The 50,172-nt window shown below is 69.9% G+C and carries 56 protein-coding genes and 1 pseudogene; 38 read left to right on the plus strand and 19 right to left on the minus strand.

The annotated features are described in order from the left end of the window. The first annotated feature begins 51 nt into the window (after positions 1 to 51). The 7 genes from C7C45_RS33920 (at position 52) to C7C45_RS06070 (ending at position 5,453) form a co-directional block, all read left to right on the plus strand. Positions 52 to 204, plus strand: coding sequence for a hypothetical protein (locus C7C45_RS33920; RefSeq protein WP_167454664.1), 153 nt, complete (start codon positions 52 to 54; stop codon positions 202 to 204). A gap of 444 nt (positions 205 to 648) precedes the next feature. After that, positions 649 to 897, plus strand: a complete 249-nt coding sequence (locus C7C45_RS33540; protein ID WP_146247276.1) for a hypothetical protein — start codon at positions 649 to 651, stop codon at positions 895 to 897. Positions 898 to 1,791: 894 nt separating this feature from the next. Next, a complete protein-coding gene (locus tag C7C45_RS06050) occupies positions 1,792 to 2,175 on the plus strand; it encodes a hypothetical protein (protein ID WP_244200261.1) in 384 nt (127 codons plus the stop codon). A gap of 7 nt (positions 2,176 to 2,182) precedes the next feature. Then, positions 2,183 to 2,914, plus strand: coding sequence for a hypothetical protein (locus tag C7C45_RS06055; RefSeq protein WP_110562667.1), 732 nt, complete (start codon positions 2,183 to 2,185; stop codon positions 2,912 to 2,914). A gap of 1 nt (position 2,915) precedes the next feature. Then, on the plus strand, positions 2,916 to 3,230 hold the full coding sequence (locus C7C45_RS06060; RefSeq protein WP_110562668.1) for a type VII secretion target: 315 nt from the start codon (positions 2,916 to 2,918) through the stop codon (positions 3,228 to 3,230). Positions 3,231 to 3,242: 12 nt separating this feature from the next. After that, positions 3,243 to 4,031, plus strand: coding sequence for a hypothetical protein (locus tag C7C45_RS06065; protein WP_110562669.1), 789 nt, complete (start codon positions 3,243 to 3,245; stop codon positions 4,029 to 4,031). Positions 4,032 to 4,805: 774 nt separating this feature from the next. Continuing rightward, entirely contained in the window at positions 4,806 to 5,453 is a 648-nt protein-coding gene (locus C7C45_RS06070; RefSeq protein WP_146247277.1) for a hypothetical protein, read from the plus strand. An 18-nt stretch (positions 5,454 to 5,471) separates the two neighbouring features. On the opposite strand, the gene C7C45_RS06075 is transcribed toward C7C45_RS06070, so the two are convergent. Genes C7C45_RS06075 through C7C45_RS06085 form a run of 4 tightly spaced genes read right to left on the minus strand, consistent with a single transcriptional unit; the run spans position 5,472 to position 8,678 of the window. Beyond that, a complete protein-coding gene (locus C7C45_RS06075) occupies positions 5,472 to 7,220 on the minus strand; it encodes a type IV secretory system conjugative DNA transfer family protein (RefSeq protein WP_110562671.1) in 1,749 nt (582 codons plus the stop codon). Further along, positions 7,217 to 7,951 carry a DUF2637 domain-containing protein gene (locus C7C45_RS33925; protein WP_167454665.1) on the minus strand — a complete coding sequence of 245 codons (735 nt, stop codon included), beginning with the start codon at positions 7,949 to 7,951 and terminating at the stop codon, positions 7,217 to 7,219. The genes C7C45_RS06075 and C7C45_RS33925 overlap by 4 nt, the downstream gene beginning before the upstream one ends. Beyond that, a complete protein-coding gene (locus tag C7C45_RS33930; protein WP_167454666.1) occupies positions 7,948 to 8,094 on the minus strand; it encodes a hypothetical protein in 147 nt (48 codons plus the stop codon). Before C7C45_RS33930 ends, C7C45_RS33925 begins: the two co-directional genes overlap by 4 nt. Next, positions 8,091 to 8,678 (minus strand): helix-turn-helix domain-containing protein, encoded by a 588-nt coding sequence (locus tag C7C45_RS06085; RefSeq protein ID WP_110562672.1) that lies wholly within the window; start codon positions 8,676 to 8,678, stop codon positions 8,091 to 8,093. The genes C7C45_RS33930 and C7C45_RS06085 overlap by 4 nt, the downstream gene beginning before the upstream one ends. 89 nt (positions 8,679 to 8,767) lie before the next feature. Between C7C45_RS06085 and C7C45_RS06090 the strand changes: the two are divergent. From C7C45_RS06090 to C7C45_RS06105, 3 genes and pseudogenes are all read left to right on the plus strand, one after another. Then, positions 8,768 to 9,004 (plus strand): annotated as a pseudogene (locus C7C45_RS06090) (hypothetical protein); the annotation flags it as partial. A gap of 596 nt (positions 9,005 to 9,600) precedes the next feature. Further along, entirely contained in the window at positions 9,601 to 10,581 is a 981-nt protein-coding gene (gene holA / locus C7C45_RS06100) for a DNA polymerase III subunit delta (RefSeq protein ID WP_110562674.1), read from the plus strand. Next, positions 10,578 to 11,000, plus strand: coding sequence for a hypothetical protein (locus C7C45_RS06105; RefSeq protein ID WP_110562675.1), 423 nt, complete (start codon positions 10,578 to 10,580; stop codon positions 10,998 to 11,000). Before holA ends, C7C45_RS06105 begins: the two co-directional genes overlap by 4 nt. A 213-nt stretch (positions 11,001 to 11,213) precedes the next feature. On the opposite strand, the gene rpsT is transcribed toward C7C45_RS06105, so the two are convergent. After that, on the minus strand, positions 11,214 to 11,480 hold the full coding sequence (rpsT, locus tag C7C45_RS06110) for a 30S ribosomal protein S20 (RefSeq protein WP_110562676.1): 267 nt from the start codon (positions 11,478 to 11,480) through the stop codon (positions 11,214 to 11,216). 181 nt (positions 11,481 to 11,661) lie between these two features. Then, complete coding sequence (locus tag C7C45_RS06115; RefSeq protein ID WP_244200262.1) at positions 11,662 to 12,648, minus strand: phosphotransferase; 987 nt, start codon at positions 12,646 to 12,648, stop codon at positions 11,662 to 11,664. A gap of 61 nt (positions 12,649 to 12,709) precedes the next feature. Between C7C45_RS06115 and C7C45_RS06120 the strand changes: the two genes are divergently transcribed. The 7 genes from C7C45_RS06120 (at position 12,710) to C7C45_RS06150 (ending at position 20,806) form a co-directional block, all read left to right on the plus strand. Then, complete coding sequence (locus tag C7C45_RS06120; RefSeq protein ID WP_110562678.1) at positions 12,710 to 13,246, plus strand: DUF4240 domain-containing protein; 537 nt, start codon at positions 12,710 to 12,712, stop codon at positions 13,244 to 13,246. Positions 13,247 to 13,362: 116 nt separating this feature from the next. Then, positions 13,363 to 15,240, plus strand: coding sequence for a translation elongation factor 4 (gene lepA / locus C7C45_RS06125; RefSeq protein WP_110562679.1), 1,878 nt, complete (start codon positions 13,363 to 13,365; stop codon positions 15,238 to 15,240). A gap of 695 nt (positions 15,241 to 15,935) precedes the next feature. Then, positions 15,936 to 16,220 (plus strand): GlsB/YeaQ/YmgE family stress response membrane protein, encoded by a 285-nt coding sequence (locus C7C45_RS06130; RefSeq protein ID WP_110562680.1) that lies wholly within the window; start codon positions 15,936 to 15,938, stop codon positions 16,218 to 16,220. A gap of 881 nt (positions 16,221 to 17,101) precedes the next feature. Then, complete coding sequence (locus C7C45_RS06135; RefSeq protein WP_110562680.1) at positions 17,102 to 17,386, plus strand: GlsB/YeaQ/YmgE family stress response membrane protein; 285 nt, start codon at positions 17,102 to 17,104, stop codon at positions 17,384 to 17,386. Positions 17,387 to 17,709: 323 nt separating this feature from the next. Continuing rightward, positions 17,710 to 18,996, plus strand: coding sequence for a sugar ABC transporter substrate-binding protein (locus C7C45_RS06140; protein ID WP_110562681.1), 1,287 nt, complete (start codon positions 17,710 to 17,712; stop codon positions 18,994 to 18,996). After that, a complete protein-coding gene (locus C7C45_RS06145; RefSeq protein WP_110562682.1) occupies positions 18,993 to 19,979 on the plus strand; it encodes a carbohydrate ABC transporter permease in 987 nt (328 codons plus the stop codon). Before C7C45_RS06140 ends, C7C45_RS06145 begins: the two co-directional genes overlap by 4 nt. After that, complete coding sequence (locus tag C7C45_RS06150) at positions 19,976 to 20,806, plus strand: carbohydrate ABC transporter permease (RefSeq protein ID WP_110562683.1); 831 nt, start codon at positions 19,976 to 19,978, stop codon at positions 20,804 to 20,806. Before C7C45_RS06145 ends, C7C45_RS06150 begins: the two co-directional genes overlap by 4 nt. 34 nt (positions 20,807 to 20,840) lie before the next feature. On the opposite strand, the gene C7C45_RS06155 is transcribed toward C7C45_RS06150, so the two are convergent. Both C7C45_RS06155 and C7C45_RS06160 read right to left on the minus strand, forming a co-directional pair. After that, entirely contained in the window at positions 20,841 to 21,155 is a 315-nt protein-coding gene (locus tag C7C45_RS06155) for a winged helix-turn-helix domain-containing protein (protein WP_110562684.1), read from the minus strand. Beyond that, positions 21,152 to 21,631: a hypothetical protein gene (locus C7C45_RS06160; RefSeq protein ID WP_110562685.1), complete on the minus strand. Its 480-nt coding sequence runs from the start codon at positions 21,629 to 21,631 to the stop codon at positions 21,152 to 21,154. Before C7C45_RS06160 ends, C7C45_RS06155 begins: the two co-directional genes overlap by 4 nt. 134 nt (positions 21,632 to 21,765) lie before the next feature. Between C7C45_RS06160 and C7C45_RS06165 the strand changes: the two genes are divergently transcribed. Both C7C45_RS06165 and C7C45_RS06170 read left to right on the plus strand, forming a co-directional pair. After that, positions 21,766 to 22,407: an MOSC domain-containing protein gene (locus C7C45_RS06165; RefSeq protein WP_110562686.1), complete on the plus strand. Its 642-nt coding sequence runs from the start codon at positions 21,766 to 21,768 to the stop codon at positions 22,405 to 22,407. A 182-nt stretch (positions 22,408 to 22,589) separates the two neighbouring features. Further along, on the plus strand, positions 22,590 to 23,783 hold the full coding sequence (locus tag C7C45_RS06170; RefSeq protein ID WP_110562687.1) for a low temperature requirement protein A: 1,194 nt from the start codon (positions 22,590 to 22,592) through the stop codon (positions 23,781 to 23,783). Between the two features lie 27 nt (positions 23,784 to 23,810). On the opposite strand, the gene C7C45_RS06175 is transcribed toward C7C45_RS06170, so the two are convergent. The 3 genes from C7C45_RS06175 to C7C45_RS06185 form a co-directional block, all read right to left on the minus strand. After that, positions 23,811 to 25,013: a low temperature requirement protein A gene (locus C7C45_RS06175; protein ID WP_146247278.1), complete on the minus strand. Its 1,203-nt coding sequence runs from the start codon at positions 25,011 to 25,013 to the stop codon at positions 23,811 to 23,813. A 185-nt stretch (positions 25,014 to 25,198) separates the two neighbouring features. Then, a complete protein-coding gene (locus C7C45_RS06180; protein ID WP_091409805.1) occupies positions 25,199 to 26,101 on the minus strand; it encodes a phytanoyl-CoA dioxygenase family protein in 903 nt (300 codons plus the stop codon). A 222-nt stretch (positions 26,102 to 26,323) separates the two neighbouring features. After that, the gene (locus C7C45_RS06185) at positions 26,324 to 27,178 is read right to left on the minus strand and encodes a hypothetical protein (protein WP_110562689.1); all 855 of its coding nucleotides are present in this window, start codon (positions 27,176 to 27,178) and stop codon (positions 26,324 to 26,326) included. A gap of 403 nt (positions 27,179 to 27,581) precedes the next feature. Between C7C45_RS06185 and C7C45_RS06190 the strand changes: the two genes are divergently transcribed. Further along, on the plus strand, positions 27,582 to 28,346 hold the full coding sequence (locus C7C45_RS06190; protein ID WP_110562690.1) for an SDR family NAD(P)-dependent oxidoreductase: 765 nt from the start codon (positions 27,582 to 27,584) through the stop codon (positions 28,344 to 28,346). A 126-nt stretch (positions 28,347 to 28,472) separates the two neighbouring features. Here C7C45_RS06190 and C7C45_RS06195 read toward each other — a convergent pair whose 3' ends face one another. Beyond that, a complete protein-coding gene (locus C7C45_RS06195; protein ID WP_110562691.1) occupies positions 28,473 to 29,264 on the minus strand; it encodes an enoyl-CoA hydratase-related protein in 792 nt (263 codons plus the stop codon). Between the two features lie 19 nt (positions 29,265 to 29,283). Between C7C45_RS06195 and hemW the strand changes: the two genes are divergently transcribed. Next, complete coding sequence (hemW, locus tag C7C45_RS06200; protein WP_208641081.1) at positions 29,284 to 30,507, plus strand: radical SAM family heme chaperone HemW; 1,224 nt, start codon at positions 29,284 to 29,286, stop codon at positions 30,505 to 30,507. Between the two features lie 66 nt (positions 30,508 to 30,573). Here the strand turns inward: hemW and C7C45_RS06205 are convergent, their stop codons facing one another. After that, positions 30,574 to 31,209 (minus strand): DUF4870 domain-containing protein, encoded by a 636-nt coding sequence (locus C7C45_RS06205; RefSeq protein ID WP_110562693.1) that lies wholly within the window; start codon positions 31,207 to 31,209, stop codon positions 30,574 to 30,576. Positions 31,210 to 31,434: 225 nt separating this feature from the next. Between C7C45_RS06205 and hrcA the strand changes: the two genes are divergently transcribed. The 3 genes from hrcA to C7C45_RS06220 all read left to right on the plus strand — a co-directional run bounded on the left by hrcA (position 31,435) and on the right by C7C45_RS06220 (position 34,412). Then, positions 31,435 to 32,457 (plus strand): heat-inducible transcriptional repressor HrcA, encoded by a 1,023-nt coding sequence (hrcA, locus tag C7C45_RS06210; RefSeq protein ID WP_110562694.1) that lies wholly within the window; start codon positions 31,435 to 31,437, stop codon positions 32,455 to 32,457. Between the two features lie 70 nt (positions 32,458 to 32,527). Next, positions 32,528 to 33,676, plus strand: a complete 1,149-nt coding sequence (gene dnaJ, locus C7C45_RS06215; protein WP_184188132.1) for a molecular chaperone DnaJ — start codon at positions 32,528 to 32,530, stop codon at positions 33,674 to 33,676. Position 33,677: 1 nt separating this feature from the next. Beyond that, the gene (locus C7C45_RS06220; RefSeq protein ID WP_110562696.1) at positions 33,678 to 34,412 is read left to right on the plus strand and encodes a 16S rRNA (uracil(1498)-N(3))-methyltransferase; all 735 of its coding nucleotides are present in this window, start codon (positions 33,678 to 33,680) and stop codon (positions 34,410 to 34,412) included. Positions 34,413 to 34,633: 221 nt separating this feature from the next. Here the strand turns inward: C7C45_RS06220 and C7C45_RS34815 are convergent, their stop codons facing one another. Genes C7C45_RS34815 through C7C45_RS06230 form a run of 3 tightly spaced genes read right to left on the minus strand, consistent with a single transcriptional unit; the run spans position 34,634 to position 35,702 of the window. Further along, complete coding sequence (locus C7C45_RS34815) at positions 34,634 to 34,726, minus strand: hypothetical protein (protein ID WP_244200264.1); 93 nt, start codon at positions 34,724 to 34,726, stop codon at positions 34,634 to 34,636. Positions 34,727 to 34,736: 10 nt separating this feature from the next. Beyond that, positions 34,737 to 34,883 (minus strand): hypothetical protein, encoded by a 147-nt coding sequence (locus C7C45_RS06225; protein WP_244200265.1) that lies wholly within the window; start codon positions 34,881 to 34,883, stop codon positions 34,737 to 34,739. 57 nt (positions 34,884 to 34,940) lie between these two features. Next, entirely contained in the window at positions 34,941 to 35,702 is a 762-nt protein-coding gene (locus C7C45_RS06230) for an SDR family NAD(P)-dependent oxidoreductase (RefSeq protein WP_110562713.1), read from the minus strand. A 47-nt stretch (positions 35,703 to 35,749) separates the two neighbouring features. On the opposite strand from C7C45_RS06230, the gene C7C45_RS06235 reads away from it, so the two are divergent. The 8 genes from C7C45_RS06235 to C7C45_RS06270 all read left to right on the plus strand — a co-directional run bounded on the left by C7C45_RS06235 (position 35,750) and on the right by C7C45_RS06270 (position 43,206). Beyond that, entirely contained in the window at positions 35,750 to 36,109 is a 360-nt protein-coding gene (locus C7C45_RS06235) for a histidine triad nucleotide-binding protein (protein WP_110562697.1), read from the plus strand. Further along, on the plus strand, positions 36,106 to 37,494 hold the full coding sequence (locus C7C45_RS06240) for a serine hydrolase domain-containing protein (protein ID WP_110562698.1): 1,389 nt from the start codon (positions 36,106 to 36,108) through the stop codon (positions 37,492 to 37,494). Before C7C45_RS06235 ends, C7C45_RS06240 begins: the two co-directional genes overlap by 4 nt. A gap of 132 nt (positions 37,495 to 37,626) precedes the next feature. After that, positions 37,627 to 38,685, plus strand: a complete 1,059-nt coding sequence (locus tag C7C45_RS06245) for a PhoH family protein (protein WP_110562699.1) — start codon at positions 37,627 to 37,629, stop codon at positions 38,683 to 38,685. 15 nt (positions 38,686 to 38,700) lie between these two features. Further along, a complete protein-coding gene (ybeY, locus tag C7C45_RS06250; RefSeq protein ID WP_110562700.1) occupies positions 38,701 to 39,174 on the plus strand; it encodes an rRNA maturation RNase YbeY in 474 nt (157 codons plus the stop codon). Next, positions 39,150 to 40,574 (plus strand): hemolysin family protein, encoded by a 1,425-nt coding sequence (locus C7C45_RS06255; RefSeq protein ID WP_110562701.1) that lies wholly within the window; start codon positions 39,150 to 39,152, stop codon positions 40,572 to 40,574. The genes ybeY and C7C45_RS06255 overlap by 25 nt, the downstream gene beginning before the upstream one ends. Beyond that, a complete protein-coding gene (locus tag C7C45_RS06260; RefSeq protein ID WP_110562702.1) occupies positions 40,567 to 40,956 on the plus strand; it encodes a cytidine deaminase in 390 nt (129 codons plus the stop codon). The genes C7C45_RS06255 and C7C45_RS06260 overlap by 8 nt, the downstream gene beginning before the upstream one ends. A gap of 5 nt (positions 40,957 to 40,961) precedes the next feature. Then, positions 40,962 to 41,858: a GTPase Era gene (gene era / locus C7C45_RS06265; RefSeq protein WP_110562714.1), complete on the plus strand. Its 897-nt coding sequence runs from the start codon at positions 40,962 to 40,964 to the stop codon at positions 41,856 to 41,858. 157 nt (positions 41,859 to 42,015) lie between these two features. Further along, on the plus strand, positions 42,016 to 43,206 hold the full coding sequence (locus tag C7C45_RS06270; RefSeq protein WP_110562703.1) for an acyltransferase family protein: 1,191 nt from the start codon (positions 42,016 to 42,018) through the stop codon (positions 43,204 to 43,206). Here the strand turns inward: C7C45_RS06270 and C7C45_RS06275 are convergent. After that, positions 43,187 to 43,996 (minus strand): DUF4097 family beta strand repeat-containing protein, encoded by an 810-nt coding sequence (locus C7C45_RS06275; RefSeq protein WP_110562715.1) that lies wholly within the window; start codon positions 43,994 to 43,996, stop codon positions 43,187 to 43,189. The two genes, C7C45_RS06270 and C7C45_RS06275, sit on opposite strands and share 20 nt — an antisense overlap. A 102-nt stretch (positions 43,997 to 44,098) precedes the next feature. Between C7C45_RS06275 and recO the strand changes: the two genes are divergently transcribed. The 5 genes from recO (at position 44,099) to C7C45_RS06300 (ending at position 47,184) form a co-directional block, all read left to right on the plus strand. Further along, complete coding sequence (recO, locus tag C7C45_RS06280; RefSeq protein ID WP_110562704.1) at positions 44,099 to 44,965, plus strand: DNA repair protein RecO; 867 nt, start codon at positions 44,099 to 44,101, stop codon at positions 44,963 to 44,965. A gap of 4 nt (positions 44,966 to 44,969) precedes the next feature. Then, positions 44,970 to 45,773, plus strand: a complete 804-nt coding sequence (locus tag C7C45_RS06285; protein ID WP_110562705.1) for an isoprenyl transferase — start codon at positions 44,970 to 44,972, stop codon at positions 45,771 to 45,773. A 71-nt stretch (positions 45,774 to 45,844) separates the two neighbouring features. After that, a complete protein-coding gene (locus C7C45_RS06290) occupies positions 45,845 to 46,030 on the plus strand; it encodes a hypothetical protein (protein ID WP_110562706.1) in 186 nt (61 codons plus the stop codon). 195 nt (positions 46,031 to 46,225) lie between these two features. Continuing rightward, positions 46,226 to 46,426: a thioredoxin reductase gene (locus tag C7C45_RS06295; RefSeq protein ID WP_244200263.1), complete on the plus strand. Its 201-nt coding sequence runs from the start codon at positions 46,226 to 46,228 to the stop codon at positions 46,424 to 46,426. Continuing rightward, positions 46,423 to 47,184: a pirin family protein gene (locus C7C45_RS06300; protein WP_110562707.1), complete on the plus strand. Its 762-nt coding sequence runs from the start codon at positions 46,423 to 46,425 to the stop codon at positions 47,182 to 47,184. The genes C7C45_RS06295 and C7C45_RS06300 overlap by 4 nt, the downstream gene beginning before the upstream one ends. A gap of 114 nt (positions 47,185 to 47,298) precedes the next feature. Here C7C45_RS06300 and gndA read toward each other — a convergent pair whose 3' ends face one another. Further along, positions 47,299 to 48,741, minus strand: coding sequence for an NADP-dependent phosphogluconate dehydrogenase (gene gndA, locus C7C45_RS06305; protein WP_110562708.1), 1,443 nt, complete (start codon positions 48,739 to 48,741; stop codon positions 47,299 to 47,301). Positions 48,742 to 48,845: 104 nt separating this feature from the next. Continuing rightward, the gene (locus C7C45_RS06310; RefSeq protein WP_110562709.1) at positions 48,846 to 49,142 is read right to left on the minus strand and encodes an MTH1187 family thiamine-binding protein; all 297 of its coding nucleotides are present in this window, start codon (positions 49,140 to 49,142) and stop codon (positions 48,846 to 48,848) included. A 323-nt stretch (positions 49,143 to 49,465) separates the two neighbouring features. Between C7C45_RS06310 and C7C45_RS06315 the strand changes: the two genes are divergently transcribed. Continuing rightward, a complete protein-coding gene (locus tag C7C45_RS06315) occupies positions 49,466 to 49,906 on the plus strand; it encodes a hypothetical protein (protein WP_110562710.1) in 441 nt (146 codons plus the stop codon). Positions 49,907 to 50,172 lie beyond the last annotated feature (266 nt).

The raw sequence follows: 50,172 nt of genomic DNA on the forward strand, positions 1-50,172 counted from the left end.
CCACTCCCGTGGACGCAACCGCCCGGCCTTTCCGGTAGGTAGGCTCGCCGCATGGAGTTGACCCCTGAGCAGCGGGCGTACGTGCGCAACCTCGGCCGAGAGTACGGCCGCTGGTTGAGAGACAACCACGACCCCGAGCGGTGCACGACGACCCCGTGCGGGCCGTGCCAACTGAAGGCGGCGGAACGCCGCAGGCGGTCCTGAGTTAGGGCTGGGATAGTCGGCCTGGGGAATCTCGAGGTGGCGAACAGGCCCCCGTTCCGCCGGAACAACGTGCACCCTCAGGTGCGCCGCCTCACCCTGCCGCACGCCTGCCGGCCCCTCGGGCGGCTCGTCATCTCCTATCCGCTGGCTTGGGAGGTTCCCGATAAGCGAAGCCAACAGAGCCGCAAAGCCGCGGGTTGCAGGGGGCGATCATTGATCAACCATCTGGCAACGAACGCGTTGATGACTTCGGATCCCACTGCCGAGCGACGCCATCCCGCACGGAGGTCAGTTTTACCGTCGCCTGATCAAGCGCATTGGAAGTTGATCGCGCCTTTCGTCCAAGGCTCCTGAGCCGCTAACCATCCTCCACGCTTGCTGCCTTGGTTGCTTCAAGCTCAGACTGCAGCTCGGCGTTCTCATGCTTCGCAACTCCACCTGTACGTGAGAGAGTTGCTTGCCCAGCCCTGTGGTCATCGCGGTAGCCATCTGCATGAACTTGTCTGCGATGTTGGCTTTCCGCTCGTCTCGGTTGAGGCGGTGGCCAAGCAGCGCGTGGATCAACGCACCCACCCCGAGTGCCGCAGCGAGAGCAACGCCAATGTTGATCTTCTCGGCGGTGGTCACGGTGCCTGCCTTGAAATAGATGGCGGTCTGGCGTCGGGCGGGCTGCCAACCCGTCACCTCGATTGAAGTCGACTGGCGTGCGAAGGTCAGCCTGTAAGAAGGTTGACCAGGATTCCAGTAGGGATCGACGCGGCCACCGCAGCAAGAAACCACCACAACTCCATCCGCTGGCCTCGGCGAGCGGTGCCCTGGACGAACGAGGCGGCGCTTCGTGCCGCAGCTTCGGCCACGAGTGGCTGCCAGGCGGATTGAGCGTTTGGGCTCATGGCCGCCGTGTAGCTGTCTGGCCCTGGCCGACGAATGCGAGAAGTCCGCGAGTGACCTTCGCGGCTCTGCGAGGGCCGATGGTGACGTCGCTTGCCAGGGGCCGGTCGGGTTTCTCGGGATGGCTCGGCAACCGGCTCTGTCGGTACATCGGCGACCGATGTGTCGCTAACTCCACGTTCTGAGGGGAAGCGGTCTCCAGCCTTGTGATAGTTGGTGACGGCACTGTCTCCGGCAGCCGAGACGCCCCGTCCGGCTACCGCATTATTCCGCGCTGCTGGAACACGGAGGTTGGGGCTGCCGTCCCTGGCGGTTGGCAGCCTCACGCCGATCCCCGCCGCTATCAACAAGACGAAGCTGATGGCGAGTGCAGGAATCGTCCACGGTGTCGGCAGGAAGTAGCCGCCGGTGCCTGCGGCGACAGCGATCGCAAATAAGACCATGAGTGGGGGCCTCTGTCTCACGCTCTGATTTGACCAGATGACTGCAAGTGATGTCGTCAGCCTTCTGGTCCTCCTTCCGTCATAGAGCAGGTTGGGTGAGCGGACGGTGGGGTTGCGGCAGCTCTACGTGTTGCGGCACGCTGCTTGCCACGGGGAGCGACTGGTTGGTTGCCGAGCGCGGGCAGTCGCCGGGCAGTTAGACGGGGGAAGAGGCTTGGTTTCACCTCTACGCAGTAAGCATCGTCCGAGTCGGATGAGGTTCCTGCTCTGGGCCGCAGGGCCCGTCTTCGAGCTGCCTGTTGTAGCTCTCGCGATCTCATCCTTCCCCGATGTGGCCGCCGAAGCAGCCTTCGGCTCTGCAGGATCGCAGGCCGTAGCGCTGGTTGCGATGGTGCTTGTGCTGGCGGCGGTTACGTTCGCATGGGTCGTGGCTGCAGCCGGTCTCCGTCGAGTCCTGGCGTTGCTACTGGGGATCACCTCGGGACTCCTAGTCGTATTGATGGTCGGTTTCGGCATGAGTGGCACGTGGGTTGTATTCGCAGTACTCCTTGCGCACTCCGCCGTCGCAACGGCGGTCATCGGATGGCTGCTCGTGAGCAGGCCAAGTCCTGCTCAGTCGGCGCGGTTAGGGCAGTGATGGCCGCATGAGTGACGACATCCTTGCCCGCCTTCAGCAAATCCAAGGGCATACGCTGAAGCTTCAAGCCGCGATGCAGTCCCAGCCCAAGCCCAGCGAGGGGCACGGGACCGACCCGAGCGGTTGCGTTGGCCTTGTGGTCGACCCTGACGGGCTGCCTTCACGCATCGAGGTGAGAGCCGGTTGGCAGCGGCATGTGGCCGCCGCAGAGTTGGGCCCGTTGGTGCTGCTCGTCTTTCAGGAGACGGCTGCTCAGGCGACACAAGCGTGGTCTGAGTCCTTCGATCTTGACGCGTGGCGGTCGCGAGCTGAAGCGGCGCGAGCGGGGGAGCGGGAGGGCGCAGGGCTGCCGCCCTTGCAGCAGGCCCGGCCGTTCGGTAGTCCGCGCGACCCGTTGACGCTGACTGAGGAAGCGCTCAAGGCGCTGAAGGCGACGCGGGACCAAGCTGCTGCGCCGCCCGTGACAGTGACTGGCTGGGACGGCGACCGCGCTGTTTCGATCACCCTCACCCCTGGTGGGTTGCAGGGCTGCACCATCAATCCGCGGTGGGCACTGAGGCAAGGTGCCTCGGCTCTCAACGCGGCTCTCAGGGAGGCGTTGAGAGCCGCCCGTGCGGCGATAGAGGAGCACGCCGCACGACGCAGGGCAGAGGCCCAAGGGCTCGACGACTTGGCGCGCGAGGCACTGGCCACGCTCGCCAGATTCCAGGACTTCAACAACCCACCCGAGGAGGGCTGAGATGCCGCCCCCGAGCCGTCAACAAGTCACCGTCGCCACGGACGCTCTGCGCACCGAGGCCGGAGAGTGGGACCGGCAGAGCGCGGCGATGTCGGCAGTTGTGCCGAAGGTTGCCGGCATGGAACTTGGCCGGGTCGAGGCCGGCCTCTTCCAACTCATCGTCTCGCCCTACAACGAGATCGTTCAGCACGTCAGCCAGCGCTGCCAAGAAGGCCAAGCCGCCATGACGGAGGTGGCGACCACGCTCCGAAAGGTCGCCGACACCTACGACGAGGAAGACCGCAGCAACGAGCACAAGCTCCGAAACCTCTACTGATGAGGGCATGACGTGGACTTCAGTAAGGCACAGTTCGAGGGGTTGCTCACCGACATCAGCGCCGGCTTGGACGACCTGAGCATGCGCCTCGACCAGATCGGACCAGCCGCTACCGCCGCCGCTAACCATTGGTACATCCCGCCGGGCGTGGCCGATTCGATCCTCTGGCTAGGCAGACAGACCGTCGAGGTCGGCAGACAGGCCCTCGACTTCCTCATCGATCTCATGAAGGGTGCTACCGCCCCGATCTTCATGTTTAAGGACGCCTGGGACTGGATGGACGTCCGGGGCTCCGCTTCCGGTGTCGCCAGCGCCCTAACGGAACAACATCTCGTCGTCGACAACTCCGACTGGGCGGGCAAGGCGCGAGATGCCTACGTCAGCAGCGTTGGCAGCCACGCCGACGCGGCATCCAGGATCACGGCGATCGCGGCGAGCACCTCAGGTCATCTCCTTGCGTGCGCGGCAGCCGGCGCAGCCTTCTACACCACCCTGGCAGTTGTTCTGGCGAAGCTCATCGTCGCCGCGATCGCGGCGATAGCGGCGTTCGGGTCCGCCGTCTTCTCGTGGGTTGGTGCCGGCATCGTCTTGGAAGAGGCAGGCGTCAACACCGCGATCGTCGCTACCGCGATCGTCACCCTGTCCGCCTTCCTCGCCGCGCAGGCAACCAGCATGGTCAACCTGCACGGCGAGGCGGTGGACAGCCGATCCTTCCCGGGCGGCAAGTGGCCCTCGCCCAACTCATCCACCTACAGCGACGCCAGCGTGAAGGACGGGGACGCCGACTGGTCTCTTGCGTAGAGCAATTGCTTGCTGTGTCTGCCGGCGGGCTCGTTCGCCAACCAGATACTCATCGCGGCCAGGGTGTCGATCCACAACTTCATCGCCGAGGCGTTGGGTCTGGTGACGAAGCTCCGAAGCCGCAGGTCAGGCTGGCTGAAACTAGTAATCCGAGGCCCCTCGATCGGGCCCTGTCGCTCGAAAAACGCTGGTCACCGAACCAGTCCACTTCTTACGCGCGCCCTGCATAGGTGTATCGAGTGTCAATACATCGAGACCACCTAGCTATGGTGTCTCCAGCGCAACGCACAGACCCACCTGTCACTGACGTCTTTGCGGGTACGGGAGCGTCCCTCCGCGCGGGGGACGGTCCTCCGACCCAGGATCTCGGGGAGGGACGGCGAGTGACGATGCGCCGCAAGGGGCCTTCGGGCCCGAGGAAGAACCGGCAGACCAACGCCAACCAGTGGCGGGATGTCGGGGAGTGGGTGGCACTGATACTCAAGGTGCTCGCCTACGCCGTCGGCCTTGCAGTAACGCTGGCCGGAAACGGGTGCGGGCCCAACTGACCTGACCGGTCAACTGGGCCCACGACCGAGCGGGAAGGGCCTCCGCCTCGTGGCCTCGGAAACCTGGGGCGGGGGTCTTCCACTGCACCACACTGCATCGCAGTGCATAGCGTTGTAACGCTTCGCACGATACATCTCGTGACAGAGTTGGGCGACACTGTGTTGCCTATCTTTGCCAGGACGGCGGGCTAAGGCGCGTGTCGGGCAGCCAAGGAAGGCCTCAAGCGTGGCGCTGGATCTCTTCGAGGGCAAGGGCTTCAACGGTGCAACGTTGGCGGTCGCCCTGCTAGCCCTGCTCGTTGGCACCGCAGGGGCTCACTTCGCGCGTAGGGCGCTGCTTCCACCTCGGAGAAGCCTTACCATCCACCTTCTGGCTCCTGCTCGACTGCTAAACAGCGCACGGGCTGGTCTCGACGACTTGGTTGTTTCGCGCAAGGGACGTGTGCTTCACGATCCCTACGTTGTGACCGTCATCTTGAGAAACACTGGCCGGCACGCAATCGCGAGTGAACACTTCGATCAAGGTCGACCCATCAGGATCGACCTCGGCGTTTCCGTCGAGGCCCTCCTCCACCCGCCAGACGGCGCGGCGTCGTCCGGTGTTGCCGTCGACGGCCAAGCGATCCTCTTTGGCCCCGAACTGATTCGACACAAGCAGGAGACTCTGATCCAGATCTTGACTTCAGATGCCCCGAAGCCGAGCAAGGATGCGGTCATTGAGCACCTGGTGGACACGGAGGTGCGGGTGGAGGAGGACGGTTATGCAGAACGAGAGCGGTCGCGGGGAGCGCTCCTAGGAGCGCTCACGAGCATCGCTGGGCTGGTGTTCGCCGCTTACACTCTTGTTCGAGAGTTGATCGAAGTGGCGTTTTAGCTACAGGTGGAGCCGCCGCTACGCCGGCTCCGTCTTGCCCGCCCAGGCGGCAAGCTCCTCTCGCGTATACAGGTCGGCGTTACCCTGCTTCCCGCGTGCCTCGGGCACTTCACCGACGCCACGCTGTAGCCGCTTCTTGGTGGCTTCGTAGGTCCAGGGCAGCACCCCGGCCTCTACCGCCTGACGCAGCGTCAGGAAGTCTCCGGCAGGGCTTGATAGGCCGCTGACCTGCGAAGTCCCCGGGGACCGGGGACATGCAAGCTCCCTAGCTTCCGCAACAGTCAGGTACGCGACCTGTGTCTCAGTAGCCTGACCACCGATGACGATCTGCCATCGTCCGAGCGTCCGGGACGCTCGGGGCATCGCAGCCTCAGGAACCAGCATCTTCCAGTTGTTTGCCGTGTACCGGGCGAGGCAGCGAACCCCAAAGTTCTCCCGCGCCTCCGGCCCGCCGATGGCCCTGGCGGTGAGCATCTGCGCGATAGCCAGCACGTTGACCTTGGCACTGCGGCCCATGAACAGCAGATCGGCTAGAGCCGACACGGCAGGCGACCGTTTCGGGTCGCCTTTGCCGCGTGCCTCGGCCCAGAAGTTGACGAGCTGCCCGATGGTGGCGTTCAACTCTTCGGCGATCACCAGCACCCGGGGACCGGGGTCCCAGTCTTCCGCTTCGTGCATCGCCAGGGTGTTCCGCTCGTCGGCGAGAGCGGCGAGGCGGACCAGGGCGTCATGCATCTGCGCCGGCTTGGTGCAGTAGTCAACCCCGGACAACCCGAGGGCCCACCGATGAGACCCCTTGCGGTCGAGGATGACCACCCGTCCGCCCCGATTGAGCACCTGGACCGCAACCAACTCGGCAAGCACGCTCTTGCCCGCTCCCGTGCCCGCGCTCACGGCGATGTGGGGAGAGTCGTCGCGCAGAGACAACGTGACGGGGCGATCCCCGGCACCCTGCCCGATGTAGAACTCCCATTCGGCCAACCCGGCAAGGTTGGCGGCCACCTGCTCGGCACCGACCCGGGACGGTGGACGCTTACGAACAGTCCACGTAGCGGTTACCCGCGGCCCAACTTGGTGCCACGTCTCCACCAAGTCAGCAACGGGAATCTTGCTGCCCACGATTGAAGAGACGAGCTGCCGTTGCTCCCTGGTCAGATACGGGGTATTGGCTGTCAGTTCTATACGCGGTCCCTTGTCCGGGTCCGCGGGACGGCGGAACACGGCCAGCCGGGACGTGATCGGCTCGGCCTGCCGCTGTGCCGCCCATGCGGCCCGCTGAGCGCGCTCAGGGAGCCACCGGATGATCGGCTCCGCGTTCTCCCCGTACCAGAGGCGTACGGCCTTCTCAGCCGGACTGAGTGGCTTGGCCAGCCGGGGCGTGAGGTTGCCCAACGACGGATCAACGTGGAGGCGTATGCCGGTCTGTAGACCCATCGCGGGGACGAGAGCTGCCAGGGTCGGGGTGACGTACTCCCGGTTAAACCGGCGCATGGTGAACCGTCGCCTGAGCCGGTAGCCGGACACCAGGACAGCCGAGCCGATCAGTGAGCCGACCTGCTCAGGCTGAGCCACGGCCAGCGCAGCCGTAGCCGGCACACTGAGCCGGATCACCTGACGCTGCCAGCCGGCGAGCCGGCCCGGTCCCCGGTGCCGGTACGGGTAGCCAGGTTTGCCGCTGAGCGGCCTACCGGAGAGGTACCGATAGGCCACCCGCGACACGGTGTGCTTGCGCTGGAGCTTGCGGAGAGCCCGCTCAAGCTCAGTCATGCCGCTACCCCCGTCAGCTCTGGTGCACGCTCGCTGACGACAGCCTCCGCAGGCTGCGCTGGGGAAGCCGAGCCGGTTGAACGGGTGGGGCGGTAACGCTTCACGGTCGCCAGGGATACCCCAGCAAGCTCAGCGATGCGGGCATGAGTCGCCCCGGGCTCGGCGAGGTGAGCCGACATGATCCGGTCAGCTGAGGTGAGCGACCGGGGGACAGGCTTACGGCTCGGCTCACTGGCCCGCTTGACCCGCTGAATCTTGGCCGGCTCAGCCGGCTCGGCGGCAACCGGCTCGGGGGTCGGCTCGGGCTCGACGGCAACCGGCTCAGCGGTGACCGGCTCGACCGGGGCAACCGGCTCAGGGTGGATCAGCTTGCCTCGACGGCTCAGCACCTCGACGGCGATGAGGAACGCCACCGGGGGAACGGCGGCAACGGCACGGGCAGTCCAGGTCGGGTGAGCCGATGCGACGTTGGCGGCAAGGGTGGCGACGATGCCGAACGCCACAGCGAGGCGAGCGGACAGGCGAGGCTTCCGGCCGCTGCGCTTGTCGTCGAGCATCGCCAGCGTGCCGACCAGGATCAGACCATCGATGGACAGCGGGAGCACGGCGGCAACCGAGACCTGCTCACCAGCCTGCCGAGCGACCTGGAAGATGTGGGAGAACGAGGCGTAGCCGGCGACCAGCGCGACCAGGCCGGTGGTCAGGCGAGAGGTAACAGAGGTGATGTTCACGCTGCGGCCTCCTCGGTTGTGGGGGCGGCGGGGGTGCTGTCGTGCTTCTGGACCAGGTGCCGGGCGACCAGGAGCGGAACGACCATCGAGGCCGGACCACCGATCAGGATCAGGACCAGGGCGTAGGCGGCCGTTTCGTTCATCGCCCACCAGCCAGAGCCTCGGAGCGGCACGGGCCGCAGTTGTGGGCGAGGGAACCCCGGTGACGCGGGCAATGGTCGGTGCCGCTGGTGGGTGGCAGGGCCGCCCCCCGACGCTCGGCGTACGGGTAGCCGCTGGTGCCGGGGTTGGTGTTCTTGTTCTTCGGGTTATTCGGAAGGAAGCGACGCCAGTCCCGGGCGCTTGCGCCCGTCTTCTTCTTCCCTTGGTCTTCACCACTTCGGGTGTCAGCCAAGGTGTCACCCCTGGTGCCCTGCTCTGTCACCCCGGACGGCTGATCTGTCACCCCGGCGGGCTGGTTCGTCACCCCCTGACCGAGGACCAGGCGGTAGACCCGAGTCGCGATGCCGGCAACCTTGGCGACGACCAGGCGGCCGAGCTGAACCAGCTTGGCGAGAGCCCGTTGCACGGTCCGCTCAGAGCAGCCGGCGTACTCGGCGAGGGTGGCGACGGACGGCCAGGCGTGGCCTTCCTGGTTGGCGTGGGCAGCGATGGCGATGGCTACGGCGCGCTCGTTCTTCCCGAGATCACGGGTCGCGAGCAGGGCGGCCTTGACGGCTACACTCATGGCTGATCGGGGTCCTGTCCCGGTCGAGGGCCCGGGGCTCAGGTGTTACAGCACCTGCCGGGCCCGTTTTTGTCGGTACCCGCCGCGCTCATGCGTCGGCGTATCAGGACCCGGGCTTCCTTGACGCGGTACGGCCGGCAGTCGCTCTCGTGCCGGTAGGCAACGGCAACACGTACGGGCACCCGAACCTGGGGCTGCTCGCCCGGCTGAGCAGGGGAGGCGCCCGAGTGCTGCGTACCGACACCGACGGCGACCTGGCGGCAATCCGGACTGATGATGGCCTGGCCGTGGCCCGTCGTGGGATCCCACCGGGTCGACAATCCTGAGCCGCCCGCGCATCGGTGCACGCTTGAGCCGCCCGCGCATCGGTGCACGCTTGAGCCGCCCGCGCATCGGTGCACGCTTGAGTCGACGGCGCATCGGGTGCGCGGCCCACCGATCAGCGAAGCCCTCCGCGCTGACCGGACGGCGTCCGCCTTCGTTGTCTCACGCGATGCCGGAGCTCGACGTCCAATACGAGCATTTTGTCCTGTCGATGCGAGTCCAAGACGAGCAGGTTCCAATACTCGCCCTGCTGATCCACTCCAGATCGCCGATATGGGGGCATCGGCGGTGATTGATAGCGCGATATCGGCGATCTCGTGTGGATCAAGCGCGGGGCTCGCGGGGCTCGTGGCGCTCGCGGGGCTCGTGGCGCTCGCGGGGCTCGCGGGGCTCGTGGCGCTCGTGGCGCTGGCGGGGCTCGCTGGGCTCGTGAGGGCGGCCGGTCGGGCGCCGACCAACCCCGCAGCAGCCTACGCCCGATAGGCGAATTGCGGATCTGATGATGAATTGGGATAGATGTCGGGATTTGCGCTGTGTGCGGGCTGCGCCGACCAAGCAGCGAATGAGCAGGCACGATCCCGCCGTGGGCCGTGCGAATATGGGCGGCGTGACCGCCGCCAGCCTCGCCCCCATTCTGCTCGTCCTCGGTGACGAGGAACTGCTCGCCACGCGCGCGGTCACCGAAGCTGTCGCGAAGGTCCGCAGCGTCGACGCCGAGGTGGACGTCCGCGAGTACCAGGCCAGTGCGCTCACCGTCGGCGAGATCGCCGAGATGCTCAGTCCCTCGCTGTTCGGCGGGCGGCGACTGCTGATCCTGCGTTCCGGCCAGGACGCCCGCAAGGACCTGGTCGCCGCGCTGCTGGCGTACGCGAAGAACCCCGACCCGGACGTTCAACTGCTGGTGCTGCACCTGGGCGGGGCCAAGGGCAAGGCGTTCGCCGACGGGCTGCGGGCGGCCGGCGCGACGGTCGTGCCGGCGGCGAAGCTCAAGGGGCACCGTGACCGGGTGGCCTTCGTTCGTGACGAGATCCGACGAGCGGGTGGGAAGTGCACCGACGACGCCGCCGAGGCGCTCATCGCGGCGGTCGGCAACGATCTGCGTGAGCTGGCCGCCGCCTGCTCCCAGTTGATCGCCGACACCGATGGGCGGATCAGCGCCGACACGGTCGCCCGTTACTACCGGGGTCGGGTCGAGGTGACCGGCTTCACCGTGGCGGACGCCACCATGGTCGGCGACGTGCCGGGGGCACTGGAGGCACTGCGTTGGGCCCTGCACGTCGGGGTCGACCCGGTGCCCATCGCCGATGCCCTGGCCGACGGGGTGCGCACGGTGGCCCGGGTTGCGTCGGCGGGGCGGGGCAACCCGTACCAGCTCGCCAGCACCCTCGGGATGCCGGCGTGGAAGATCGAGCGCGCGCAGCGGCAGGGGCGGGGCTGGACGCCGGAGGGTCTGGTCCGGGCCATGCAGGTCGCAGCCGAGTGCAACGCGGCCGTCAAGGGCGGCTCCGACGACCGGGCGTACGCCCTGGAACGCGCGGTCTTTTCGGTCGCGGCAGCCCGGCAGGGCAGCACCCGGTGACGGGAGCGAACCGCCCAGCGTGGGCCACCGTCGCCGGCGACGAGGAGCGGTACCGACCGCTCTACGCCCGACTCCTCGGTCTGCGGTTCGTCAACCCCGGCGGTGTGCTGTGCTTCCTCTTCTTCGAGGGGACCATCGCCCTGGCGGTGCTGCTCGCCCTCGCCGAGTTGGTCACCTGGTGGGCGGTACTGGTACTGCCGGTCGTGGTGGCGGCGATGGTGAAGCTCAACGACATGGTGGCCGCGATCGTGGTTCGTTCCGCCGCGCTCGTGCCCGAGCAGGAACGGGACCGTTTCCGTCGGCAGATGGAACCGGTGGTCGGCCGGGCCCGGGTGGAGTGGATCTCGCACAGCGTCACCGGCGTGGTGATCACCGCCGAACCGGTGCCACCCACCCGCCGCGCCGACCCGTCCGGCTGAGCCCCGGACCGAAAGGCCGAGCCCCGAGCCGAAGGCCGAACCGCGGACCGGAAGGCCGAACGGCGGACCGAAAGGCCGAGCCCCGGGCCGGAAGGCCGAGCCCCAATCCGTCCGGCTGACCGCCGGGGTTGCGGGCATACGACCGGGCTGTAGACACACGGAAGCCCCGGACCGAGGTCCGGGGCTTTCCGAATCAGTCTGACGGTGAAATCGTCAGGCGGAGAGCGCCACCACGCGCTTCGCGATCGCGGACTTGCGGTTCGCGGCCTGGTTGGAGTGGATCACGCCCTTGCTGGCGGCCTTGTCCAGCTTGCGCGAGGCGTCCTGCATGAGGGCGGTGGCCTTCTCGACGTCACCGGCCTCGACAGCCTCGTTGAACTTCCGGACGGCGGTCTTCAGCGACGACTTGACCGACTTGTTGCGCAGCCGGGCCTTTTCGTTCTGCCGGTTGCGCTTGATCTGGGACTTGATGTTCGCCACGCGACAGCCTCGTCTTGATAGCTCGGGTTGGTCAGCTTATGCGCGGGATGACGAACATGCGTCATCGCTGCGCGAAGAGCCAGGTTACCAGGTCGCCCGGGACGAGCCAAAACGGCTCGGCCTTCGCGCGGACGGACCCGGCCCGTCGGGGACCAGAATACCTCCCGGCCGTTGCCGCCGGTCAGCGCCAGCCCTGGCGGCGAGCCAGCCAGTCGAGTGCCTGTTCACCGCTCCACCGTTGGTGGGCGGGCAGGTGCGGCGACGCGGTTGGCGGTGCCGCCGCGGCACCGGTGAGGTAGTAGCCCGCCAACGCGGCCAGGGTCGCGTCCAACGCGTCCGGGGGTGCGCCCGCGGTCGCCGGGTGCGCGGCGAAGAGCCGGTCCGCGTCCAGCCCGCTGGCGTACGCGGTGAGCAGCAGGCCGGCCAGGTCGAACCAGGCCGGCCCGGAGCAGACCCACGTCCAGTCGCAGAACCAGGCTCGGCCGTCCGCGTCGATCAGCACGTTGTCGACCCGCAGGTCACCGTGGATCAGGCCGGTCACCCCGGCGGCGTACCGGGGGAGGCGCGACTCCAGCGCCACCAACTCGGGCAGTCGGCCCTGTGCCGGTGGCGGCAGCGGTGGGGTTGGCTCGCGACCCTCGGCGACCTCCTCCCACCACAGGATGTCCGAGCGGGCCAGATCGGCCAGGTGCGGCAAGCCGAGCGCGGTCAGCTCCGCCGGCGGTTCGGCCAGGGCGGTGGCGACCTCCGCGTACCCGGCGAGGGTGGCGTTCAACTCGCCGGCTACCCAGGGCAGGCGCGGGGTGTGGCCGTCGACGGCGTCGGTGCAGAGCACGAACCAGCCGGCCTCGTGCAGGGTCCACCGGGGGCGGGGCGCGGGCAGGCCCGCCGGCAGCCGGTCCAGGATCGCGGCCTCTCGGGCGTACCAGTCGACCAGATGCGGTTGCTCGGCGGCCGGTGCCGCCTTGACGAAGGCCCGGCCACCGTCGGCCGTCTCGAGCACGGCGGCGAACCCCCGGGTGAACCCGGCGCCCGCGACGCGGGCGGTGACCACCGGCGCGCCGAGCCGTTCGCCGACCGCGGCCCGCAGCGCCGCCGGCAACGCCGGCCACGACGGGCGCAGCGCGCTCGCGTGGTACGGCACCGGCGGCAGCGGGGGAGGAGACACCCCACCATGCTGCCCCGGGGTACGTGCGCGACGCACGGCGACACTGCCAGACTGCCAACCCATGAGGACCGAGGACTTCTGGCAGCTGATCGACCAGGCTCGGGCCGGCGGCGGGGGTGAGCCCGGCCCGGTCGCCGCGCGGGCCGTCGCGCTGCTCGCCGAGCGCGACCCCGAGGACATCATCGGGTACGCGCGGCATCAGACACGGGTGCTGGCCGCCTCGCACAAGGCGGACCTGTGGGGTGCGGCGTACCTGATCAACGGTGGCGCCTCGGCCGACGGCTTCGAACACTTCCGGGGCTGGCTGATGACCCAGGGACGGGCGGTCTTCGCCCGCGCGGTCGCCGAACCGGACTCGCTGGCCGAGTTGCCCCAGGTGCGGGCTGCCTCGCTGAGCGGCGAGGAGTTCTCCGCCGAGCAGATGCTCTCGGTGCCCTGGGACGCGTACCGCAAGGCCACCGCGACCGAACTGCCGGCGGACCGCGACCCGGTGCGCACGCCGGACCTCAACGACTTCTGGGACTTCGACGACGAGGAAGAGGCGCGTCGTCGGCTGCCCCGGTTGGCCGCACTCTTCGTCGAGCCGCCGATGGAGTGAGGGGGCCCCGGGCCGATCCGTCGCCCGCGCAGCGGGCGCACCCCGGCGGCGTGGGAACATAGAGGGGGTCGGCGGCGCGCCGGCCTGTTCACGTCAGCCGACCAGAACGGACCGCTGTGCCACCGAAGCTCGATCCCGGCGCGAACGCCCCTGGTGCCACCGACCCCGGTCGCATCCGGAACTTCGGCATCATCGCCCACATCGACCACGGGAAGTCGACCCTGGCCGACCGGATGCTGCAGCTCACCGGCGTGGTCGACCCCCGGCAGATGCGCGCCCAGTACCTGGACCGGATGGACATCGAGCGCGAGCGCGGCATCACCATCAAGAGTCAGGCCGTCCGCATGCCGTGGACGATCCGCGACGGCGAGCGGACCGGCGAGCACGCGGTGCTCAACATGATCGACACCCCGGGGCACGTCGACTTCACCTACGAGGTGTCCCGGTCACTGGCCGCCTGCGAGGGGGCCGTGCTGCTGGTCGACGCCGCGCAGGGCATCGAGGCGCAGACCCTGGCCAACCTCTACCTGGCCCTCGAGAACGACCTGCGCATCATCCCGGTGCTCAACAAGATCGACCTGCCGGCCGCCCAGCCGGAGAAGTACGCGGAGGAACTCGCCCACCTGATCGGCGGCGACCCCGCCGACTGCATCCGGGTCTCCGGCAAGACCGGCGAAGGCGTACCGCACCTGCTCGACGAGATCGTCCGGCAGTTCATCCCGCCGGTCGGCGACGCCGAGGCGCCCGCCCGGGCGATGATCTTCGATTCGGTGTACGACGTCTACCGCGGCGTCGTCACGTACGTCCGGGTCATCGACGGCCGGATCAGCGCCCGGGACCGGATCAAGATGATGTCCACCGGGGCCGTGCACGAGCTGCTGGAGATCGGCGTCATCTCGCCCGAGATGGTCAAGGCCGAGGCGCTCGGCGTCGGCGAGGTCGGCTACCTGATCACCGGTGTCAAGGACGTCCGGCAGTCCCGGGTCGGTGACACGGTCACCATCAACAGCCGGCCGGCTGCCGAGGCGCTGGGCGGCTACAAGGACCCGAAGCCGATGGTCTACTCCGGCCTCTACCCGATCGACGGGTCCGACTACCCCAACCTGCGCGAGGCGCTCGACAAGCTCAAGCTCAACGACGCCGCGCTGGACTACGAGCCGGAGACCTCCGGTGCGCTCGGCTTCGGCTTCCGCTGCGGCTTCCTCGGCCTGCTCCACCTGGAGATCATCCGGGAGCGGCTGGAACGCGAGTACAACCTCGACCTGATCTCCACCGCGCCGAACGTCGTCTACCGGGCGATCACGGACGACGGCGCGGAGATCGTCGTGACCAACCCGAGCGAGTACCCCACCGGCAAGATCGCAGAGGTGTACGAGCCGGTGGTCCGGGCCACCGTGCTGACGCCCAACGACTACGTGGGCGCGGTGATGGAGCTCTGCCAGGGCCGGCGCGGCACCCTGCTCGGCATGGACTACCTCTCCGCCGACCGGGTGGAACTGCGTTACACACTGCCCCTCGCGGAGATCATCTACGACTTCTTCGACCAGTTGAAGAGCCGTACCAAGGGCTACGCCTCACTCGACTACGAGCCCTCCGGCGAACAGGCGTCCGAGCTGGTGAAGGTGGACATCCTGCTGCACGGCGAACCGGTGGACGCGTTCAGCGCCATCGTGCACAAGGACAAGGCGTACAACTACGGCGTCACCATCGCCGCCAAGCTTCGTACCCTGATCCCCCGCCAGCAGTTCGAGGTGCCGATCCAGGCGGCCATCGGCAGCCGGGTCATCGCCCGCGAGACCATTCGGGCGATCCGTAAGGACGTGCTCGCCAAGTGCTACGGCGGTGACATCAGCCGTAAGCGCAAGCTGCTGGAGAAGCAGAAGGAAGGCAAGAAGCGGATGAAGATGGTGGGCCGGGTCGAGGTGCCGCAGGAGGCCTTCATCGCCGCCCTCTCCTCCGACTCCGGCGACGGCAAGGCAGCCGGAAAGAAGTAGCGCCACCTGGTGGTGCGGCCACCTGGTGGTCGGTCGCCCATTGGCACAGCCGCTCATTGGTGCGGTCGCTCGTTGGTGGGGTCGCCTGTTGGTGCGGTTGCCTTCCGTGCGGTCGGTCTTTGTGCGGTCGGTCTTTGTGCGGTCAGGTGGCCGTGTGGTCGGGCCTCCGGTGGCCGGCTCTCTCGACGGTTGGTCTGTTTCGGTTGGTCTGGCGCAGTCGGGCTGGTTCGGTTGGCCTGCCTCGGCCGGGTTTGCCGCGGCCGGGCTGTCTCGGTTGGTCTGGCGCGGTCGGCCTGTTTCGGTCGGCCTGCCGCAGCCGGGCTGCCTCGGTCGAGCTGCATCTACCGGTCTCGTCGACCCGTTGCCTCGGTCGGGCTGTTTCGACTAGTCCCCTTGGCCCGTCTGCCTCGGCCGGTCCGCCGGCCCGTTGTGGGTGCCGGCTGGCAGTTGACGACGGTGGCGTGACCGCGGCTGTAGAAATTTTTGAGGCGTTGTCGCCGGCCGAGCGGGTCAACGAGATGGGCTCCTACCTGTGTGGACGCGCTCCCGCTCCAACCGACGCACTCGCGAGGAATTGACGCCTGGCGTTGTCCTCTGAGGTGAGTCGGTTTGGGCTTTCGACGGGGCGGGCATTTAGCGGTCACGACAGGAAGCACACAGATCGTGTGTCCGACATTCTTTTAGGGAGGACGACCGTGGAGCTCACCGTGTGGGGCATTGTCACTGCGATCGTTGTTGGTCTCATCGTCGGCGCGCTCGGCCGCCTGGTCGTCCCGGGTCGGCAGAACATGCCGATCTGGCTGCACATGCTCATCGGCATCGGTGCGGCTCTGCTGGGCACCGTGTTGGCGCGGGCCATTGGTATCGCCACCGAGACGAGCGGCGTGGACTGGGGCGAGCTGCTGGTGCAGGTCGTCGTTGCGGCCATCGCGGTCGCGCTGGTGGCTGGCGTGGGTCGCCGCCGCCACGTCACCCGATAACACCGAGCAATACGAGTACCACCGCAACACCCCGGATGGGCGCCCGACCGACAGGTCGGGCGCCCATCGGCGTTCCTCCTGGCGGTGGCCGGTCACCGTGCCTGTCGGGCGCCTCCGGTACGTCGGATCGCCCGTGCTCGGCTCTGCGCCCCTTCGGCGACGTGAGGGTGTCCTTGTTGTGCGGCCCTGGCGTGATCCACTCCGTTTCGGCGATGTGGGGGTGTCTTCGTGGGTTGATACCGCCACGTCGGCGGTCTGGTGTTGATCTTCTGGTCCGGTGTCCTGAGGGGGCCGTGTGGCGGGGTGTGGTCGGGTTTTTGTGGTGCGGCCTGGCGTGATCCACTCCGTTTCGGCGATGTGGCGGTGTCTTCGTGGGTTGATGCCGCCACGTCGGCGGTCTGGTGTTGATCTTCTGGTCCGGTGTCCTGAGAGGGCCGTGTGGCGAGGCGTGGTCGGGTTTTGTGGTGCGGACCCCGCGTGATCCACTCCGTTTCGGCGATGTGGGGGTGTCTTTGCGCGTTGATGCCGCAATATCGGTGACCTGGTGTTGATCATGAGGCCTGGAGGCTGGTGGCCGGTGGCCGGCCGGGTGGGCCGGACAGCCGAGCGGCCTTGGTGGGCCGATGGCCCCGGTGGACCTGGGTCGCTGGCCCATCGCCCCCGCCCCCGTTGCCCCGGTCGCCCTGGTGGTCCGCCGGCTCGGTCGCACTGGTCGCGTCTGTGGGGCATGCGGGGGCGGGCGGTGGAACGTGTTCCTGTCGGCCAAGTCGTGATCGTTTGGTGGCTGGAGTCGGTTTGGATTTTCGACGGGCCGGGCATTTAGCGGGCACGACAGGAAGCACACAGATCGTGTGTCCGACATTCTTTGAAGGAGGACGACCGTGGAGCTCACCGTGTGGGGCATTGTCACTGCGATCGTTGTTGGTCTCATCGTCGGCGCGCTCGGCCGCCTGGTCGTCCCGGGTCGGCAGAACATGCCGATCTGGCTGCACATGCTCATCGGCATCGGCGCGGCTCTGCTGGGCACCGTGTTGGCGCGGGCCATTGGTATCGCCACCGAGACGAGCGGCGTGGACTGGGGCGAGCTGCTGGTGCAGGTCGTCGTTGCGGCCATCGCGGTCGCGCTGGTGGCTGGCGTGGGTCGCCGCCGCCACGTCACCCGATAACGACCCGGCATCACCTGCGGGACAGCAAAACTGGTAACGACCTGGCATCACCTGCCGGACAGCAGTACTGGTAACGACCTGGCATCACCTGCGGGACGGCAGTACTGGCAAGACGGCGCCACACGAAAGAGCGCCCGGCCGTGGCCGGGCGCTCTTTCGTGCGAAGTGCCCACGTTCGGCCCGATGCCAGGGCGCCGCTCGTCGGGCCTCTGCGGTACGGTCGCCACGATTTCGGGCCGCCCCGCCCACTGTCGTAAAGGAATTCTTCGTACTAAGGTGCGGCGGAGAAGGTTAGTTCCAGGCGGCGCGAGGGGAGAACTGGCGTGAACAGGTGGAAGCGGCTGGCCCCGGTCACCGCCATGGTGGCCTCGGCCGCGATGGTGCTGACCGGTTGCGGGGGCTCCGGTGAGGACGCGGCCGACGACAGCAAGCTCACGGTCTGGATGATGGGCGAGGGCGGCGAGGCGCAGAACACCTTCCTCGACGGGGTCGAGGCCGAGTTCCGCCAGAAGCACCCCGACACGGACGTGGTGGTGCAGTACATTCCCTGGCTCGAGGCGCCCAAGAAGTTCCAGGCCGCGCTCGCCGGGGGCGAGGGGCCGGACGTCACCGAGTTGGGCAACACCGAGACTCAGGGCTGGGCTGCCCAGGAGGCGCTCGCCGACGTGAGCGGGCGGATGGGCGGCTGGGCCGACGGCAAGGACCTGCTGCCTGACCTGGTGCGCAACGCGCAGCTCGACGGCAAGCAGTACGGCGTGCCGTGGTACGCGGGCGTCCGGGCGATCTACTACCGCACGGACTGGTTCGCCGAGGCGGGCGTTCAGCCGCCGAAGACCTGGGACGACCTGGTCACGGTGGCCAAGGCTGTGCAGGCGAAGAAGAAGGGCACCTACGGCATCGCCCTGCCGGGCAACTCCGAGCTGCCCTTCTACTCCTTCCTCTGGGGTGCCGGCGGCGAGATCGCCAGCAACCAGGGCGGTGCCTGGAAGTCCGGTTACACCACGCCCGAGGCGCAGCGGGCCGTCAAGTTCTGGACCGACCTGGTGACCGTCCACAAGGTCGCCCCGCCGGCGGCGGCGGGCTGGAACGAGATCGACGCGCGCACCCAGTTCGCCACCGGCAAGGCGGCGATGGCGTTCGCCGGTAGTTGGCAGCAGGCCGCCATCAAGAAGGACAACCCCGAGATCGAGAAGGTCTGGGGTACGTTCCCGATCCCCGGCCCGGACGGCAAGGCGGCGCCCGGTTTCGCGGGCGGCTCGGACGTGGCGATCTGGAAGGACAGCGAGCGGCAGGACCTGGCCTGGGATTACCTGACCGTGCTGCTGAACAAGAAGAACGCGCAGAGCTTCGCGAGCAGCCTCGGCTTCTTCCCGGTCTACCAGGATCTGGTCGCTGGTGACACGTACGCCAATGACAAGGTGATGGCGGCGTTCGCCACCACCATGCAGAACACCAAGCTCACGCCGCTCACCCCGAAGTGGGTGGAGGTCAGCCGGACCAAGACGGTGACCCAGGCGATGAACAGCTCGGTCATGAAGGGTCAGAAGACGGTCGAGAAGGCTACCGCCGATGCGGCCGGTGAGATGGAAAGCATCCTCAACGCCAAGTGACCACGCTGACCGAGGTGCCGGAGACGGCCGCCGCGCGGGAGACCCCCGCGCGGCGGCGTCGCCGGGTGGACCGCCTGCCCTACCTGCTGCTCCTGCCCGCACTGGTGATCATCGGGGTGTTGCTGCTCTGGCCGCTCGGCCAGGTGGTGGCGATGTCCTTCTATCGGCTGAACAGCGTCCGGCAACTGCGCGGGGACCGAGAGTGGCCGTGGGTGGGGCTCGGCAACTACGCCGACATCCTCTCCGATCCGTTCTTCCTGACCGTGCTGCGCAACACGGTGTTGTTCGCCGCGGCCAACGTGCTGCTCACGATGATCCTCGGCACGCTGGTGGGGCTGCTGCTCAACCGGCTCGGCCGCAAGATGGCGACCTTTGTGGCCAGTTGCGTGATGCTCGCCTGGGCCACACCGGCGCTGACCGGCACCATCGTCTGGAAGTGGATCTTCGACGACACGAGTGGCCTGGTCACCTGGCTGTTCAACGCGCTGCCGGACGGGCTCTCCAGCAGCCTGTTCGGTCGTAGCGACTGGACCGGGTACGGCTGGTTCAACTCGCCACTGCTCTTCTTCGCCATCCTCACCCTGGTGGTGGTCTGGCACTCGTTCCCGTTCATCGCGGTGAGCGTTCTCGCTGGTCTCAAGAGCGTTCCGAGTGAGTTGCACGAGGCGGCCCGGGTGGACGGCGCCAGCCCGTGGCGGGTCTTCTGGAAGATCACTTTCCCGCTGTTGCGCCCGGTCTTCGGGATCCTGATCGTGCTCTCCACGATCTGGGACTTCAAGGTCTTCACCCAGCAGTTCGTGCTGGCCGGCGGCACCCAGGACCGGCCGACGTTCATGCTCGCCATCTACTCGTACGCCGAAGCTTTCTCCCCGCCGCCGAAGTACGGACTCGGCGCGGCCATCGCGGTGATCCTCACGCTGATCCTGCTGGTGGTCACCGGGTTCTACGTACGGATGGTGCTCAGGCAGGAGGACGAGTCGTGAAGAAGGTCGCCCTCAACGCCGCCGGGCTGCTGGTCGCGCTTTTCGCGGCGTTCCCGGTCTATTGGATGATCTCGACTTCGCTGAAGCCGAGCGACGAGATCTTCTCGGCCACTCCGCAGCCGGTGCCGACCCACCCGACGCTGGCGCACTATCGGGAGATCCTGACCGGCAACCTGATCCCCGGCGTCAGCTTCTTCGACTTCTTCCTCAACAGCGCGTTGGTCGCGGTCTCCACTGTGGTGCTCAGCGGACTGGTCGCGTTGCTCGCCGCGACCGCGGTGGCCCGGTTCCGCTTCCGGCTGCGGACCAGCTTCCTGATCATGCTGCTGGTGGTGCAGATGATCCCGCTGGAGGCGTTGGTCATCCCGCTCTTCCTGATGATCCAGCGGCTGGGGCTCTACAACACGCTGCCCAGCCTGATCCTCACGTACCTTGGTTTCTCGCTGCCGTTCGCGGTCTGGATGCTGCGCGGCTTCGTCGCCGCGGTGCCCAAGGAGTTGGAGGAGGCCGCGGCCATCGACGGCGCGAGCCGGGCCCAGACCTTCCGTCGGATCCTCTTTCCGCTGGTCGCGCCCGGCCTGGTGGCCACCAGCATCTTCTCCTTCATCACGGCGTGGAACGAGCTCATCTTCGCGTTGACGTTCATCAACGACCAGGGGAGCTACACACTGCCGGTCGCGATGACCTTCTTTTTCGGCCGGGACGACACCAACTGGGGGCCGGTGATGGCCGCGTCCACCCTGTTCACCCTGCCGGTCATCATCTTCTTCCTGCTGGTGCAGCGCCGGATGGTCTCCGGCCTGGTGGCCGGTGCCGTCAAGGGCTGACCCGCTGGCCGCGGACGACCGCAGGGGCCGGTGGTCAGCCGCCGGGCAGGACGGTGAGCCCCGACCGGGCGACGATTTCCTGTAACGCCGCCACGTGCCCGTCGAACGCCGCCCGACCGGCCCTGCTCAGGGTCACCGAGGTACGCGGGCGCTTGCCCACGAAGCTCTTGCGGATCTCCACGTATCCGACCTGCTCCAGCGTGGTGAGCTGCTTGGACAGCGCCGAGTCGGAGAGCCCGAGCTGCTCGCGCAGGTAGCGGAACTCCGCCCACTCGGTGGCCGCGAGCAGGCTCACCAGGGACAGCCGGGTCGGCGCGTGGATCAGCTCGTCGAACCGGGGAGTGCTCACCGGCCGCCGCCAAGCGGTCGGGTGGTCATCACCCGGCGAAGGTAGCGCATCAGCGGCAGCCCGGTGGCGGTCATCGCGCCGCCGGTGGTGGCCGCGCCGATCGTCGCGGGCCAGGCCAGGCCGGCCGCCTCGGCGGCGAACCCGGTGCCGAGGCTGAGCGCGACCAGGACGAGCACGTAAACGGCGATGGTGATCGCGCCGTGTACACCGATGAGGCTGGTGTGGACCTGGGCACGGTGCCGCACCACGACTCGGCCCACGACGGCGGCCAGGCCGATCGCGTACGCCACCGACCCGACCGCGAGCACCCACGGCCGGCGGGTCTCCACGGCGGCGGTGAAGGCGACGATGAGCCCGCCCAACGCCGGCCAGTACCAGTGCGGGACGAGGGTGGCGGTGACTACCTGGTCGCGGCGGGCGTGGATCTCGGCGAGTGCGTCGGCGGCCGACGCGGGAGTGATGCCAGGCTCGGTCATGACTGCTCCTTGAGGAGAAGGCAAGAACTTTCTTGTCAAGCAAGTAGAGCATCTCCTTGCCCAATAGGAAAGTACTTTCCGCATCGAGCACAATATGGCTACTCCTGGCCTCGACGTGCCGTTAGGCTGGCGCCATGACGGGCAGGGTGGCAGCGGTGAACCTCGGCGTCGTGACCGAGGCGGAGTGGGCTGGCGACGCGAGCGGACGCAGCGGCATCGACAAGCGACCGGTGGACGGGCCGGTGCTGATCCGCTTCGACGGGGTGGTTGGTGACTTCATCGGCGAGCGGGCCCATCACGGCAGCCCCGACCAGGCGGTCTACGCCTACGCGGAGGAGGACGCCGGTTGGTGGACGACCGAACTGGGGCGGGACATCAGGCCCGGTGGCTTCGGCGAGAACCTCACCACGTACGCGGTCGACGTCACCGGCGCGGTGATCGGTGAGCAGTGGCAGGTCGGTGCCGCCCTGCTCCAGGTGACCAAGCCCCGAACGCCGTGCACGACCTTCGCCGGCTACTGGGGCGTACCGGATCTGATCAAGCGGTTCACCGCCCGGGCACTGCCCGGCGCCTACCTGCGGGTGTTGCGGGAGGGGGAGGTGGGCCCGGGCGACCCGGTCGAGGTGGTGGAGCGGCCCGCGCACGGTGTGACCATCGGCGAGGTGTTCCGGGCGACCAGCCTGGAGCCGGAGTTGTTGCCCCGGCTGCTCGACGCGCAGGACCTGCCGGAGAAGATCCGCGAGAAGGCCCGCCGTCGCCTCGCCGCCCTGGGCTGACCGCGGTCCGCGACGACACCCGGCCGTCGGGTCGACGACACCCGGCCGTCGGGTCCGGGTCGGGACAGCCGGCGAGCAAGTGGGTGGATCGGCCCGTAAGAACCGGATGACGGGGCCGGCGGAGGATCCTTGCCCGTATTGTCCCCACCGAGGGCCTGCGGCGGGGGACCGGGTGAAGCGCGATGTCGATGGCGACGGATGGTGGTGCGGCGGCGGCGTCGGCAGCCGACCCGGACCTGGAGCGTCCGGCGTTCCTGGAGCTCTTCTTCGATCTCGTCTACGTCTTCGCGCTTGTCGCCTTGGCGACCATGCTGGCCAACAAGCTGACCTGGACCGGCTTCGCCGAGACGCTGGTGCTGCTGCTCGCGTTCACGATGATCTGGGCGCTGACCGTGTGGGGGGCGGACACCATCGACCTGGCCCGCCCGTCCGGGCAGGGACAGTTCATCTGGGTGGCGGCGGCCAGCCTGCTGTTGGCCGCGGTCGCGCCCGAAGCGTACGACGATCGCGGGCTGCTCTTCGCGATCACGTACGTGTTCATCCACTTCAGCACCTCCGCCTACTACGTTCTTCTCACTCCGACCAAGACCCTGCTCCCCAACAGCATCCGGATCCAGGTCTGGGAGTCCGTCGCCGGCATCGGCTGGATCGGTGGGGCGCTCGTCGGCGGTTCGGGCCAGTTGCCGATCTGGGTGCTCGCGGTCGTCGTCGAGTACTCCGCAGCCGCGTTCGGCTGGCCGGTGCCCGGGATCGGCCGCTCCCGAGCGCGCGACTGGCGGCTGGTCGGCGGGCGGGTGGCCGAGCGTTACCGGCAGTTCGTCATCGTCGCGCTCGGTGTCTCACTGTTCGTGACCGGAACGACCTTCAGCACGAACGATTTCACGATGGACCGAGCCTGGGCGCTGGTGGTGGTGTTCAGCACCGTGGTGCTGATGTGGCGGATCTACATCTACCGCGCTGGTGAGCTGCTGACCGATGCCATCGCCCGGTCGACAAACCCGGCGCTGCTCACCCAGTCCGCCGCGGTCACCCATCTGATCATGGTGGCCGGAATCGTCGGCGCGGCGGTCACCAGTCGCCTGGTGGTGGGCCGCCCGTGGGGCGAGACCCCGCCGTCGTGGGCTGTGGTCATCCTCGGTGGCCCCGCGTTGTACCTGGTCGGGCGGGGCGTACTCGACTTCACCGTGTTCGGGCGGATCTCGCGGTCCCGGCTGGCCGGGCTGGTGCTGCTGGCGTGCGTGGCGCCGGCGGCGCCCCGGCTGCCGCCGGTCATGGTCGCGCTGCTCGCCATGACCGTGTTGGCCCTGATCGCCGTGGCGAACCTGGTGAGCACCCGCCGACACACGCGCACGCCGGCACCGCCGATGCGGCGGTGACTCATCGCGGCGACGGCGAGGCGGCCCTCATCGCGCCGACGCGATGGCTCCGACCGGTCCGCGACGCGCGGCCAGTTCTTCGCAGACCAGGGTGAGCAGCAGGACCAGGTTCGCCACCACCAGGGCGGTCAGGGGCCTGAGCAGGAACGCGTCGGGCACCACCCGGGCGCAGAGCGCCACGACCGCCAGCGCCACGATCGCCAGCACCCGGGACCACAGGATCCGGGCGGTCACCACGGCATCGAACAGGACGCTGCCGAGCAGGAACAGAATTGGTCCGCCGAGGATGGCGGCCAGCAACTCGACCGGGGCGCGGTCGAACGGTCGGTCGACGACTATCGAGGTGCTTGTCGAGACCAACACCACCCCGGCGACCATGACCAGATGGGTGTACGAGGTGGAGGTGCCGGAGCGCACCCGTTCCACCATCGCGACACCCGGCGGGGCCAGGATCCGCTGGACCCGCTGGAAGTAGAGCTGGAACAGCAGGACCGCGCTGACGAACGCGACAGCGCAGGCGGCCACCGGACCGGCCGTGAATCCACTGCCGGCCAGCCCCAGGCCGGTGTTCAGGATCAACTCGCCGAGCGCGACGATGAAGATCGCCCGGTGCCGCTCGGAGAGGTGCACCCCGGTGAAGATCTGGCTGGCCAACTCGGTACGCCCCAGCCACGGCGTCGGCCAGCCGATCCGGGCCGAGCCGAGGTCGACCGCCACCGCGATCGACCAGAGCACCAGCCGAGCCGTGTCGTCCACGAACACTCCGGCCACCCATGGCGCCACGGTGATGCCGAACCAGAAGAACACCCGGATGCTCCGGGCCTGGATCGAACGGTTCACCCGGGTGCCGGGGATCAGAACGGCGTCACGGGCGAGGTGGATGCCGAAGTACGCCGCGACGAAGAGCCATCCGTACCGGCCGAAGGCGTACGGGGTCGCGATCGCCATCAGCAGGGTGCCGAGCATGACCAGCAGGACTGTCGCCTGGATGATCGGCAGTCGGGGGTTGAACAGGTCGGTGAGCCACGCGGTCAGCACCCAGACCCACCAGGCGGCCAGCAGGAGGACGGCGGTCTGCGCCGCACCTCGAATGCTCAGGTCGCCGGCCAGGCTGGCAGCGAGCCGGGAGAACATGAAGATGTAGACCAGGTCGAAGAAGAGCTCCAGGAAGGTCGGATATTCCGGCTCGCCACGTCGGCGGAGGATCCGGGGTAGCGGAGCGGACGTCACTGCGGCTGCCTCCTGTGCCACCCCGCGCCCCGGGCGGCGGGTGCGCCCCGACGCTGCGCACCCGCCACGCTACCGACAGTGTGGCGTCGGGTGCCGCAGAACGGACTCGTCCCGGGGGCGCGGTTCGCGGAACGTGGAACGGCCCCCTGCCGTTGGCAGAGGGCCGTTGCACGAGCAATGGGAGATCAGCGGAGCCAGGGGATGTTGCGGTCGAGGAGGCCGCGCTCCTTGAGCTCCTTGCGCAGCGGGATCTCGTCGTCGACGTACCCGTCCCAGTTGATGCCCCAGTAGTTGGCGGTGTGGGTGCCCTCACCGATGAGCTGGCGCTGCACGGGGGTGCGGTTGCGGTACCACTCGCCGTTCACGTCGGGGTGCAGCTCGTCCAGCGGACGGATCCACCGGTAGGTGTAGCCGACGAAGAGCATCTTGCGGGTGATGGTCGACAGGTTCGTCGACCGGGAGTGCCACTGCCGGCGGTCGAAGATGAAGGCGTCACCCGGGTTGGCGGTGATCTCCACCGTGCCCTCCGGGTCCGGGTTCTGCACGGTGAGGTCCGCCGGCCGGGGCAGCGAGTTCTTCAGGTGGCTGCCCGGGATGACCTTGGTGGCGCCGCGGCCGGTCTCGGAGAGGTCCGACAGCACGTACGCGACCTTCAGCGAGAACATGGGCCGAGGCAGGTTCGGGTCCATCGTCTCCGGGTCGGAGTTCTGCCGGTACCCGTCCTGGTGCCAGCCCCAGTAGGGCTTCTCCGGCTCGGCGGCCGGCGGGGTGACGTCCAGGTGGTTGTGGTGGGTGTAGATGTTCCAGCCGGCCAGCCCCCACATGTACGGGAAGGCGATCGGGTGGGTGAGCAGCTCGCCGAAGAGCTCGTCGCGCTCCAGGAAGCCCAGCAGGTGCAGGGTGCCGTCCTTCTTGGTGGTGCCCTTTGCCTGCTCCTCCGCGTAGACGCGGTCGACTGCCGCCTCCAGCGCCGCCCGGTGGTCCTCCGTCAGGACGTTGCGCAGCAGGAGGAAGCCCTGCTCGTGGAACTCCTTGCGGTCAGTGTCGCTGATCGGTTCGTAACCGGTCCGGTCGCCGTAATCGAACACCGCGTCGTACCCCTCCCCATGAGGTGAAACCTTTTCTGGCACAGGCCGCCGATCGTAACGCGATGGCCAGGGCGTCGGGGAGGGCGTGTTGCGCGAGAGCGGCCGCAGGGGGACCCCGCGCAGCGGGAGGAGTGCGTAGAGTGAGAATTCCGTGATCGACTGGGGGTATCGGCATGGATTGTCCGATTGCGCGGTGACTGCCGGTTGAGAGATCCGGACCGGTCAACCCTCGTTGAACACCTCGGCCACCACCTGGCCGGCGGGGCTCTGCTGGTCGGTCACCCGATCCCAGGTGCCGTCGCGGGCGGTCCACTCCAGGTCGCCGAAGCGGACGCGCTTCACCCCGTGGTCCTGGGCGTGCGAAACCAACCAGTGCGCGTACCGCCAGCCGTCACGCTGGTCGCCCGGAGTCACCGCGAGGCCGGTCGGGTCGGTCGGGTCGAGGCCCTGCAAACCCCAGTCCAGCGCGAGGTTGCGGGTCAGCTGCGCAGCCGCCGCCGCGCCGTGCATTACCGGGGTACGCCCCACCGTGCAGGCGACCGCGCCGGTGGCGTCACCCATCAGCGCCCGGCTGAGCACCTCGGAGTCATCGGCCCATTTCTGGTAGGCCTCGGGGAAGGCTGATCGCTGCACCCGCTGGGCGGCGTCGGTGACGCGCATCTTCTCCCAGCCGCGCACCTTCTTCAGTGCCGCGTAGAACCGGTTGGCCGCGTAGCGCGGGTCGCGGATCTGTGCCGGGGTGCCCCAGCCCTGGCTCGGTCGCTGCTGGAACAGGCCGACCGAGTCACGGTCGCCGTCGGCGAGGTTGCGCAGCCCGGACTCCTGGTACGCCGTGGCCAGCGCGACAACCACGGCCCGCTCGGGCATGCCGCGCTTCGCGCCGATCGCCGCGATGGTTGCCGCGTTCGCCATCTGGTCGGCATCCAGCGCGACCCGGCCGTCAGCCTGCACGGTGCACTTCCGCGACAGCGCCGGCAGCTGGAGGTGGTCACCGACCTGCCGTACGACGAGCCAGATCGCGATCACGGCGACGAGGATGAGCACCACTCCACCCGCCACGGCTGCCCGAGTTCGCACTCACACCCCCAGATCGACAAGTCTGCCAAGCGTACGTCCCCGTCGCGCCGTTCGGGTCGTCCGAGCGGTTCGGGCCCGGCTCGGCGGCTGCGCCCCGGTTCGAGGTCGGCTCCGCCGACCCGTTCCGATCGAGGCATTCCCGCTTCGGGCGTGGTCTCACCTCCCCGTATGCCCTCTCCGCCCACCAGGGCTCGGCGACAATCGAGGCATCTGGCGCCAGGTCCCGCTGGCGAGGTGGCAAACACCCTGCATCCCGGCGGCTGACCTGTTGTGCGCGTCACCGCCCCGACCCCGCGGGGAAGCGATTGACCGGTCAAGGACTTACTACGGTTGACATGTCAATCGCTGGCCCGGCGGCCGCAACGCAGGCGGCCGGACCGGCCACGGAACGAGGAGGAGTTCCATGGGAACGCTCGACGGCAAGGTTGTGCTCGTCACCGGTACCGGCAGCGGTCTGGGACGCGTCGCGGCGCTGACGTTCGCGCGGGAGGGCGCGAAGGTCGTCGGGGCCGACATCCAGGTGGCCGGCAACGAAGAGACGGTCGAACTCGTCCGGCTCGCCGGCGGTGAGATGACCGGCATCGCGCCGGTCGACCTCACCGACACGGAACAGGTGCGCAAATTCGTCGAGGACGCCGCCGCGGCCTATGGCGGGCTCGACGTGGTCTACAACAACGCAGCCGCGCTCCGCTTCGGCCCGATGCCGGACTTCTCCGTCGAGGACTGGAGGTACACCATCACCGGCGAACTCGACATCCCTTACTTCGTGTCGAAGTTCGCCTGGCCGCATCTGGTCCAGCGCGGCGGGGGCGTCATCATCAACGCCGCCTCGATGGCCGGCATGATCGCCGGTCAGTTCCCGCCGATGGTCGGCCACACCGCGGCGAACGCCGGCGTCATCGGCTTGACGCGACAGTTGGCGCTCGAAGGCGCCCCGCACGGGATCCGGGCGGTCGCGGTCAGCCCCGGGCCCATCCTCACCCCGGCCAGTGAGCGCGACCTGGGCGACAACCAGGCGGCCCGGGACGCGATCACCAGCAAGACCCTGCTGAAGCGGTTCGCCCGCCCCGAGGAGGTCGCCGAGCTGGTGGTGTTCCTCGCATCGGACCGGGCGTCGTACATCACCGGGGCGAACTACCCGGTCGACGGCGGCGCGACCGCCTGGTGACGTCACGGCAGTCCCTTTGCTCTGCTTCACCGGAGGCAACACCACGCGTCCGCTATCCGGACAGTGAGTGTTTCGCCGGTTGAAGCAGAGCAAAGGGACGACGCACAGGAACGTCTACCCGGATGCTCAGACGTCGTCGAGAGCGGCCACCCATCGAGCCGGCCTCTTCTCCCGGAAGGCCAGGACCCCCTCGCGCCCCTCGTCGGAGAGGAAGTAGCCGGTGGAGAGAGCGGTCAGCCGGGCCAGGTCGCCACGCAGCTCGGCGCTGCCCGGCCGGCGCAGCAGCTCCTTCGCGCCGGCCAACGCGCCGGGCGCACCGCGTACCAGCGAGTCGCAGAACCCCTGCACCGCCGCGTCCAGTCCGTCCGCCGGCACGGAGGCCGTGACCAGGCCGATCTCGGCGGCCCGCCGGCCGTCGAAGGTGTCCCCGGTCAGGTACAGCTCGGCGGCGGCGCGCGGGTGCAGCCGCGGCAGCACGGTCGCCGAGATCACCGCCGGGATCACCCCGATCCGCACCTCGGTGAACGCGAACGTCGCCTGATCGGCGCAGACCGCCAGGTCGGCGGCGGCGATCAGGCCCAGCCCACCGGCTCGCGCCGGCCCGGCGACCCGGGCCAGTACCGGCTTCGGGCACTCCCAGAGCGCGGCGAGCACGTCGCCCAGCATCCCGGCGGGCACCGTCCCACCGGTGTACGCCGCAGCGGTCTCCTTCAGGTCAGCTCCCGAGCAGAAGACCGGGCCGGTGTGGTCGAGCACGACCACCCGGACCGCGTCGTCGGCGACCGCGTCGGCCAGCCCGGCCAGCAGTTGGGTCATCAGGCCGGTGGAGAGCGCGTTGCGGTTGTGCGGGCTGTCCAGGGTGAGGGTGGTCACCCCACGGGCCGTGGCGACCCGCACGAGGACGTCGGGAGAGGTCATGCCGGGCACACTAGTGGCCATGCCCGGCGTCCTTCCAGATGGTGAGACCGTCCCCGTCGACGGATCGCTGCCCGCCACCGCCACCACGGCGGTCGGCGCGCGCGGCTTCGGCGTGTACGTACACGTCCCGTTCTGCGCGAGCCGCTGCGGCTACTGCGACTTCAACACCTACACGGCGGCCGAGCTGGGCGGTGGTGCCAGCCGCGAGGGGTACGCCGACACCGTCCTGGCCGAGCTGGCACTCGCGGCCCGGGTGCTCGGCGACAGCCCGCCGCCCCCGGTCGACACCGTCTTCGTCGGCGGTGGCACGCCCACCCTGCTCCCCGCCGACGACCTGGCCCGCATCCTCGACGGCATCGACCGCACCTGGGGGCTGGCCGCCGACGCGGAGGTCACCACCGAGGCCAACCCGGAATCGGTCACCCCGGAATCGTTGAAGCTGTTGCGGGCCGCCGGCTACACCCGGATCTCGCTGGGCATGCAGTCCGCCTCCCCGGGAGTGCTGGCGATCCTGGACCGCAAACACAGCGCCGGCCGGGCCACCGCCGCCGCCCTGGAGGCGCGCGACGCCGGGTTCGAGCACGTCAACCTGGATCTGATCTACGGGACACCGGGCGAGCGGGCCGAGGACTTCGCCGCCTCGCTGGAGCAGGTCGTGGCCGCCGGGGTGGACCACGTCAGCGCGTACGCCCTGATCGTCGAGGACGGCACCCGGCTCGCCGCCCGGATGAAACGCGGCGAGCTGGCGTACCCCAGTGACGACGTTGCCGCGGACCGCTACCTCGCCGCGGAGGCCGCACTCGACGCGGCCGGGCTCTCCTGGTACGAGGTCTCCAACTGGGCCCGCACCGACGAGGCCCGCTGTCGGCACAACCTGCTCTACTGGACCGGCGCGGACTGGTGGGGGCTGGGGCCGGGGGCGCACAGCCACGTCGGTGGGGTGCGCTGGTGGAACGTCAAACACCCCACGACGTACGCCCAGCGGTTGGCCGCGGGCGCGTCTCCCGGCCTGGCCCGGGAGGTGCTCACGGTCGACGAGGCGCACATGGAGGACGTGATGCTCCGGCTGCGACTCGCCAGCGGCCTGCCGCTGGCGGTGCTCGACGCCACCGGCCGGGCCGGTGCGGAGCGGGCGCTGGCCGACGGCCTGCTGGACGCCGACGGGTACGCGGCCGGACGCGCGGTGCTCACCCTGCGCGGGCGGCTGCTCGCCGACGCGGTCGTGCGCGACCTGGTGCCCTGAGCGGACCCGCTGCCCCGGCCGGGGCAGCGGGCGCTGCGGACCGGCCGGGGGAGCGGCCGGCCCGGATCACTTGATGAAGTTGGCGGAGAGCGGGTAGCGGTAGAGCTGACCCTCGTTGGCCTTGACGCCGGCGATGATGCCGAACACGGCACCGAGGATGACGGCCGCAATAACCCCGATGAAGCCGATCAGGATGCAGGACAGCACCCAGCCGACCAGGCCGACGATCGACCAGATGAGCTGGAAGTTGAGCGCCGCCACTGCGTGCGCCCGCACCGTCGGGGATTGGTTGCCGCGAGCCAGCAGCGCCACCAGGGGGCCGATCCAGCCGAGCACACCGCCGCTGACGATCATGCCGGCGGCGCCGCCGAAGTGCGCGACCAACGCCCAGGTCTTGTCCTCGTTGTTGGCGTAGCCGCCGCCGTAGGCGCCACCGGTCGGGTAGCCGCCAGCGGGGTAACCGCCGGGCGGGGGGTAACCGCCGGGCGGAGGATAGCCACCCGCCGGAGGGTAGCCACCTGACGGCGGTTGGTCACCGGTGGGCGGCGGATAGCCACCGGCTGGGGGATAGCCGCCCGGCCCGGGTGCCCCGGACAGTGGTGCGGTGGGCGGCTCGGCCGACGGGAACGAGCTCGGGGAGGTCGGCTCCGGCGGGTGGTCACCGGGCTCACCCGCTCCGGGAGGGCGCGGAGGTTCAGTCATGGATGTCACGGTAGAGGCCGGTGGCAACGCCGCACCAGAGCGACTCCGCCCGGCAGTGTGGGCCGATCGGCTCAGCGGGGTTGCGCGGGCCGCACCGATGAGCCGCCGTTGATCATCGCGCCGGCGGGTACGCCGACGTAGACTGGCACTCGTTACAGTCGAGTGCCAGGACGGCTCGGCCGGCCTACGGCGCCGGCGGCCGACGTGCGACAGGAGGTGCGGAGAATGGGTCTCGACGACCGCAAACTCGCCGTGCTCCGCGCGATCGTCGAGGACTACGTCTCCACCCAGGAGCCGGTCGGCAGCAAGGCGCTGGTCGAGCGGCACCAGCTCGGCGTCTCCCCGGCCACGGTCCGCAACGACATGGCCGTGCTGGAGGAAGAGGGCTACATCCGGCAGCCGCACACCAGCGCCGGCCGGGTGCCCACCGATCGCGGCTACCGGCTCTTCGTCGACCGGTTGTCCCGGGTCAAGCCGCTCAGCCCGGCCGAGCGCCGGGCCATCGAGCGCTTCCTGGTCGGCGCGGTCGACCTCGACGACGTGGTGCACCGCACGGTGCGGCTGCTCGCCCAGCTGACCCGGCAGGTGGCCGTCGTGCAGTACCCGAGCCTGGCCCGTTCCTCGGTTCGTCACCTGGAGCTGGTGCCGATCTCCACCACCCGGCTGATGCTCGTCATGATCGCCGACACCGGGCGCGTGGAGCAGCGGCTGGTGGAGCTGCCCGGCCCGGTGCCCGCCGACAACGTCACCGACCTGCGCCGGTTGGTCAACGAAAAGCTCGCCGGCGCCCGGCTGTCCGATACGCCGCCGTTGGTGCAGGCGCTGGTCGAAGAGGCGCCGGCCGAGCTGCGTCCGACGATGACCACCCTCGCCACGGTGCTCCTGGAGACGCTGGTCGAGCGCCACGAGGAACGCATCGCGCTGGCCGGCACCGCCAACCTCACCCGGGGTGGCCTGCTGGACTTCCAGGGTTCGCTGCGGCCGATCCTCGAGGCGCTGGAGGAGGAGGTCGTGCTCCTCAAGCTCATCGGCGAGACCGAGCCGAGCACCACCCGGGTGCTGATCGGCGACGAGAACGAGTTCGACAACCTGCGCGCCGCCTCCGTGGTCAGCACCGGGTACGGCCCAGGCGCCACGATCGTCGGCGGTTTGGGGGTGCTGGGGCCCACCCGGATGGACTACCCCGGCAATATCGCCACGGTGCGCGCCGTGGCACGCTACGTGGGCGAGTTGCTGGCCCAGAACTGACAGTCAGGACCGACGGCCGGCTGCCGCCGGATCGGCGCAACGCGAGACGAACATGAGGACACGGAACGCAGTGGCCAGGGACTACTACGGCATTCTCGGTGTGAGCCGGGAAGCCTCCGATGACGAGATCAAGCGCGCCTACCGCAAGTTGGCGCGCCAGTTCCACCCGGACGTCAATCCGGACCCGGAGGCTCAGGAGAAGTTCAAGGACATCAACGCCGCGTACGAGGTCCTCTCGGACGACCGGAAGCGGCAGATCGTCGACCTGGGCGGCGACCCGCTCGCCCCGGGTGGCGGGGGCGGCGCTGGCGGCCCGGGTGGTCCGGGTGGTGCCGGCCCGTTCGTCGGTTTCCAGGACATCATGGACGCGTTCTTCGGTGGCGCGGCCGGTGGCGCGCGTGGCCCGCGTCCGCGTACCCGCCCGGGTGCCGACGCGATCCTGCGACTCGAGTTGGACCTGCACGAGACGGCGTTCGGCGTCGAGGCGCCGATCACCGTCGACACCGCCGTGCTCTGCACCACCTGCTCCGGAGCGGGCACGGCCGCCGGCACCCACCTGGCGACCTGCGAGGCGTGCGCCGGGCGGGGCGAGGTGCAGTCGGTGCAGCGCACCTTCCTTGGCCAGGTGGTCTCCGCCCGGCCGTGCACCGTGTGCCAGGGCTACGGCACCACCATCCCGCACCCCTGCCCCACCTGCGCCGGCGATGGCCGGGTGCGTACCCGCCGCTCGCTGACCGTCAAGATCCCGGCCGGCGTCGAGGACGGCATGCGGATCCGGCTGGCCCAGCAGGGTGAGGTGGGTCCGGGCGGCGGCACGGCCGGCGACCTGTACGTGGAGATCCACGAGCGGCCGCACGACGTGTACTCCCGCAAGGGCGACGACCTGCACTGCCGCGTCACCGTGCCGATGACCGCTGCGGCGCTCGGCACCCGCCTGACCATCAAGACGCTGGACAGCGAGGAGACTGTCGACGTCAAGGCTGGCACCCAGCCGGCGAGCACGCTGCGGCTGCGCGCCCGGGGTGTGCCACACCTGCGCGGCACCGGCCGAGGTGACCTCTACGTGCACCTGGACGTCCGGACGCCGACCAAGCTCGACCCGGACCAGGAGAAGATGCTGCGCGACTTCGCGAAGACCCGCGGTGAGGAGGTCGCCGAGTTATCCAAGCAGGGCGGCTTCTTCTCCCGGATGCGCGACGCGTTCAACGGGCACGCCTGAGGTGTCCGCGCCGCTGTTCCTGGTCGAGGCGCTGCCCACCGGCGACGCGTTCACCCTGGACGGCCCGGAGGGGCACCACGCCGCGACCGTGCAGCGGCTGCGCGTCGGCGAGGAGCTGCTGCTCGCCGACGGGCGGGGCGGCACGGCCGCCGCGGTGGTCACCGCCGTCGGCCGGGGCAGCCTGGAGGTCACCATCACCTCCCGGGGGTACGCGGACGCGCCGGTCCCCCGGATCGTGGTGGTGCAGGGCATCGCCAAGGGCGACCGGGGTGAGCTGGCCGTGCAGGCGATGACCGAGGTCGGGGTGGACGAGATCGTCCCCTGGGCGGCGTCCCGCTCGGTGACGCAGTGGCGCGGTGACCGTGGCGTACGCGCTCGGGACAAGTGGGTGGCCACCGCCCGGGAGGCCGCCAAGCAGGCCCGCCGGCCCTGGCTGCCCGTGGTGGCCGGCGCGCCGGACGAGTCCACCGCCACCGTCGCCCGTCGGATCGCCGGCGCTGCCGCCGCCTTCGTGCTGCACGAGGAGGCCGAGGAGCGGCTCAGCACCGCCGAGCTGCCGCCCGGCGGTGAGATCGTCCTGGTCGTCGGCCCGGAGGGTGGCATCGCCCCGGCCGAGCTGACGGCGTTTCGGGAGGCAGGCGGGCGCGTCGTCCGGCTCGGCCCGGCCGTGCTGCGGACCTCCACCGCCGGGGTGGCGGCCCTCAGCGTGCTCGCCACCCGCCTCGGCCGCTGGTGACCCGCTCCCGCGGTCACGCCGGCCCGGCCGGGCTGGGTCGGCGGGTCCTGCCAGACCAGGCCGGCGGTCATGACGAACAGGGAACGACGCGCGACCGCGTCTCCGCGCGCTCGCGGCCCGGCAGATGGATGTGCTGTTGAGCGGTATACCTCAGAGTCATATTGATACCTCCGAGGTATACCGCTCCATACCGTGTCCGCCCCGACGAAGGCGACCCACGGTCACCACCGACCGTCGACCGCCGGCTGCGCCCACAGCCCCAGCGCCACCACGGACGCGCCGCGCGGGTTGAGGTGCTCCATGAACCGCTTGATGGTGCCGCCCTTACCGGCCGCGTCGTTCGTCGTACGGGTAGTCCTCCCGCCAGGTCTCCACGGGGGTGCCGTCCGGGCGCAGCAGCACGGGGTCGTCGTCGTGGTCATCGGCCACCTGGTAGTCGGCGGTGAGGTCCAGCAGCGCGGTGTCGGCCATGTCGGTGGCTCTTACCCGCCCGCGTACCGTCAGCCACCTGCCGGGGCCGGGAAATCGTCAGCTACGCAGGTAGGAAGCGCCGTTGAGGTCGACGATCGTGCCGGAGGCCCACTCGGCCTCCGGCGAGGCCAACCAGTGCACGGCGGCGGCGATCTCCTCCGGTCGGGCCACCCGGTCGAACGGGCTCTGCGCCCGGATGGCCGCGCCGCTCTCGCCGCGCAGGTGCTCAGTGGTCATGTCGGTCGCCACGAAGCCCGGCGCGACGGTGGCGACCGCGATGCCGTACGGCGCGAGCGCCACGGCGAGGGACTGGCCCAGTGCGTTCAGCCCCGCCTTGCTGGCGCCGTACGCCGGTTGGTCCGGCTCGCCACGGAACGCACCTCGGGACGAGACGTTGACGATCCGACCGCCGCGTTCCCGCATGTGCTGGGCGGCGCACCAGGTGACGTTGCCCGCGCCGGTCAGATTGGTCTCCAGCACCTGCCGCCAGCGCTTCTGCCACTGCTCGTAGGACGCGCCGAAGATGGGGTGCGGGTCGTCCCGGTCGCCGTACATCCCGGCGTTGTTGACCAGCACGTCCAGCCCGCCGAGCAGCTCGGCGGCCCGGTCGACCATGGCCCGGACCGCGTCCGGGTCGGTGAGGTCGGCGCGGACCACCACGTGCCCGGTGCCGGGCAACTGCGCGCGCAACTCCTCGGCCGCGTCGCCGGAGTCGCGGTGGTGGATCGCCACCCGGTCACCACTTGTCGCGAACGCCGTCGCCACCGCCCGGCCGATCCCGCGTGAAGCACCCGTCACGAGTACCGCTCGATCCGTCATGCCGGCCATCCTGCCTGAGCCGTCCCGGCCCTATTTACACTGCCCCGATGGGATCCGATTGCCTGTTCTGCCGCATCGTCGCCGGGGAGATCCCGGCCACCGTGGTCCGGGAGACCGACACGACGCTCGCCTTCCGTGACATCGACCCGAAGGCGCCGGTGCACATCCTGGTCATTCCCAAGGAGCACTACGCGGACATCGCCACGCTCGCCCAGGGCGACCCGGCGTTGGCCGCGGACGTGCTGGCGACGTCCGCCGCCGTGGCCGAGGACGAGGGCCTGCTCGGCGACGGTTTCCGGTTGATGTTCAACACCGGCGCGTACGGGGGGCAGGAAGTGTTCCACGTGCACGCGCACCTGCTCGGTGGCGCACCGCTCGGCCCGATGCTCGCCCGGGACCTGGCATGAGCGAGCCCGACAGCCGCGTGGACGAGCGCCTGGGCCGGCTGGTCCGGCGGGTGCAGGCCGACGGCCGGGTGCCGGCGGTGTCGGCGGCGCTGCACCGGGTCGACCGACCGCTCTGGACCTGCACCATCGGCGCGACCGGCACCGACAACCCGCTGGGGCCCGGCACCCAGTTCCGGATCGGCTCGATCACCAAGACCTTCACCGCGGTGCTCACCCTCCAGTGCCGCGACGACGGGCTGCTGGGCCTGGACGACCCGATCGGGCGGCACCTGGATCTCCCCGCACACGGTGAGCTGACCGTCCGCCGGTTGTTGTCGCACACCGGTGGCCTGCAACGCGAGCCGTTCGGCGACGTCTGGGACAGTCTGCGCGCGCCCGACTCCGAGCAGTTGCTGGCTGAGTTGGGCCGGGCCGAGCGGGTGCTGCCGACGGGCCGCCGGTTCCACTACTCCAACCTGGGCATGGCCGTGCTCGGCCAACTCGTCGCCCGGCTGCGTGGCGAGAGCTGGGCGCAGTCGCTCACCGAGCGGATCCTGACGCCGCTGGGGCTGACCGACACCACCGTGACCCCGCAGCCGACGGCGGCCACCGGGTTCCTGGTCGACGCGTACTCCGACGAGGCACACCCGGAGCCACCGACCGATTTCGGCGCGGTCGGCCCGGCCGCCCAGCTCTGGAGCACCGCGACCGACATGGCCCGCTGGGCGGCGTTCCTCGCCGACCCGGCCGCGCTGGACCCGGCCGGTGTGGTCCTCGCTCCCGCCACGCTGGACGAGATGCGTTGGCCGGTCACCACCACCGACGAGACGCTCTGGGGCGCGGGCTTCGGTCTCGGGCTGATCCTGGTCCCGCAGGGGGATCGGGTGGTGCACGTGGGGCACGACGGGGCGATGCCCGGTTTCCTCGCCGGGGCGTACGGCCGGCGCGGAGGCGACGGCACGGCCGGCGCGATGGGCGCCGCGGTGCTCGGCTCGTCCGGCACGGCGGCCGAGGTGCTCGACCTGCCGCACCGGCTGCTCGCGGCGGCGGTCGAGCACGATCCGGCCGAGATCGAGCCGTGGCGGCCCGGCGCACCCGCTCCGGGTGCCCTGCGGGGAGTGCTCGGCCGTTGGTGGGGCGAGGGCTTCGAGTACGTCTTCTCCTGGCACGACGGCACCCTGCGGGCACGCGGGGCCGGCGACCCGGCGGGACGTCCACCGGCGATCTTCACCCCACTGCCGGACCAGCCGGACGTGTTCCGCACGGTCTCCGGTCGGGAGGCCGGTGAACTGCTGCGGCTGACCCGGGACGAGGCCGGCGCGGTGATCCGGATGCACTGGGCGACGTACCGGTTCACCCGTCACCAGGAGACCTTCGACCGGTACGACTTCCGGGCCGGGAGTTGATCGCGGCCAGCGGAAATGGGCGCGATGCGCCCCGCGTTGACCCGATACGATGGGTGTAACGTCCGCACGCCGTGCCAGCAGGGCCGGCTTCGAGATCGAGAGCAGGTGGCGCAGGGCCCTTCGGCCCGACCTATGACCGGCACCCCACCTCCCGGCCCGCCCCGGGTGCAGACCAGGATCACCGTGCCCGACTCGAAGATCATGGTCAATCTGCTCGGCGCAGGCGACGAGATCCTCCGACTCGTCGAACGCTCGGTCAACAGTGACGTGCACGTCCGTGGCAACGAGATCACCATCACCGGTGACCCCGCGGACAACGCCCTCGCCGAGCGGGTCTTCAGTGAGCTGCTCGAACTCATCGAGAAAGGCGAGACCCTGACCACTGACGCCGTCCGGCGTACCGTCGGCATGCTCGAGCAGGGCACCGCCGAGCGGCCCGCCGAGGTCCTGACGCTCAACATCCTCTCCCGTCGTGGCCGCACCATCCGCCCCAAGACCCTCGGGCAGAAGCGGTACGTCGACGCGATCGACACCCACACCATCGTCTTCGGCATCGGCCCGGCCGGCACCGGAAAGACCTACCTGGCGATGGCGAAGGCCGTCCAGGCGTTGCAGGCCAAGCAGGTCAACCGGATCATCCTGACCCGGCCGGCCGTGGAGGCGGGCGAGCGACTGGGCTTCCTGCCCGGCACGCTCAACGACAAGATCGACCCGTACCTGCGCCCGCTCTACGACGCGCTGCACGAGATGCTCGACCCGGAGACGATCCCGAAGCTGATGGCCCAGGGGACGATCGAGGTCGCGCCACTCGCCTACATGCGCGGTCGGACTCTCAGCGACGCGTTCATCATCCTGGACGAGGCGCAGAACACGACGCCCGAGCAGATGAAGATGTTCCTCACCCGGCTCGGCTTCAACTCCAAGATCGTCGTGACCGGTGACATCACCCAGGTGGACCTTCCCGGCGGGACGAGCAGCGGCCTGCGGGTCGTCCGGGAGATCCTGGAAAACGTCGACGACGTGCACTTCGCCCAGTTGTCCAGCTCCGACGTGGTCCGCCACCGGCTGGTCGGGGAGATCGTCGACGCGTACGCCCGCTGGGACGCCGAGCGGGAGAATCAGCAGGCGCAGGGCGTTCACGCCGTGCCCGGGCGACCCGCCCAAGGCGGCCGCGCCGGCCGCCGCCGCTAAAGCAGAGGAAAGCAGTTGTCCATCGAGATCGCCAACGAGTCCGGTGTCGAGGTCGACACCGACGCCGTGCTCGCCGTCGCCCGGCACGCACTCGACGAGATGGGGGTCAACCCCCTCGCCGAGCTGTCCGTGCTGCTGGTCGACATCGACTACATGACCGAGCTGAACCACCGCTGGATGGGTGGCGACGGCCCGACCGACGTGCTCGCCTTCCCCATGGACGAGGGCAGCGTCGACCACGGCCCGGGTGAGTCCGCGCCGGCCGGCGGCGAGCCCGCCCTGCTCGGCGACATCGTGCTCTGCCCGGAGGTCGCGGCCAAGCAGGCGGCGACCGCCGGGCACGCACCGGCCGACGAGCTGCACCTGCTCACCGTGCACGGGGTGCTGCACCTGCTCGGCTACGACCACGCGGAGCCGGAGGAGGAGCGGGAGATGTTCGCTCTCCAGGCCCGCCTGCTCACGAGCTGGCGGTCGACCCGCACCCAGTGATGTCCACTCCTCCGTTACTGGCGGCCGGCGCCACCGCCGGCCTTCCCGACCTGCAGCTGATCGTCTTCGCGGCCGGCCTGGTGGTGTTGGCCGGCCTCATCGCGATGACCGAGGCGGCGCTCGCCGCCGTCTCACCGGCCCGGGCCGCCGAGCTGGCCCGCGACGGCGTGCGTGGCGCCCGCACCCTCCAGGTCGTCGCCGGCGACGTCGTCCGGCACCTCAACCTGCTCCTGCTGTTGCGGCTGCTCGCCGAGCTGACCGCCACCACACTGGTGGCGCTGGTCGCGGTGGACAGCTTCGGCGCCGGCTGGCGGGCCGCGCTGGTGACCGCGGGCGCGATGACAGTGGTCAGCTTCGTGGTGGTCGGCGTCGCCCCGCGCACCATCGGCCGGCAGCACGCGTACGCCGTGGGTCGAGCGGTGGCGCCGCTGGTCCGCTGGCTGGGCCGGGCGCTCAACCCGCTCGCGTCGCTGCTGATCCTGATCGGCAACGCGGTCACCCCGGGGCGCGGCTTCCGGGAGGGGCCGTTCGCCAGCCAGGTGGAGTTGCGTGAGCTGGTCGACCTGGCCGAGCAGCGCGGTGTGGTCGAGCACGGCGAGCGTCAGATGATCCACTCGGTCTTCGCGCTCGGGGACACCATCGCCCGCGAGGTGATGGTGCCGCGTACCGAGATGGTGTGGATCGAGGAGGGTAAGACGCTCGCGCAGGCGTTGGTGCTCTTCCTGCGTTCCGGTTTCTCCCGCATCCCGGTGATCGGTGAGAGCGTCGACGACGTGCTCGGTGTGCTCTACCTCAAGGATCTGATCCGGCGCTCCCGTGGCGGAGACCCGAAGGCCGAGCAGTTGCCGGTGGCCGAGCTGATGCGCCCGGCGACCTTCGTACCGGAGTCCAAGCCGGTCGACGACCTGCTCTCGGAGATGCAGGCGGCCCGCAACCACCTGGTCATCGTGGTCGACGAGTACGGCGGCACCGGCGGTCTGGTCACCATCGAGGACATCCTGGAGGAGATCGTCGGTGAGATCACCGACGAGTACGATGTCGAACGCCCGCCCGTCGAACGTCTGACGGACTCCTCGGTGCGGGTGACCGCCCGCCTGCCGGTGGAGACTCTGGGCGAGATGTTCGACACCGATCTGCCCACGGATGAGGTGGAGACGGTCGGTGGCCTGCTGGCCCAGTCGCTGGGACGCGTGCCGATCCCCGGCGCCGAGGCCGAGGTCGCCGGTCTCCGGCTGGTCGCCGAGGGCACCACCGGCCGGCGCAACCGGATCGACACCGTCCTGGTCAGCCGGGCGGAGCCGGGCCATGAGCAGGACACCGCGGGGCGGGGCGAGCACGCCGGCCCCGGGCACGACACGAACAACTATCGAGACGACGAGAGGCAATCCGCCGATGCCTGACACACCCGCCGCGCCTGCCGCCCGGCCCGCCCCCACCGCGTCGGCCGCCGCGCTCAGCGCCGAGGACGGCAAACTCGTCGTCCTGGCTCGGGGAGCACGCGGACGGGTCGGCGCCGTAGAGGGCGCCGCAGTCCGTGATCAGGACGGCCGGACGTACGCCGCGGCCAGTGTCGCGCTGCCCTCGCTGACCCTCACCGCGTTGCAGTTGGCGGTCGCGTCGGCCGTGGCGGCCGGGGCGAGCCGGTTGGAGGCCGCGGTGGTGGTGACCGAGGCGTCGACCCTGGACGGCGCGGGGCACGCGGCGGTGCGGGACCTCGCGGTGGACGCGCCGATCCACGTGGCCGCCCCGGATGGCACGGTCCTCGGCACGGTGACTCAGTGAGCCCCGTGCAGGACCCGCAGGCACGGCCGTACCGGGCCGGTTTCGGTTGCTTCGTCGGCCGGCCCAACGCGGGCAAGTCGACGCTGACCAACGCCATCGTCGGCACCAAGATCGCGATCACCTCGAACAAGCCGCAGACCACCCGGCACGTCATCCGGGCCGTGCTGCACCGTCCGGAATCGCAGCTGGTCCTGGTCGACACGCCGGGCCTGCACCGCCCCCGTACGCTGCTCGGCGAGCGCCTCAACGACCTGGTCCGGTCCACCTGGACGGAGGTCGACGTGATCGGTCTGTGCATCCCGGCCGACGAGCCGGTCGGGCGCGGCGACCGGTTCATCAGCGGTGAGCTGGCCGAGTTGAAGGCGACCGTGCTGGCGGTGGTCACCAAGACCGACCTGGTGGACAAGCGCCGCCTGGCGGAGCAGTTGCTCGCGGTCAGCCAGATGGGGGAGTTCGCCGAGATCGTGCCGGTGAGCGCGGTCTCCGGGCACCAGGTGGACACGCTGGTCGACGTGATGACCAAGTACCTGCCGCCGTCGCCGCAGCTCTACCCGGACGACATGCTGACCGACGATCCCGAGCAGGTGCTGGTCGCGGAGTTGATCCGGGAGGCCGCCCTGGAGGGGGTCCGCGACGAGTTGCCGCACTCCATCGCCGTGGTGGTGGAGGAGATGATCCCCGAGGGTCAGGTCATGAAGATCTACGCCGACCTGTACGTGGAACGGCCCAGCCAGAAGGCCATCGTGCTCGGCCACAAGGCGAGCCGCCTCAAGGAGGTCGGCACCAACGCGCGCCGGCAGATCGAGGAGTTGCTGGGCGGCCGGGTCTATCTCGACCTGCACGTGCGGGTCGCGAAGGACTGGCAGCGCGACCCGAGGCAGTTGCGCAAGCTGGGTTTCTGACCTACCTCGGTGGGACGGCTGCCCGGCCGACGGCATGATCATCTTCGGTCGGGCAGATGGGGAAGTTCACGTTCGGGTGGGGCTCGCGGCCGTTTGGTGCGCAGGCCGCGCAGGGTAGGGAAGACATACCCCGCGTCCCCGACCGAGATGCAGGCTGATGCGCAACAGGTATCTCGATCTGCTCCGTTTTCTGGCCATCGTCCGAGTGATCGTCTACCACGTCACTGGGTACGCGACCCTCACCCTCGTCTTCCCCGCCATGTCGGTGATGTTCGCGCTGGCCGGCTCGCTGATGGCCGCGTCGCTGACCCGCTCCGGGCCGGCGGCGGTCGGGCGTCGACTGCGCCGGCTGCTGCCGTCGCTCTGGGTGCTCGCGGTGGTCTTCGTACCGGGCATGCTGCTCAGCGGGATGGCGTTGACACCCCGAGTGCTGCTGTGGCTGTTCCCGGTCGCCGACCCGCCGGCCAACAACTGGGGTGCCCTGGCGCTGAGCATCATCTGGTACCTGCGCGACTACCTCTGGTTCGTGCTCGCCTCACCGATCGCGTTCTGGCTGTTCCGGCGTGCCCCCCTGCCCACGCTGCTGGCCCCGTACCTCCTGCTGGTGGCGATCGAGGCGGGGATCTACCCGGCGGCGCCGCCGGTCCTGCGTGAGTTCGGGCTCTACTTCGGGGCGTGGATGCTCGGCTTCGCCCATCACGCCGGGATGCTGCGCCGGCTCTCCGGCCGGGTGCTCTACCCAGTGGCACTCGCGCTCGCGGCCGCCGGTGGCGCCTGGATCGTCGGGCATCCTGGTCCCCGTGGGTACGACCTGAACGACAACCACCTGGGCAACGCCCTCTGGTCGGCCGCGTTCATCCTGATCGTGTTGGGTCGGGCACCGTCCGGGGTGGGCTGGCTGGGCCGCAGCCGACTGGCCGACCGGGTGGTGACCGTGGTCAACCGACGGGCGCTCACCATCTATCTCTGGCACATGCCGTTCGTGGTGGCGCTCACTCCGCTGGTCGGCGTGGTGGGTTGGTCCCCTCGGCAGCCGGTGGGGTTGGCTATCCGGGTGTTGCTGGTCTTCGCGCTGGTCGGGCTGGTCACCCTGGCCGTCGGCTGGGTCGAGGACGTCGCCGCCCGTCGCCGCCCGGAGCTGATCCCGGGCGGCTCGATCCAGTCCGCCGAGCCGGCGGTCCGAGCGGGTACCGAATCGACGCTCCGGGCCGACACGGCGCTCCGGTCGGGTGGCGGAGCGGCGGATGGTGCCCCGGCGGCGGAGACGACCGGCGAACGAGCGGTGGTACCGGCGCAGCGGGTGGCCGGGGAGACGGCCAGCGTCGAGATCAACGCTGGCGGATCGTGAGGTTGCCGCTGCTGGCCGAACCGTCGAGCACCAGGGACGCCGCCGGGTTGTCGGGGATGGAGACGGTCTTGTCGCCGGAGTCGGCGTTGGCCCGGACCCGGTAGCCGCCCTCCGGCACCAACAGTGTGACGTCACCGCTGGACGCGTGGACCCGGGCCGAGGCGGGCTTGTCCAGCTCGACGTTGACATTGCCGGAGGTGGCCTCTGCGTCGACCGTGCCGCCCAGCCGGCGTGCGTTGATGTCTCCGGACGAGGCGCGCAGGCGTACCGCGGCGGCGGCCTCGCTCACCTCGATGTTGCCGGACTGGGTCTCCACCCCGAGCGCGCCCGACGCACCGGAGACCCGCACATCGCCCGAGCTCAGCCGCACGTCCACCGCCCCGACCCGGCTCAGCTCGACGTTGCCGGAGCTGGTCTCGCCCTGCACCGCCACACCCTCGGGCACCCACACCTCGTAGGAGATGCTGCACCGCGAGCCACAGTTGGTGTCCAGCACCAGCTCGCTGCCCTTGATCTCGTACCGGGCGTTGTCGGGTTCGCCGCCCTGGTAGCGCACCACCCGCTTGATCCGCACCTGGGACGCCGGGCCGGTGCCGCGGACCACCACGTCGCCCGCGCCACCCGACAGCCGAATCGTGGTGATCTGGACTTCCTCGGTGTTGTCGTAGTCGAGCCGCCGGAACGACAGGTTGTCGCACCCGGAGAGCACGATGAGGGTGGTGGCGAGCCCCAGCGCGACGGGAGCGACGACGCGACGACGGCGCGGGGTGGTGGTGTGGTGTAGTGCCATGGCCAGCACGCTACGGCCGAGCGCGAGCCCGCCACATCGGGGTTCCTCCGCGCATCCACCCCGAACCAACCCTGATTTCACACCCCGAGGGAGAATGGCCCGATGGCCGGGTATCGCCGACAGCTCTACCGCGACGACGCGGTGGTGCTGCGTGTGCAGAAACTCGGCGAGTCCGACCGGATCATCACCCTGCTCACCCGCCGGCACGGCCGGCTGCGCGCGGTGGCCCGGGGCATCCGCCGCACCACCAGCAAGTTCGGTGCCCGGTTGGAGCCGTTCGGCCACGTCGACCTCCAGCTTGCCGGTGACCCGAAGGGCAACCACGGCAGCGCACTGCACACCGTCAGCCAGGTGGAGGGCATCGAGCTGTACGGCAAGCGGTTCCTGGGGGACTACCCCCGCTACACGGCAGCCAGCGCGATCGCCGAGACGGCCGAGCGGCTCACCCCGGTCGAGCGGGAGCCGTCGCTACGCCTGTTCCAGCTCACCGTGGGCGCGCTGAAGGCGCTGTCCCGGGGCGAGCATGACACCACCCTCGTGCTCGACGCGTACCTGCTGCGCGGGATGTCCCTCGCGGGCTGGGCGCCGGCGCTGATCGCGTGCGCGGTGTGCGGCACCCCCGGGCGGCACCGGGCGTTCTCCGTGCCGGCCGGCGGCGCGGTCTGCCCGGATTGTCGGCCGCCCGGGGCGGCCCACCCCGCGCCGGCCACCATCGATCTGATGTCCGCGCTGACCACCGGCGACTGGGTGGTCGCCGACGCCACGGACTCCGGCGTACGCCGGGAGTGCAGTGGGCTGGTCGCGGCTCACCTGCAGTGGCACCTGGAACGCGCGCTACGCTCGCTGCCGCTGGTCGACCGGGGTCCCTCGGCGGCCGGCACGGCCCCGCCACCGGAAGGCGCCGGGGCCGTGGTGCTCCGGCCACGTGGCGACCTCGAGGCCGGGGCGGACAGCGCGAGCAGGGAGTGACCGAGTGATCCGATCGAAGAAGGCCGGCCGGCGCGAGCCGACACCGCATCCGTCCGGCGCCCGGCCGCCAGCGCTGCCCACCGAAGCGGTGCCGAGGCACGTGGCGGTGGTGATGGACGGCAACGGTCGCTGGGCCAAGGAGCGCGGGCTGGCCCGCACCAAGGGGCACGAGGCAGGGGAGCACAGCCTCTTCGACACCATCGAGGGCGCCATCGAGATGGGCATCCCGTACCTCTCGGCGTACGCGTTCTCCACCGAGAACTGGCGCCGCTCGCCCGACGAGGTCCGGTTCCTGATGGGGTTCAACCGGGACGTGATCCGTCGCCGCCGCGACCAGTTGGTCGACCTCGGCGTCCGGGTGGTCTGGTCGGGTCGGACCGGGCGGTTGTGGAAGAGCGTCATCTCCGAGTTGCAGACCGCCGAGGAGATGTCCCGCGACAACTCGACATTGACCCTGCAGTTCTGCGTCAACTACGGCGGGCAGGCCGAGATCGGCGACGCCGCCGCCGCGATCGCCCGTGACGTGGCGGCCGGCCGGCTCGATCCGGCGAAGGTCAGCGAGAAGACCGTGGCGAAATACCTCTACCACCCGGAGGTCCCGGAGGTGGACCTGTTCCTGCGCCCCTCCGGTGAGGAACGGATCTCCAACTTCCTGCTCTGGCAGGCCGCGTACGCCGAGTTGATCTTCCTGGACACGCTCTGGCCCGACTTCGATCGCCGCCACCTCTGGTACGCGTGCGAGTTGTACGCGCAGCGGGACCGACGCTTCGGCGGGGCGCTGCCCAACCCGGTCGCCCCGGTCATCTGAGCCGACGCGCTTACCCGCACGTCACTCTGGGTATCACCTCTGTCAGAAGCCACTGACGGAGGTGAACCCACATGATCCAGAAGCGCATTGCCCAGTGGGCGGTGATGGCGGTAGCGGTGCCACTGGCGGCTGCCGGTGCCCGCCGGCTCAGCCACACCCTGGAGGCCCGGCGTGGTCCCTCCGGGGCGACCCGGTTGCTGACCAAGGGTGCGGACCTGATCCGCCCGCAGAAGGCCAAGCGCCGTCGGCTCTTCTGAACCCCAAGACCTCACCCCTCCCGGCGCCGCCCGCACACCCGTGCAGGCGGCGCCGCCCCATCCCCACCCGCCCCACTCCGCCCTGCCGCAGTGCGGTTGTTCCGGGGTCTTGCGGATTGGGGGCGGGTAGGGTCCGGAGGTGGTGGGACGACGGCGATGGGGGTGGATGTGCGGGACCTTCGGTACAAGATGATCATGGCGTTGAACGCGGCTGACCTTGGTGATCCGATCTGCGAGCAGGTGGCCGACATCTGCGCCGAGATCGCCGAGCAGCACTGCGCCGAATTCGGTCACACACCGCAGCTGCGTACCGGCGAGATCGCCGAGCTGGCCACCGGCGAACCGGCCCTCACCTGGGCGCCGACGACCCCCGACGTCGCGCAGCGTGCCTGGTGACCGCCCCCGCCCCCGCGGTCGACGTACGCCGTGGTGAGGACCGCTTCGCCACCCGGATCTCCTGGCTCGACTCCAAGCACTCGTTCTCGTTCTCCCGGCACTACGACCCGGCCAACACCCACCACGGTCTGCTGCTGGTCAACAACGACGACGTGGTGCACCCGGGGGCCGGCTTCGAAACCCACCCGCACCAGGACATGGAGATCATTACCTGGGTGCTGCGCGGCTCGCTGGTGCACCAGGACTCCACCGGGCACTCCGGAGTGATCTACCCGGGCCTGGCCCAGCGGATGAGCGCCGGCACCGGCATCCTGCACTCCGAGAAGAACGACGCCTGGCGGCTCAACAACCAGGAGCCGCACACCGACCCGGTCCACTTCGTGCAGATGTGGGTGCTCCCCGACGAGCAGGGCGTCGACCCCGGTTACGAGCAGTTGGAGATCGAGGACGAGCTGCTCCGCGGCGGCCTGGTGCCGATCGCCTCCGGGATGGACCGCTACGACGGCGCGTCGGCGATCCGGATCCGCAACCGGTACGCGACTCTGCACGCCGCCCGTCTCGCCCCCGGCGACGAGGTCACCATCCCCGACGCGCCCTTCGTGCACCTGTACGTGCCCAACGGCACGGTAACCCTGGAGGGTAGCGGCCCGCTCGGCACCGGCGACGCGGCCCGGCTCACCAGGACCGGCGGCCGGCGGGTCTCCGCCGACGAACCAGCCGAGATCCTCGTCTGGGAGATGCACGCCACCGTCGCCTGAGCCCTACCCACGCGAGAGGCGCCGCCGTGATCTCGCCCGAACGTGGATGTGGTGGCCGCCCTGCCGGGGCAGACCACCACATCCAGGATCGAGCACGATCACGGCGGCCCTGAGTCAGGCGGGCGACTCGGTGCGGTCGCCGGCCCAGGTGGTGTGGAACGAGCCCTCGCGGTCCACCCGCTGGTAGGTGTGCGCACCGAAGTTGTCCCGCAGGCCCTGGATCAGCGCGGCGGGCAGCCGCTCGGCGCGCAGCGCGTCAAAGTACGCCAGTGACGACGAGAACGCGGGCGTCGGCACACCGGCCCGGGCCGCGTCGGCCACCACCCGTCGCCAGCTCGGCACGCCAGCGCCGACCGCCTCGGCGAAGTACGGCGCCACCAGCAGCGTCGGCAGGTCCGGCTGCTCGTCGTACGCCTCGCGGATCCGGTTCAGGAAGCGGGCCCGGATGATGCAGCCGCCCCGCCAGATCGTCGCCGTGCCACCGAGGTCGATGTCCCAGTCGAACTCCTGGCTGCCGGCGCGGATGTGGTCGAAACCCTGCGCGTACGCGACGATCTTGGAGGCGAGCAGCGCACGGCGGACGTCCTCGACGAAGGCGTTCCGGTCGGCGACCTGCCACTTCTCACCCGCGTCCGGGAACGCCCGCCGCGCGGCCTCCCGCTGGTCCACGTGCCCGGAGAGCGAGCGGGCGAAGGTCGCCTCGGCGATCCCGGTGATCGGAATGCCCAGGTCCAGAGCGCTCTGCACAGTCCACCGGCCGGTGCCCTTCTGCTCGGCCCGGTCCTGCACGATGTCGATGAACGACCGGCCGGTCGCCGCGTCGGTGTGCGCGAGCACGTCGGCGGTGATCTCGATCAGGAACGACTCCAACTCGCCGTTGTTCCAGTCCCGGAAGATCTCCGCGATCTCGGCCGGCGTCGCGTTCAGGCCCGCCCGCAGCAGGTCGTACGCCTCGGCGATGAGCTGCATGTCGGCGTACTCGATGCCGTTGTGCACCATCTTGACGAAGTGCCCGGCGCCGTCCGGCCCGACGTGCGTGCAGCACGGCACGCCGTCCACCTGCGCGGCGATCTTCTCGAACATCGGCCCGAGCTTGGCGTACGACTCGGCGGAGCCGCCCGGCATGATGCTCGGCCCGCGCAGCGCGCCCTCCTCGCCACCGGAGACGCCGGTGCCGCTGAAGTGCAGGCCCTGCGCGCGCAGCGCCTCCTCCCGGCGGCGGGTGTCGGCGAAGTGGGCGTTGCCGCAGTCGACGATGATGTCGCCCTCTTCCAGCAGCGGCACCAACTCGTCGATCACCGCGTCGGTCGGCGCGCCGGCCTTGACCATGACGATGACCGCGCGGGGTCGCTCCAACGACGCCACGAAATCCGCCATCGTCTCGCCAGGCAGGAACGTGCCCTCGTCGCCGTGCTCGGCCACCAGGCTGCGGGTGCGCTCCGGCGAGCGGTTGTGCACTGCCACCGTGAAGCCGTTACGGGCCAGGTTGCGGGCCACGTTCCGACCCATCACCGCCAGCCCGGTCACACCAATCTGCGCCCTCGCCTGCTCAACCATCCGTGCCGCCACCTCTCGCCGTCGTGTCGATGTGCTGCGACGGTATCGCGACGCAGGGCGCACAGGGGAGCGCTGCCCAACAGCCGGTCACCGACCGATGGCGCTCAGCCCTGGGCCAGCCGATCCTCCACGTGCGCCACCTTCGCGGTGAGCGCGTCGGTCACCCCCGGTCGGATGTCGGCCTTGAGCACCACGCTCACCCGGGGCGCCTGCGCGCCCACCACGTCGACCGCCCGCTTGACGACCGCCATCACCTCGTCCCACTCGCCCTCGATGGTGGTGAACATGGCATCGGTGCGGTTGGGCAGGCCCGAGTCGCGGACCACCCGTACCGCCTCGGCGACCAGGTCACCGACGGACTCACCGACACCGAGTGGGGTTACCGAGAACGCGATAAGCATGTCGCTGATGGTGCCAGGAAAATCGGCTGCGCCGACGTACGGCGAGCCGATATTGTGCGGTCATGCGCAACTGACGCCCCTTCTCCGAGCCGGCCCGCCGCCCCGCGTCGTGGTCCGTGCGCTCCCGGGCGTCCCGCATCCCACCCGCAGTTCAGCGGTGCTGGCCGTGCCCGACCCCGGTGAGCAGTTCCTCTCCCGTTCGACCGTCGCGCCGCGGCGGTCACCAGCCGATCCGACCGTCGCGCCGCGGCGGTCACCAGCCGATCCGACCGACCGCCGGAGCGCGGGACCGGCCGAGACGGTCGGCACCGAAGGAGGCCCGGATGCCAGCCAGGCGCAACCCGAAGAAGTCCCGTAGGACCCCGCTCGGCACCGACCCGGCGACCGAGCACGGCCTGCTCCCCGCCCTGACGGTGGGGCCGGCGCTACCGGCTCTGCCGGCTGTGCCGGTACCGGATCTGCCGGCTCTACCGGTGCCGGCGCTTCCGGCTCTACCGGTCGAGTCGACCCTGCCGGTCGACGTGGCGACGAGCGACATGCCGGTGGTGGTCGACGTGCCCTCGGCGGAGGACGCGTTGGTCGCACCCCCGCTGGTCCACGTCCCGGCAACGTTGGACGTGCCCGCAGTGGTCGACCCGTCGTCGACAGCCGCGCGGCCGACGGCACCGAAGGTCGGACCGCCGCAGGCCGGTGGGGGCCGCTCCGCCGGCGGCAAGAGTCAGCGAGCCGGTCAGCCGCGCCGCTACGCCTTCCGCCGCAGCTAAGCCGACCCACCCCCCGAACCGGCCTCGGCCATGATCGACTCCATGTCGCCGATGTGGCGGCATCCCGCCTCGCGGATACCGCAATGTCGGCGACATGGAGTCGATCACGCCCGGACGCCCATCGTGCGGGGTCACCGTGTCGTCGATTTGTTCCGTTTGAAGGGTTCTGTCCCGTTGGCTAGGGTCGCCGTGGCGGCGGACTCAGGGGCCGGCACGGTCGTGTGGGCGCGATGCCGGATATGCGACGACAGCAAGTGCAAGACGCT

It is taken from the genome of Micromonospora arborensis, from assembly GCF_003205615.1.
Lineage (GTDB): Bacteria > Actinomycetota > Actinomycetes > Mycobacteriales > Micromonosporaceae > Micromonospora > Micromonospora arborensis.

Bases quoted from the DNA above. Each gene is read 5' to 3' on its own strand.
- C7C45_RS33920 (WP_167454664.1), top strand. From the start codon at position 52: ATGGAGTTGACCCCTGAGCAGCGGGCGTACGTGCGCAACCTCGGCCGA.
- C7C45_RS06050 (WP_244200261.1), top strand. From the start codon at position 1,792: ATGAGGTTCCTGCTCTGGGCCGCAGGGCCCGTCTTCGAGCTGCCTGTT.
- C7C45_RS06055 (WP_110562667.1), top strand. From the start codon at position 2,183: ATGAGTGACGACATCCTTGCCCGCCTTCAGCAAATCCAAGGGCATACG.
- C7C45_RS06060 (WP_110562668.1), top strand. From the start codon at position 2,916: ATGCCGCCCCCGAGCCGTCAACAAGTCACCGTCGCCACGGACGCTCTG.
- C7C45_RS06075 (WP_110562671.1), bottom strand. From the start codon at position 7,220: ATGACTGAGCTTGAGCGGGCTCTCCGCAAGCTCCAGCGCAAGCACACC.
- C7C45_RS33930 (WP_167454666.1), bottom strand. From the start codon at position 8,094: ATGAACGAAACGGCCGCCTACGCCCTGGTCCTGATCCTGATCGGTGGT.
- C7C45_RS06085 (WP_110562672.1), bottom strand. From the start codon at position 8,678: ATGAGTGTAGCCGTCAAGGCCGCCCTGCTCGCGACCCGTGATCTCGGG.
- holA (WP_110562674.1), top strand. From the start codon at position 9,601: ATGGGCGGCGTGACCGCCGCCAGCCTCGCCCCCATTCTGCTCGTCCTC.
- C7C45_RS06120 (WP_110562678.1), top strand. From the start codon at position 12,710: ATGAGGACCGAGGACTTCTGGCAGCTGATCGACCAGGCTCGGGCCGGC.
- C7C45_RS06160 (WP_110562685.1), bottom strand. From the start codon at position 21,631: ATGACCGAGCCTGGCATCACTCCCGCGTCGGCCGCCGACGCACTCGCC.
- C7C45_RS06165 (WP_110562686.1), top strand. From the start codon at position 21,766: ATGACGGGCAGGGTGGCAGCGGTGAACCTCGGCGTCGTGACCGAGGCG.
- C7C45_RS06170 (WP_110562687.1), top strand. From the start codon at position 22,590: ATGTCGATGGCGACGGATGGTGGTGCGGCGGCGGCGTCGGCAGCCGAC.
- C7C45_RS06190 (WP_110562690.1), top strand. From the start codon at position 27,582: ATGGGAACGCTCGACGGCAAGGTTGTGCTCGTCACCGGTACCGGCAGC.
- C7C45_RS06195 (WP_110562691.1), bottom strand. From the start codon at position 29,264: ATGACCTCTCCCGACGTCCTCGTGCGGGTCGCCACGGCCCGTGGGGTG.
- hemW (WP_208641081.1), top strand. From the start codon at position 29,284: ATGCCCGGCGTCCTTCCAGATGGTGAGACCGTCCCCGTCGACGGATCG.
- C7C45_RS06205 (WP_110562693.1), bottom strand. From the start codon at position 31,209: ATGACTGAACCTCCGCGCCCTCCCGGAGCGGGTGAGCCCGGTGACCAC.
- hrcA (WP_110562694.1), top strand. From the start codon at position 31,435: ATGGGTCTCGACGACCGCAAACTCGCCGTGCTCCGCGCGATCGTCGAG.
- C7C45_RS06225 (WP_244200265.1), bottom strand. From the start codon at position 34,883: ATGGCCGACACCGCGCTGCTGGACCTCACCGCCGACTACCAGGTGGCC.
- C7C45_RS06230 (WP_110562713.1), bottom strand. From the start codon at position 35,702: ATGACGGATCGAGCGGTACTCGTGACGGGTGCTTCACGCGGGATCGGC.
- C7C45_RS06235 (WP_110562697.1), top strand. From the start codon at position 35,750: ATGGGATCCGATTGCCTGTTCTGCCGCATCGTCGCCGGGGAGATCCCG.
- C7C45_RS06240 (WP_110562698.1), top strand. From the start codon at position 36,106: ATGAGCGAGCCCGACAGCCGCGTGGACGAGCGCCTGGGCCGGCTGGTC.
- C7C45_RS06245 (WP_110562699.1), top strand. From the start codon at position 37,627: ATGACCGGCACCCCACCTCCCGGCCCGCCCCGGGTGCAGACCAGGATC.
- C7C45_RS06260 (WP_110562702.1), top strand. From the start codon at position 40,567: ATGCCTGACACACCCGCCGCGCCTGCCGCCCGGCCCGCCCCCACCGCG.
- C7C45_RS06270 (WP_110562703.1), top strand. From the start codon at position 42,016: ATGCGCAACAGGTATCTCGATCTGCTCCGTTTTCTGGCCATCGTCCGA.
- C7C45_RS06275 (WP_110562715.1), bottom strand. From the start codon at position 43,996: ATGGCACTACACCACACCACCACCCCGCGCCGTCGTCGCGTCGTCGCT.
- recO (WP_110562704.1), top strand. From the start codon at position 44,099: ATGGCCGGGTATCGCCGACAGCTCTACCGCGACGACGCGGTGGTGCTG.
- C7C45_RS06290 (WP_110562706.1), top strand. From the start codon at position 45,845: ATGATCCAGAAGCGCATTGCCCAGTGGGCGGTGATGGCGGTAGCGGTG.
- C7C45_RS06295 (WP_244200263.1), top strand. From the start codon at position 46,226: ATGGCGTTGAACGCGGCTGACCTTGGTGATCCGATCTGCGAGCAGGTG.
- gndA (WP_110562708.1), bottom strand. From the start codon at position 48,741: ATGGTTGAGCAGGCGAGGGCGCAGATTGGTGTGACCGGGCTGGCGGTG.
- C7C45_RS06310 (WP_110562709.1), bottom strand. From the start codon at position 49,142: ATGCTTATCGCGTTCTCGGTAACCCCACTCGGTGTCGGTGAGTCCGTC.
- C7C45_RS06315 (WP_110562710.1), top strand. From the start codon at position 49,466: ATGCCAGCCAGGCGCAACCCGAAGAAGTCCCGTAGGACCCCGCTCGGC.